The organism is Halorubrum ezzemoulense DSM 17463 (genome assembly GCF_002114285.1).
Taxonomy (GTDB): domain Archaea; phylum Halobacteriota; class Halobacteria; order Halobacteriales; family Haloferacaceae; genus Halorubrum; species Halorubrum ezzemoulense.
Map to the genome: position 1 here is coordinate 1 of NZ_NEDJ01000010.1, position 55363 is coordinate 55363.

The window sequence follows — 55363 nt, forward strand, 5'->3', positions numbered from 1 at the left end:
CGTACACCGAGGCCCCGGTGTCGGTCGAGAAGTAGACAGGGACGCCCGACTCGCGGAGTTCGCGCACCGCGTTGAACACGGCGATCGTCTCGGGCTGCCAGTACACCCATCCCGCGGGGCCGGTCATCGTCGTGGCCGTCAGGGACAGCGAGTCGTGCTCCGCCGTCTCGAAGATCCGGTCGAAGTCGCCCGTGCGGAGCGCGTCGGTCATCTCGACTAGCTGGTCTTGGACGTGCGCGGTCCGCGCCTGCATCATGTGGCTCGCGGCGGCCTCGCGGTGGGCCTCCTCCGTCTCCTTGTACGCGGGGACGTGTGCGGCGACGATTCGGAGGTCCTCCTCGGGGTCGAAGCCGTCCTCGCTCACCCCCACGTCGAGCCGGGAGGAGCGACAGTCCTCGTCGTTGAGCCCGGCGTCGAGCCGCGAGTACGCGCCCGTCACCGAGCGGGCGGCAGAGGAGGAGCCGCGGCGGGCGACCGTCGAGACCTCCGGGAGAGACATGTCGAGGCCCGCGGCCTCCACGAGGGCGAGTGCGGCGGCCGCGAAGCCCGACGAGGAGGAGCCGAACCCGATGTTCGACGGGAAAGAGTTCTCGCTCTCCAGTCGGACGGCGGCGTCGACGCCGGCCAGGTCGCGGACGTGGTCGACGACCATGTCGATGCGCTCGGCCGCGCGGCCGTCGACCGCCTCGCCGCCGATGACGTACGCGTCCTCGCTCGCGTCCGGCTGCCACTCGACGGTGGTCGTCGTGGCGGTCGGCGCGGTACAGAGGCTGATGCTGTCGTGGTACGGGAGCCGCAGTTCCTCGTCGCGCATCCCGTGATACTTGACGAGCCCCTGAATCGGGTGGGCTCGCGCGGTGGCCTTGCCGGTCATGTCTCGGGAAGCGTCCGGCGGGGGATTAGTCGTTGCGATAGGTGGGAGGCGGTGCACGACCGTTGTCGGAACAAGATATTACTGAGATGCGACGCAGGGCCCGACATGGTCCGCCGCGACGCGCTCCTCCGCCGGCCGCGAGCGAAGCCGTACGCCCTCGCCGCCGTCACGGCGGGAGTGGTGTTCCTCGAAGCCGTGACTCGGTCCCGCCAGTACGCGATACGGGAGGGACAGCCGGTGACCGCCCGAACGCCGCTCGACCTCGTGGTCGACGTCGCCGGAACCTACCTCGTGGTGCCGGGGCTTCTGTTCGTCGCGTTCTACGCGCTTATCGCTCCCGGCTCGCGGATTCCACTGACCGGCCGGTCGCTACTCGCGTTCTTCGCGGGCGCGCTCATCGGCGGGCTCGCGGGACAGTACGTCGGAGTCGCTCCCCACTCGCTCAGGACCCTGCTGTGGTCGGAGACCTTCGCGGCCGACCCGCAGATCCTGCGCCTGTGGGTCGACGTGTTCGGATCGATCGGTCGCGACTTCCTCGTCGCCGTCGGCGTGTTAGTCGTGGCGCGGACCGTTCGGGACAGGCGGAGCGAGCGCTCGGACGCCGCCGCGTAGCGACCGAGCGCTCGCTTCCGTCCCCGCGCCGGCGACGGGATAGAGGGAACCCTTTTTGACCGGTCGGCGGGTACTCCGCGCCATGACAGAGTACACCGTCGAGTTCGTCGGCACCGACGAGACGATCGAGGTGGCCGACACGGAGACGATCCTCAGCGCCTGCTTCGAGGAGGGGATCGCTCAGGAGTACTCCTGCCGCGTCGGGATGTGTCTCGCCTGCTCCGCCGAGATCGTCGAGGGCGAGGTGACACAGCCCGCGGCTCGTGGCCTCTCCGACGAGGAAGCCGAGCGGTACGCGCTCACCTGTATGGCCCGCCCGCAGTCCGATCTGAAGCTCGACCGCGGGAAGTACCCGCCGAGCATCGAGGACGACGCGGCGACCGCGGCGGGCGACGGCGCGGCCGCGGACGACGACTGAACTACCTCATCATCTCCGGTCCTACTCGGCGCGCTCGAACCGGTGTCTGACCACGTCGGCGTCGTCGTCCCACTCGAAGTTGCCGCCGTGGGCGCGGACCATTCGCTCCTTGTACGCCGACAGCGACGGCGACCCCTCGCGCTTCGCGTCCTCGTCGGTCATGTCGCCGAGCGTGCGCTCGGTCACCTCGACCAGTTCGAAGGCGACGCCGTCGATCTCGAAGGTGTCGCCCTCTTCGCCGTATCGGTTCCCGCGGTGGAGCTGCGTCACCTCGCCGTCGAGGGCCGCCTGCTTCACGCGGTCGTTCGGGAGCAGGTCGGCCGGGTCGTTGTCTGCCATGCGATCCGCTTCGGTCCGCGGCGGCTTATGTACGGCGGCGAGGGGCCGGCACGGCGGCGAGTCTTCGACTCTGTCGCGCCGATCCCGGACCGGTTCGGGGCGCGTTGCGGATATCGAAACGGCGACCCGAGCGGGTACGCACGTCCGTGAACACCCGCGCTGCGCCCCGAGCCGAGGGATTCAAGATACTGCCGACACCCATCTCTGACGATGCGACAGGACCACCTCATCACCGCGACCCAGCTCTCGCGGGATGACATCGAGGCCGTACTCGACCGGGCCCGGGCGGTCGCCGACGACCCCGCCGCCTACGCGGACCGGCACGCCGGCCGCGTGCTCGCGCTCTGCTTCTTCGAGCCGAGCACGCGGACCCGGATGAGCTTCGACAGCGCGGCCAAGCGCCTCGGGATGAACACCATCGACATGGGCGACGTCGACTCCTCGTCCGTCTCGAAGGGGGAGTCGCTGTCCGACACCGTCCGCGTCATCGAGGGGTACGCGGACGCCCTCGTCCTCCGCCACCCCAGCGAGGGTGCCGCGACGCTCGCCGGGGAGCGCGTCGACGTGCCGGTCGTCAACGCGGGCGACGGCGCCGGACAACACCCCTCCCAGACGCTCCTCGACCTCCACACGATCCGCGAGGACCACGGGCTCGACGACCTCACGATCGGGGTCATGGGCGACCTGAAGTACGGCCGGACGGTCCACTCGCTGGCGGCCGCGCTGACGGAGTTCGACGCCAACCAGCACTTCATCAGCCCCGAGTCGCTGCGGCTCCCGCGCTCCGTGCGCTTCGACCTCCACGAGACGGGCGCGCAGATCCGCGAACACGACGATCTCGAACCCATCCTCGACGAGCTCGACGTGCTGTACGTCACCCGGATCCAGAAGGAACGGTTCCCGGACGAGAACGAGTACCACCGCGTCGCGGGCGAGTACCAGATCGATGCCGAGACGCTGGCGGACGCCCCCGACGACCTCACCGTGATGCATCCGCTCCCGCGCGTCGACGAGATCGCGCCCGACGTCGACGAGACCGACCACGCCCGCTACTTCGAGCAGGCGCACAACGGGATCCCGGTGCGGATGGCGCTGCTCGACACCCTGTTGGAGAACGCGAACCCCGACGGCGACGAGGGGACGGAGGTGGGTCGATGAGCGATCACGAGCTGCGCGTCTCGAAGATCCGCGACGGCACCGTTATCGACCACGTCGAGGGGGGCCAGGCGCTGAACGTCCTCGCAATCTTAGGCATCGACGGCTCCGAGGGGTTGGGCGTCTCCGTCGGGATGAACGTCCCCTCCGACCGGCTCGGCCGCAAGGACATCGTGAAGGTCGAGGACCGGGAGCTGTCGCAGTCGGAGGTCGACGTGCTCTCGCTCATCGCGCCCGAGGCGACGATCAACATCGTCCGCGACTTCGAGGTCGTCGAGAAGAACCGGGTCACCCGTCCCGACGGCGTCACCGGCGTGCTCTCCTGTCCGAACCGCAACTGTATCACCAACGCCGGCGAGCCGGTCGAGACGCGGTTCGACGTGGTCGCCGACGGCGTGCGCTGCGACTACTGCGCGACGATCCTGCGGTCCGACATCGCCGATCACATCGACGTCTGAGACGGCCGGCGCCGCGGGTCGCTCCGCTCGGGGCAGCCTGTTTTCGGTCCGTCCTACTCGGGGCGACCTGTCTTGTTCCGACCTATTCGGGGCGACCTGTTCTCGGTCCGGTAGGTTTTAGCGCCCACCGTTCCAACCGGCAGGTATGAGCAAGAAAGCCAAGCTCGTCCTCGTCCTGTCGCTCGTCGCGCTCGCGTACTTCCTGTTCGCCGGCGACAAACAGCCGGTCGAAGTGGAGTAACCGCGAGACGCCGCGCTCGCGCTCTCCGCTCGACGCCGCGCTCGTCACACCACTCGCCGCACGGCACGTCGAATTAGACTCCGCGTCGACTCGCCTCCCCGATCGACCACCCCGATACCGTCCGCTTTTACCGACCAGTCACGTATGTGACTCCATGTACGGGGTCGTCACGCGCAACGCCGACGAGGTCGCGATGGAGCCGTTCGACCTCGGCTTCTACGAGGTGAAAGACGTCACGGGGCGGGCGGCCGAGCCCCTGCCGGACGCCGTGAACATGGTGTCGTGCTTCGGCGACAACGCGGCCGCGAGCGAGGACGACGACCTCGTCCCGGCCGACGAGCGCGGCGAGCCGGCGACCCGCGACCGCGACTACTTCGACTGGGCGTACATCTGCCCGACACACCCGGAGTACCGCGAGGGACTCTTGGAGATCATCGCGGACTGCGCCGCCGAGAACGAGGACGTGCGCCTCGACGACGTGGGGTTCCCCCGCGAGGGGTTCTGTCACTGCGACCGCTGTGAGCGTCTGTTCGCCGAGAGCGATCGCGAGGAGTTCGCCGACTGGCGCGCGGACGTGATAACCGACTTCGTCGCCGAAGCGGCCGATCTGGTCCCCGGCCGGCTCCTGCTGACGCTGTACCCCGACCCGTACCCCGACCACCTCTACGAGCGGGCCGGCCTCGACATCGACCGCCTCGCCGCCCACGTCGACGAGTTCGTCGTCCCGCTGTACGACACCGAGTACGCGACGACCTACTGGCTGGAGACCATCGCGCGGGGGTTCCGCTCGATGCTCGGCGGCGACTACTCCCTCCACGGCGCGCCGCCGGAGACGCCGTTCTCGCTGGAACTGTACGCGGTCGAGGTCGACGTCGACGACCTGATCCACGCGACCGAGGTCGCCGAGACGTACGCGAAGGACGTGTTCTTCGGCTACGACGCGAACAACGCGGCCGCCGCGGTCCGCCGGAAGGACGCCGACTCGCGCGACGGCGAGGTCCACCGGCCGGACTGACCGGGCGCGTCGGCCGTCCGCCCGCGACTCCGTGGACGAGGGTTTAAATACGCCCGCGGTCGACTGCTACTCGACCGGCCGCCGGCGCGCGACACAACCGGTCGTCTCGCGTTCGCGCGAGGCGGTCGCCTTTCAACGTCCGCGCCGTAGCGGCGGTCGTCCTACACCGATGAGCCGCCGGCTCGCCGCGCCGCCTCAGCGGTCGACCTCTCCCATGATCGTGTCGAGACTGCCGAGCGCGGCGATCAGGTCCGGTATCGACTCCCCCTCGGCCATCTCCGGCAGCGTCTGGAGGTTCGAGAACGAGGGCCCGCGGATCTTGAACCGCGCCGGCTTGTCGGTGCCGTCGGCGCGGATGTAGATGCCGAGTTCGCCCTTGGCGCCCTCGACGGCCCGGTAGATCTCCGTGTCGTCGGCCGGCCGGATCGTCCGCGGGACGTTCGCCTGAACGGTCCGCTCGTCCTCGGGCCAGTCTTCGAGCAGGTCGACGCACTGCTCGATGATCTTCGCGGACTCCTCGACTTCGCCCATCCGGACGAGCAGGCGACTGTAGTTGTCGCAGCCGTCTTCGGTCACCACATCCCAGTCGAGCTCGTCGTAGTAGCCGTACGGGTCGTCGCGGCGGAGGTCGTAGTCGACCCCCGAGCCGCGGACGACGGGGCCGGTCGCGCCGTAGCTCTTCGCGACCTCCGGCGGGAGGGTTCCCGTGTCCACTGTGCGGAGCTGGAGGATCTCGTTCCGGGTCAGGAGGTCGTGGTACTCCTCGATGCGGCGCGGGAGGCCGTCGAGGTACTCGCGGACGCTCCGCAGGAACTCCTCACGGGGTTCGGGGAGGTCCCACGCGACGCCGCCGAGCCGGAAGTAGTTGAACATCAGCCGCTGGCCCGTCAGGTCCTCGACGATGTCCTGAACGCGCTCGCGCTCCTGTATGGCGTACATGAACGTCGCCGTGAAGTCGCCGATCACGTCGAGCGCGTACGCGCCCATCGCCAGCATGTGCGAGAGGATCCGGCTGAACTCCGCGGCCATGGTGCGGACGACGTGCGCGTACTCTGGCACCTCGATGTCGGCGAGGTCCTCGGCGACCCGGGCGTACGCCCACTCGTTGAGCAGCCCCGCGCCGCCCCAGTCCCAGCGGTCGGGGTACGGCATGATCTGGTGACGGTACGTCCCGGACTGCGCCATCTGCTCCTCGCAGCGGTGGATGTAGCCGATGTCGGGCTCCACGCCGACGACCGTTTCGCCGTCGAGGGTGACCTGGAGGTGTAAGACGCCGTGGGTCGCGGGGTGGTGCGGCCCGATGTTGAGCAGCATGGTGTCGCTGCCGGTCGCGGTCGACGACCCGGGTTCGATCGGCTCGTTCTCGGAGAGGGCGGCGATCTGCGGCTGATCCTTATCGTAGTCCATCGACAGGGGGTGCCCCTGCCACGTCTCGGGGAGCAGGATCCGGCGGAGGTCCGGGTGGTCGTCGTACTCGATCCCGACGAGGTCGTACGCCTCGCGCTCGTGCCAGTCCGCGGTGCGGAACACGGACGCGGCGGACTCCGAGACCGGGTCCTCCTTGTCGGTGGGAACCACGACGCTGAGCTCTCGGGTCGGGTCGTCGTAGGAGCGCAGGTGGTAGATCGACTCGTACCGGTTCTCGTACTCCTGTGCCGTGACGCAGGCGAGGTGGTCGTACCCCGCCTCGTCTCGCAGCGTGGAGAGCGCCTCCTGAACCGCGTCGGGTCGGACCCTCGCCGCGGGGGCGTTCAGGTGGCTCTCACGCCCCGTGATCAGCCCGCGGACGGACGAAAACGCGTCCGCCGTCTCCTCGTCGTCGCGCTCGCGCAGCAGCTCTGTCGACATACCGGAAGAGACGCGAGCGCACGACCCGAGGCTTCTGCCGGCTCAGTACGGATATTTATAAAACCGCCGTCGTCATTGTCCGCCGTGAAGTATCTGCGCCTCGAACTCCGGTACCCGCCGGAACTCATGCATCCGATGCACCGACTGGTCGACGAGTCGGACGCCATCGGTCGGGACGTGCTCCTTCACGGCAGCCTCTTCGACGAGACCGCCGACACCTTCCTGTTCTACGTGGAAGGGGACATCGACGTGTACGTCGACGCGCTGCGGTCAGTCGACCGCATCCGGGAGTTCGAGGTCACCCGGATCGACGGGACGGGCTACTACGTCTTCCTCACGCAACGGCGCGACGCCGTCGACGACGCGATGTTCGGGTCGCTCCGGCGGACCGGCATCGTCGTGGTCCCGCCGATCGACTTCCGTCCGAGCGGCGTCGCGAGGCTGACGATCCTCGGGGATCACGAGCCGCTCCGGGAGGGCCTCGCCGCGCTCCCGGAGCGGATCGAAAGCGAGGTCCTCCGCATCGGCGAGTACGACTGGCGCAAGCACCTCTTCGACCCGGGACTGACCGACCGGCAGTTCGACGCGGTCGCGGCCGCCGTCGAGTGCGGCTACTACGAGTCCCCGCGCGCGGCGTCCGTCTCGGATGTCGCCGAGCGGATCGGCGCCTCGCCGAGCACCGCGTCCGAACACCTCAGGAAAGCCGAATCGGCCATGATGAACGCGTTCATGCGACTGCGCGACGTGGCCTGACAGCGGGTGGCTGACGGCGTTCTCGCCCGACGATGCGCCAGGCCGACGACGCGTCCGTCCGACGACGCGTCCGTTCGACGACGCGCCCGTTCGACGATTCTCCTCAGTGAACGGTCCGGTCGTCGCTCGTGTCGATCTCTTCTCTCGGGTCCGCGTTGCCGAACTCGGGCGTCGGCCCGTCGCCAGGCTCCGCCCAGCCGACCGCGTTCCGGAGCACCCGTCGGACGTCCTCGTCGTAGTAGATCGGGTACGTCTCGTGACCGGGCCGGAAGTAGAACACCCGCCCGTTCCCGCGGCGGTAACAGCAGCCGGAGCGGAACGTCTCGCCGCCCTCGAACCAGGAGGTGAAGACGAGCGTGTCCGGCGCCGGCACGTCGAACCGCTCGCCGTACATCTCCGTCTCGTCGAGTTCGATCGCCTCGCCGATCCCGTCCGCGATCGGGTGGCTCGGCTCGATCGCCCAGAGCCGTTCGCGCTCGGCGGCCTCACGCCACTTCAGCGAGCAGCTGGTCCCCATCAGCCGCCTGAATATCTTCGAGTAGTGGGCGGAGTGGAGGACGAGGAGGCCCATCCCGTCGAGGACGCGCTCGTGGACGCGGTCGACGACCGCGTCGCGCACCTCGTCGTGAGCGGCGTGGCCCCACCAGACGAGCACGTCGGTGTCGTCCAAGACCGCTTCAGTGAGCCCGTGCTCCGGTCCCTCATCGAGGGTCGCGGTGCGGACCTCGTGGCCCCCCTCGCGGAGCGCGTCGGCGACGACGGCGTGGATGCCGTCGGGGTACACCTCGGCGACGGCGTCGCTCTCGCGCTCGTGGCGGTACTCGTTCCAGACCGTGACGCGTGCCATGCTCGGGGTCGACGCCGCACCGACTTGAGCGGTCGGCCTCGCCCTGGCGCGCGGACTCGGCGATAGGCGCCCACCCGAAAGTACTTGCTCCGCGCGCGAGACCACGGAATATGGCTGGTCCCCGACAGTTGTACCGCCGGGCCGACGACTGGGCGCGCGGCCTCTCGCGGCTGCGCTACGCCCTCTTCACCGGCGCCGTGGTGACGGCGTCGGTGCTCGCGGTCGGCGTCGCTCTCGGCGCGTCGACGACGGTTCAGGCGGTCACGATGGGCGTCGTGATGGCCGCGCTCTACTACGCCGGCGACGTGAACGCGGAAGACGGTTGAGTCCGTGTCGCGGCCCCGAACGTCGACTCAGGCCGTCGCTTCGACGTCCGCGAGCCGGTCCGCGAGGTACTCAGCGATGGAGACGGCCTCCTCCTCGACGAACCGCGCGACCTCCTCGCCCTCTGGCGACTCGACGACGACGGTGGGGATAAGCCCGATCTCGTACGCTTCGACGAGTTCGCCCTCCTTCCCGTCCGGGCCCTTCGTCACCGGGAACGACTCGATGCGGTCGTCCGGGACGCCGGCGGCGGCGAGCGCGGCACCGAACTCGGGGAGCTGTCGCTGGCAGTCGATACACCAGTCGCCGCCCCACACTTTGAACACGTAGTCGTCCGCCGCGAGCGCGTCGAGAACCGAGTCGTCGAACGCGTCCGCGTCGAGGTCGTCCGCGGGCGCGAGCGTTTCGAGAGTCATGGGGATCGATAGATCACGGAGGCACGTAAACGGCGCGTCGGTGGCAAGAGCACATTCGCTTCGGGTCCGTCGACGACACCTCGTCGAGTTCGCAGACACACCTGATTTCTGTCCTCGGCTACAGACCGACTGCTGACACCCCCGAAGCCCCAGCCGCGGGCGACATCGATTGCCGGAGTCCGCGGGGCCTTTGGGTCACGACCGCCTCGGTTCGGGTAATGGACGACGACATCCTGTCGACGCTCGGCTCGCCGCTGGTGCGGGTCGACGCGCCCGCGGGGACGACGGTCGCGGCGAAGGTCGAGTCCCGCAACCCGGGCGGCTCGGCGAAGGACCGCCCCGCGCTGTACATGGTTGAGGCCGCCGAGGAGGCGGGCGAGATCGAGCGGGGCGACCGCATCGTCGAGCCCACGTCGGGCAACACCGGCATCGGCCTCGCGATGGTCGGCGCGGCGCGCGACTACGACGTCACCCTCGTGATGCCCGAAGGGAAATCGATCGAGCGCCGCCGACTCATGCGGGCGTACGGCGCCACCGTCGAGCTCGTCGACGGCGACATCTCCGACGCGAAGGACCGCGCCGACGAGCTGGAGGCGGAGCCGAACACCGTCCAGCTCCGCCAGTTCGAGAACTCCGCCAACCCCCGCGCGCACTACGAGACGACCGGCCCGGAGATACTCGATCAGGTGGGCGACCGCACCGTCGACGCTCTGGTCGCCGGGGTCGGCACCGGCGGGACGATCACCGGGATCGGCCGCCGTCTCCGAGAGGCGTTCCCGGACGTCCGGATCGACGCCGTCGAGCCCGCGGACAACGCCGTCCTCTCGGGCGAGGAGCCGAGCGCCGACGACTTCCAGGGGATGGGGCCGGGCTTCGTCTCGCCGAACCTCGAGGTGGACCTGATCGACGAGGTCCACACGGTCGAACTCGGCGACGCCGAGACCGAGTGCCGCAGGCTCGCTCGCGAGGAGGGGATCCTCGTCGGCCAGTCGTCGGGCGCGTCGAACCTCGCGGCGAAGGTCGTCGCGGCCGAACTGCGCGAGAGCGGCGCGTTCGTCGGCGAGGAACCCCTCGTCGTCACCGTCTTCTGGGACAGCGGCGAGCGGTACTTGACGGCGGGGACCTTCGACGAGTGACCGCGCCGCGGCGGTCGACCCCGGTGTTGATTAGCGTTCGGCGCCCAGATCGGGCGTGAACACGCGCGCCGAATCGGAGACGGAGCCGCCCGACCGCGACCCGGCCGACGGCGGTCCGACGGGGGGCTCGGACCGCCGCTTCGACGGACCGTGGCTCGCCGCGATAGCGGTGACCGTCGGAGCGTGGACGGTCCTGTACGCGGTCGACTGGGCGCTGCTGACGCCTGCGACCCCGGTTGGACCGGCCGTCGCCTTCGCGCACAGCTACCTGCTCGCGCCCCTGGCGACCGCAACGATCCTGCTCGACGCGCTCTCGCTCGCCGAGCGACGCGTCGCCGACCTGGGCGTCTTCAAGTGGATCTACGCGCTGGCCGCGCTCCCCGCGCCTCCGGTCGCCGCGCTCTACTACGCGCACCGCGAATGGCTGAAGCCGGACGACACGACGCTTCTCGGGGAGCCCTGATGCCGGCGGACCGGCCACCCGAATCGACCAGCGCGGACGCGGCCCCCGGCGCGGTCGCCGGCCTCGTGACGGCCCCCGAGGGCGGCGCCCCGCCGGCCCGTCGCGAGGCGGTCGAGGTCCGTCCCGACGGCGTGGAGGGGGACCGCTACCGCCGCGGCGACGGCCACTTCCAACTCGACGGCTGCGCGGTCACGCTCGTCGCCGGGGAGGCGCTGACCGCGGTCCGTGAGGCGACCGGCATCGACGTGCGCGACGGCCGTCACCGTCGCAACGTGGTCGTCGAGGGGTTCGGCGCGGAGATGGACTCGCTCCTCGGCGCGACCGTCGCGGTCGGCGACGCGCGCCTCCGGCCGACCCGACGCCGACCCCCGTGCGCACGCGTCGAGGAACTCGCCGGCGAAGACGGGCTGGCGTCGGCGCTCCGGAACCGCGGCGGCCTCTGCTGTGACGTGGTCGAACCGGGGTCCGTCGCCGTCGGCGATCCGGTGACGGTGCGGGAGGCCGACCCGCGGACCGCCGGCGCGGCGATCGCCGACCGGTTGCGGGAGCGATCGTCGAGCGGTCACGAGTAGCGACCCCGCCTCGTCGGGCATCGGACTGCCGCCGGAGATCGGCTGTGCGTGTGAATTACACCCGCGCTGCGGATTTTATACGCTCGAAGCCGGAGACGACGACATGTACCGAACCCGTCGCGCGGCGCTGGCCGGGATCGCGGCGGTCGGCGGGGCGTCCCTCACCGGCTGCCTCGGGGGCCGAGCGACGGACTCCGTCACCGGAGGCGCTGAGGACACGGGTGCCGGAGCTCCCCCGCCGACCGTCGACGCCGGCTATCACCTCGCGTACGAGGCCGACACCCTCGTCTCCGAGTCGCTCGACGGCGGCGTCGGCAAGGATGGGATCCCTTCCGTCGACGACCCCGCGTTTCGGCCGATCGCGGAGGCGGATATGGCTGGCAACGAGCCGGTGTTCGGCGTCGTCCGCGGCGGCGAGGCGAAGGCGTATCCACGTCGCATCCTCTCGCACCACGAGATCGTCAACGACGAGGTCGGCGGCGAGTCGGTCGCGATCACCTACTGCCCGCTCACCGGGACGGCACAGGGGTTCCGTCGCGGCGACACGACGTTCGGCGTGTCGGGCCGGCTCGTGAACTCGAACCTGATCATGTACGACCGCGCCACCGACAGCTGGTGGCCGCAGATGCTCGCCACCGGGGTCGACGGGTCGATGGCCGACGAGACCCTCGACGAGTTCCGCGTCGTGTGGACGACCGCCGGCGAGTGGGCGACGCGACATCCCGACGCTTCCCTCATGACCGAGGAGACCGGCTACGTCCGCCGCTACGACAGCGACCCGTACGGGAGCTACGCGCCGCTGAGCGGGTACTACGTGCGGGACGGGACCAGGTTCCCGCCGCTCGCGTCCCCCGAGGACGGCCACGCGAAGTCCGTCGTCATCGGGGCGCGGACCGCGACGGGCGCGGTCGCCTTCGACAAGACCACGCTGCTCTCGGAGCGAGTGCTGACCGGGACCGTCGGCGAGGGCGGCCCCGCCGTCATCGCCGTCGCCGACCCTGCCCTCTCGACGGGGTACGTCTACCGGAACCCCGACGAGGTCGCGGTCGAACCGGACGGCGACGAGTACCGAGTCGACGGTGAGGGCGGGTTCGAGGCTGCGGACCTGCCGCTCGAACGGCTGCTCGTGTTCGACGCGATTTGGTTCGCCTGGTACGGCTTCTACCCGGACACCGCGTTCGTCGGGGAGCACACGCGGGCGGGCTATGGGGGCTGAGACCGCCGCGCCGGCCGCGTCGCCGCGCGCGTGGCTCGCCGGACTCGTCCGCCGGACGGTGTTCGCCGTCCGCGCCGCCCTCGGTCGGCGCGACGGCCGGGCGACCGCGGGTGCCGTCACCGGCGCCTATCTCGTTGCCTACCACCTCGGACTCGGCCACCTCGGTCTGCGCGCCGGCGCGGTCGAGTCGGCCGGGACGCCGCGGTTCGACCTCGTCGTCGCCGCCGACCCGGTCGCGCTCGCGACCCGGCGCGTCGCGCCGTTCCAGTACGAGCCCGTGGCGCTGCTCTCCGCGGGACCGGTCGAGTACCTCTTCGCTCCCGTCAACGCCGCCCTCGGGCTCGCGCTCGCGGTGCTCGTCGGCGTCACGCTCGCCGTCTCGGTCGTTGCGTGGCGCGGCCCCTCGGCCTGTCGGATCGGCGCCGGCGCGGGGGCCGCCGCGGGCCTTCCGGGGATCCTCTCCGGGGTCGCCTGCTGCGGCCCCGCGTTCCTGGCGGTGATCGGCCTTCAGGCCTCGGCGGGACTGCTCGCCGCGTTCCGGTGGTTCATGCCGGCGTCCGTGGCCGGGCTCCTCCTCACGCTCCTGTGGGTCGGGAGCCGGGTCGACCCGGGGGCCGTGGGCTGACCTCGCCCGACCGGCTCACGGCCTGCTGGAACCGAAAGTGTTGACGGCCGACCGCCCCGATGAGTCGTCCGTGACTGTCGGATGAACTGGCGGTACCGCCACACGGTGTTGACGCTGTGTATGCTGGCGTTCTTCGTGACGTACTTCGCGCGGCTGGCGATCAGTCCAGTCGTCCCCCTCATCATCGACGACTTCGGTGTCTCGAACACGGCGGTCGGGGTGGCGCTCTCGGGGATGTGGTTCGCCTACGGCCTCTCGCAGTTCCCGAGCGGGATCCTCGCAGACCGGTTCGGCGAGCGTCGGGTGATCCTCGTCGCCGTCGGCGGCACGACCGCGATGAGCCTCGCGCTCGCCGTCGTACCGGTCTTCCCCGCGTTCGTGCTGGCGGCGGTGCTCCTCGGGCTCGTGGCGGGGCTCCACTACGCGGTGGCGACCACGTTGCTTTCGCGGACGTTCGACGACCTCGGCACCGCGGTCGGGATCCACTCGCTCGGCGGCCCGCTCGCCGGGCTCGTGGCGCCGGTCGCCGCGACGTGGGTCGGCGTCCGCTACGGCTGGCGGCCCGGGGTCGCGCTGGCCGCGGTCGTCGGGGTTCCCATCTTCCTCCTGTTCGCGCGGCGGGTCCGGCCGACCGAGCCGCGGCGCCCCGACCAGCCGATGGCGGAGCGGCTCCAGGTCGGCCCGCTGCTCGAACTGGTCGGGCGCCGTGAGGTGCTCGTCCCGCTCGTCGTCGCCACGCTCGGCACGTACGTCGCGCAGGGCGTCATCTCTTTCCTGCCGACGTTCCTCGTGGAGCTCCGGGGGTACGACCCCGCGTTCGCCGGCGGCGTCTTCTCGGCGTTCTTCGTCGTCCGCGCCGGCGCGCAGGTCGGGCTCGGCCGGCTCTCCGACCGGCTGGGCCGCGATGCGAGCATCGCCGCGGCGCTCCTTAGCGGCGCGCTCGGCCTCGGAGGGCTGGTGGCGCTCCCCGACCTCGTCCGGCTGCCGGTCCCGGTCGGGCTGCCGGCGCTACCGACGGTCGGCGGGCTCGGGATCGTCGTGCTGCTCGCCGGGCTCGGGTCGAGCTTCTTCTCCGCCATCGACCCGCGATTCATGGACGCCCTCGGCGACGCGGAACGAGGCGCCGGGTTCGGCCTGATACGGACCGTCTACACGGTGATCGGCTCGGCCGGCTCGGTCGGCGTCGGGCTCGTCGCGGACCTGTTCGGCTGGGGCGCGTCGTTCGCCGTCCTCGCCGGCATGTCGGGGGTCGCGTTCCTCGTCATCTCCGCGAACGCGCTCGTCGGCGAGCGGCGGTGAGGGATGGCGCCTCGCCGACGTACTGCCCGTTAGCCGACGTACGGCCGCCTAACCGACGTACCGCCGCCTCGTCGTGCGCTCGCCGTCGGGGGCGTACACGGTGACGACCTCGCCCTCGTCGTCGAGCGCGGGCGCGTCGCGGCCGAGGTAGTGGTCCGTCGCCGTGTCCGCGCCGGCGCCGACGTGAACCGTCAGGGTCTCCTCGGGCCCGAGCGTCGCGTCCGGGAGGTCGTCGCGCTGGCCGTCGAGGTCGATGACGTACCCGGTCAGGTCGATCGGCTCCGCCGCGGCGTTCCGCAGGGTCACCGACTCGTCGAGCGCGTCGCCGGTCGCGTCGCCGGCGTCACCGTTAGCTCCCGCATCGCCGCCGCTCCCCGGGCCCGCGTCGACGGCCTCGATCACCAGTCCGTCGGGGTTCGCCTCGGCCGCGAACGCCGTGATGTCCGCCAGCGTGTACCCGTCGGTCGCCGTCGGCTGCGGGAGGCTCGGCTCCCAGCCGTCGGGCGCGGCGTTGGGGTAGGCGGTCTCGTCAGCCTCGATCAGCCCGATCAGTGTCTCGGCGACGATCCGACTGCCGACCGCGCCGAGTCGCTCGCCGTCCTGCTGGTAGTCCGCCTCGGCGAGCACGTAGTACCAGAGCGGCGAGTCGGGGTCTGCGCCGCGACCGTGCGCCCGCAGCGTCTCCATGATCGCCGATTCGTCGCCGAACGCCTCGTTGCGGATCGGATCGTACCCCATCCGCGCGGCGACGTCCTGTCCGGAGGCCAGGCCGAGCGCCTTCCCGCGCCGGAGGTTCCGGACGGCGAGCGAGGAGTCCCCGGCGATCGGGAGGTTGAACAACGTCGGCGCGAGGAGGGGCTCGATCTTCCGCGAGGGCTGGTAGTCGCCGTCGCCGGTGTCGAGCAGCCGCGACCAGTCGACGACGAGGTCGCTCGGGACCGGTCGGCCGCCGCGGAGGTTCCGCCCGTCCCCGGGGCCGGTCGGGAACAGCGGCACCTCGCCGACCTCGTCGTTGACGTCGAACGCGTGTCGGATCATGCTGTGGCCGAAGCGGTACGCGGCGCCTCCGAACTCGACCGGGATCGCCGGCGTGCGCCCCGGCGGCACGAAGTGTTGTCGGCCCCGCTCCTCGATGTCGGCCAGGACGTAGCGGTCGCAGATCCGGGGGAGGAAGTCGCGTCGCACGACCCACTGGTAGTGCCACCTGACGAGTCGCTGCGCGGCTTCAAGGACGGACTCGCCGTCCTCGACGAGCGACGATCCGGGACCGTGGAGGTGGTCGACGACGCGGTTGTGGAAGTTCACGAAGGCGAGCTCGAGCTGCGAGACGACGACGTTCTCGTCGTTCCGCGGGTCGCCGATCAGCGCGAGCCCCTGCTCGTTCCGCTGGAGGTCCGTCCCCGGGAGCCCCGAGAGCCCGCCGCCGTCCGCGGCGTCCGGCGCGACCGCGTCGCCGGTGAGAAGCTTTCGCTCGTCCGTCTCGTGGTCGTAGAGGAACGGCGCCGCCTCCGCGTTCGTCCGGTACAGCGAGTCGAGGTCGAGCGCCGGCGTCCGGAAGTTCCGCAGCGCGGCCGGGTCGTTGCGCCGGTCGATGTCGGAGGTCGGGTCGAACGTGAGGTCGTGGTCGACGAACTGACCGAAGATGCCGTAGCCGGCCGGCGTCTCGGCGTCCCCGACCGGGTCGTCGGGCGACTCCATCATCGGCGCCCCCGCCTCGCCGTCGGCGCCGCCGAGCGTCCGGAGTAACTCCGCGTCGCGGTCGTACGGGTCCAGCTCGGGGAACTGCGTGTGGAACCGGTGGCTCCGGACCGGGCCCGCGGCCGTACACGCGGCCTCGTTCATCCCGCGGTGGTCGCTCCCGCCGTGGAGGGCGACGCTGCGCGCGTTCACCGAGAGGTGGAGCGCCGCCTCGCTCCCGTCCGGTCGCCGCCGCCGTCGGACCGGCTCCTCGGTCCCGCCCCGCGCGGGGTTCCGCACGGTGAACGAGACCTTGTCGAGGTCGGCGCCGCCGTCCGCTTCGAGGACGAAGTTCCCGTCGTCCTCGGTCATCCAGTGGCCGATGCGGTCGCCGTCCTCCCGTTCGCCGATGACTATCCGCCCCGCCAGCGGCCGGGAATCGCTGTCGACGACGCGACATGTTATCTTGTCGGTAGCACCCATGGGTTGATGTGACACACATAAGTATCAAAAAATTATCTAAATGAACTTTCAACTTGTTTCCCGGATTATATTGCTGGCTTCGCTCCCGTCGGTCGGGCGACGCGCGCTTGACGGGCCTCCGCACGCCAGCCGTTCGCACGCGACCCGAACATTCGAGTCCACCCGAGACGAACTGCCGTCGTGTACGACTACCACGCCCACACGAACTACTCGGACGGGGCGTTCCTCCGGTGGATGGTCGAGGCCGCCGCGGACGCCGGGCTCGACGGGATCGGGCTCGCAGACCACTGTAACGTCTCGCCGGCGCCGAACGCGCGGGAGCACAAGCGCGCGTTCGGGTTCAACCTCGACCTGACCTACGAGCGGCGCCGCGACGCGATCGAGTCGGTCCGCGACGACGTCGACGTCGACGTGTTCGACGCGGCGGAGATGGACTACGACCCCGAACACGCGGACGCGATCGCCGAGTTCCTCGACGAGGCGGACTTCGATTACGCCGTCGGCAGCGTCCACGACCTCGACGGCGTCAACGTCCACACGCGCTCGCACTTCGCCGACAAGCCCGAGGCGGAGCGCCGCGAACTCGTCGACCGGTACTTCGAGAAGCTGGTCGCCCTGGTCGAGTCGGAGCTGTTCGCGATCGCCGCGCACCCGGACTTGGTCGAGCGCAACCCCCACCTCCGCGGGTTCGCGACCGAGGACCACTACGCCGCGGTCGCCGAGGCGTTCCGCGACTCGCGGACCGTCCCGGAGATCAACGCCGGGCGGCTGCTCGACGGCTACGGCGAGTTCCACCCGGCCCCCGCCTTCCTCGACCGCCTCGTCGACGCCGGCGTCGACGTGAGCGTCGGGACCGACAGCCACGAGCCCGACGTGATCGATCCCCGGGTACAAGAGATCGAGACGGAACTCGACCGTCGCGGGCTGGAGCCGGTCCCCCTCGACCGGATCGTCGCGGACGCCTGACGCGGTCGCTCACGCCCTCGAGAGAGCGACCTTCGAAAACGCAGCTATTTCCTCGTTTGATTTCGGCTTACGCCTCGTCAAACAGCGCAGCGCTTCGCGCTGCTGGCTCGCCCCGGCTTACGCCGGATCGGACGACGGGAATCGGAGATTCGCTCGCCCGACGAAGCTACGCTTCGTCGAACACCGATAGGCTCGCTCCGCTCTCCTATCGAGTTCGACTTCGGCTTACGCTTCGTCGAACACCGATAGGCTCGCTCCGCTCTCCTATCGAGTTCGACTTCGGCTTACGCTTCGTCGAACAACGTCTCGCCCTCGACCATGTGGTCCTCGACGGCGTCCATGTCGAGCGTGACGCCGAGGCCCGGCTCTTCCGGCACCTCGATGTACCCGTCCTCGATCACACTCTCCTCGACGAGGTCCTCCCACCAGCCGAGCTCGTAGGAGTGGTACTCGATGGCGAGCGAGTTCGGGATGGCGGCGCCGACGTGCGCCGCGGCCATCGTCGCGACCGGCGAGGCGACGTTGTGCATCGCGACCGGCACGTAGTACTGGTTCGCGATGTCGGCGATCTTGCGGGTCTCGCGCATGCCGCCGACCTTCGGCAGGTCGGGCGCGACGATGTCGACCGCCTGGTTCTCGATGAGCCGGCGGAGCTCGGTGACGCGGTAGCGGTTTTCGCCGACCGCGATCGGCGTGACCGTGTTCTTCGTGACTTCCTCCTGGACTTCGAGGTTCTCCGGCGGGACGGGGTCTTCGAGCCACCACACGTCGTACTCCTCGATGGCGTCCGCGAGGCGCTTCGCGGAGCCGCCCGAGAACGTCCAGTGGCAGTCAAAGGAGACGTCCGCCTTGTCCTTCACGCGCTCGGTGACCTTCTCGACGATCTCCGCCTTGTGGCGGATTTCGCCGGGGCGGAGGTGGCGGTTCGCGCGGTCCTTCTCGTGGCCCGAGGGGACGTCGAGGTCGAACTTCAGCGCGTCGTAGCCGAGTTCGTCGACGACGCGCTCGGCCTCGTCGGCGCAGGCCTCGGGGTCCGCCTCGTCCTCGGTGTGACAGTCGCAGTAGACGCGCATCTCGTCGCGGTACTTCCCCCCGAGCAGCTGGTAGGCGGGCACGTCGAGAATCTTGCCGGCGAGGTCGTGGAGCGCGACTTCGATGCCGGAGATGGCCGTGACCGTGACGCCCTCGACGGAGCCCTCGCCGGACATCTTCTGGATCAGGTGCTCGTAGAGGCGGTCGATGTCGAGCGGGTTCTCGCCGATCACGAACGGCTTCATGCGCTCGATCAGCTCCGGGACGCCGGCGCCCCAGTACGCTTCGCCGGTGCCGACCACGCCTGCGTCGGTGTAGACGCGGACGAGCGTCCACGGGAAGTTCCCGTCGACCATCGTCGTCTGGACGTCCGTGATCTCGACGTTGCGATCGCCGCCGCGCGTCCCCGTGGTCCCCATCGTCTCGGCGGAGAGCTCCCGCATCGTGTACTCCGCGTTCGGGTCGTGGAGCGACTCGTAGTTCCGGCTCATACCCCCCGATTTATTCGGAACAGGGTAAACGTTTACCATCGGGCGTGGGACGCCTGAACAGGTGGCTTTTCATCCCCGTGCGCGCAACGGGTGGGCATGGTCGAAATCACGGATTCTCTCGCGTGTCTGTACACGGGTCGGGTCGAGTCCCGCGGCGACGACTACGTCGTCACCGTCCCCGCGTCGGAGATCGAACACGGAAGCGTCAGCGTCGGCGAGACGTACCGGATCGCCGTCCTCGACCGCTCCGACGGCGAGCCGTCGGCGGCGGCCGACGACGGCGCCGCGTCGTCCGTTCCCGACGCCGACGCCGACGCCAGCGGCCCCCCGTCCGACGGGGGCGATCGACCCACCTCTCGCGGGGCCGCCGGGGCCGTCCAACCCGACCCGCCCGTCTCGGAGGGAGAGGTCCGCGAGGTGACGATCGAGACGCTGGGCGACAAGGGCGACGGGATCGCGAAGATCGAACGCGGTTACGTCGTCATCGTCCCCGACGCCGAGCCCGGCGAGGAGCCGACCGTCGAGATCACGAGCGTCCGGGAGAACGTCTCGTTCGCGAACGTCGTCGAGGAGTAGCGCCGCGCTGCGAGGTCGCGAGACCCTTCGAGGCCGCCGTCACGCGTCTCTCTCTACGCGGCCTTCCTCGGGCGGCTCGGCCCGCGAGAACAGCGCCCGGAGGTTCGACGGCGAGAAGAACGAGGACGGCTCGTCCATGTGGACGCCGATCTCGCCCGAGAGCGCCCGCAGCCCGACCCGCTGGACCGGCTCCGGCAGCGAGTAGCACCGCCGTATCGCCTTCCCGAGCCGGATCTCCGTCGACAGCTCCTCGCGCCACTGCGACTCGTAGTCGGCGAGCGTCGCCGGGTCGCGCGGGTCGATCGCCGCCGCGGCGACGTCGGCCGCGCGCATCCCGTATAAGATTCCGCCTCCGGTGAACGGCTTCGTCTGCGCGGCGGCGTCGCCGATCAGGAAGCCGCGGTCGCTCGTCGTCCGCGCCGGCGGTCCCACGGGGATCGCGCCCGAGCAGCGACGGTCCGTCGTCGCGCCGTACGCGTCCGTGAGCCGGTCGAAGCCCGCCGACACGTCCTCGCTCGGCGGCGCCGCGAGCCCGTACTCGACGCCGGCGTCGCCGCGGGGGATCCGCCACGCGAAGAACGTCGGCGCGGTGAGGTGGACGTCGACGTAGTCGCCCGCGTCCGCCGCGTCGTCGAACGCGAGGACGCCGTGGAGCAGTTCGTCCGGCTCCGGGAGGTCGAGCGCGCGGCGCACCCGCGAGGTCGGACCGTCGCACCCGGCGACCATGCGCGCCTCGAAGCGCTCGGTGGCGCCGTCCGCGAGGCTAGCCTCGACGACGACGCGGTCGCCGCGCTCGTCGACCGAGACGACGGTGTGGCCCTCCCGGAGGTCCGCGCCCGCGTCCTCGGCGAGGTCCGCCAAGGTCCGATCGAGGCCGACCCGGTCGATCACGTTCGACACGGGCTCCCGCTTGTAGAACGGATAGGGGGCCGACTCCGGCCCGCCGACGTGGAACCGCGCGCCGAACACTCGGTTCTGCCGGAGCCGGTCTACCGCCCCGTCGTCGACGTACTCCCAGAGGTCCGTCGAGACGTGGCCGGAGCAGGCCAGCGGTTCGCCGACGGTCCCCGACTCCAGCAGGAGGACCTCGCGTCCCGCCTCGGCGGCCCGGCGCGCGAACCGCGACCCGGCCGGCCCCGCTCCGACGACGACGAAGTCGTACACGCCCGTAATCACCGTCCCGAGACGGCTAAACGGTTCCGGCTCCCGACCGGTTCGCGGATCACTCGTCGCTGCCGAGCCACGCGAGCGCCGCGTCGAGGTCGGTCCGGGGCGGCGAGCAGGCGAACCCCTCGCAGACGTAGGCGGTCGGCTCGCCGTCGGTCGCGTCCCGGCCCGCCCAGATCGGCGGGGCCTCGACCATGTCAAGGCGGTCGAGCCACTCGTCAAGCCCCGCGTCCGTGGCCGGGCGCGGCGCGACGAGCGCGCCCGGCAGGTACCGCTCGCCGACCGTCTCGCGCCACTCGTCCGGCACCTCGTCGGCGGCGACCGTCACCTCGATCCCCCCGGTCTCGACGAGGTCCGCGGCCCGGACGAGCGAGGCGTGTTCGAGCGGACCGCCGCGGATCCGGTCGGCGTGGGTCGTCACGACGCGCTCGGCGATCTCCCGGAACTCCCCGCCGGTCCGGAACCCGTCGAGGAGCGCGAGCGTCTCGGCCGCGACGCCGAGGCTCGACGGCGTCGACCGGTCGGTGAACTCCTGCGGCCGGGCGATGAGCGGGCCCGCGTCGGCGCGCTCTCCCGCCCCGCCGGTCCCGTCCCCGTCGAGGTCGCGCGTGAAGTATATCGTATCGTCGTCCGCGTCGTAGAACTCCGCGACGAGCGCGTCGGCCAGATCTAAGGCGAATCCGAGCGCCTCCGGGTCGCCGGTCGCGGCGTAGGTGTCGAGCGCGCCGCGGGCGAGGAACGCGTAGTCGTCAAGGTACCCCGGCCCGCGCACGTCGCCGTCGAGCCAGCGCCGGGCGAGCGCGCCGGTCTCGGCGTCGGGGTCGTAGAGCCGGTCGCGGCAGAAGTCGAGTGCCTCGCGGGCGCTCTCGGCGTACGGCTCGCCGAGAGTGTCCCCGGCCCGCGCGAACGCCGAGATCGCACGCCCGTTCCACGCCGCTAGCACCTTCTCGTCGCGGGCGGGCCGCGGTCGCGACTCGCGGGCGTCGAACAGCGCCGTGCGCGCCTCGGTCAGCGTCTCGCGGACCGCCTCGGGCGACTGATCGCGGTCCGCGGCCAGCTCCGCGACCGACGCCGCGACCGTCGGGACCGTCGTGCCGCGCTCGAAGTTCCCGCCGGGCCGGATCCCGTACCGCTCCTTCGCCAGCGACGCCGCCGGCTCGTTGAGGACGGCGTCCACCTCCTCGGGCGTCCAGACGTAGAAGGCGCCCTCCACGTCCTCGCCGTCGCTCGCGCCCTCGCCGTCTCCGCGGCTCGCATCCCCGTCGTCCCGGCGGCTCGCGGGCTGTCGGCTCCGCGCGTCGAGCGTGCTGAAGAAGGCGCCGCCCTCGTGTCGCAGCTCGCGGTCGAGGAACGCTAGCGACTCGCTCGCGACGCGAGCGTACCTCGGGTCGCCGGTGAGCCGGTAGCCGTCGAGGTAGACCATCGGTAGTTCGGCGTTGTCGTACAGCATCTTCTCGAAGTGGGGGACGGTCCACTCGCGGTCGACCGCGTAGCGGTGGAACCCGCCGCCGATCTGATCGTACATCCCCCCGTCAGCCATCCCGTCGAGGGTTCCGGTCGCGGCCGACAGGAGCGCGTCGCGGCCGCGGCCGGCGTACGCCCGCATCAGGAGGTCGATCCGGCCCGGCATCGGGAACTTCGCGCCGCCGCTCCCGAAGCCGCCGTGTTCCTCGTCGTAGCCGCGCAGCGCGGCCGCCGCGGCCGTGTCGAGCAGGTCGTCGCCGGGCGGCGAGGCGCCCCCCTCCTCCGAAGCCGGCGGTTCCGGCGTCGGCACCGACTCCAGCTCGTCGCGCGCGCCCTCGGCCCACTGGTCGGCGCGCCGCTCCATCTCCTCGCGCTGCTCGGGGTCGCTCCACGAGTCGGCGATGCGCTCGCAGAGCTCGCGGAACCCGGGCTGGTTCCGCCGTGGCTCGGGCGGGAAGTACGTCCCGACGTAGAACGGCTTCCCCTCGGGCGTACACCACGCCGAGAGCGGCCACCCGCCCCCGCCGGTGACGAGCTGGGAGACGGTCATGAACGTGCTGTCGACGTCCGGGCGCTCCTCGCGGTCGACCTTGATCGGGACGAACGAGTCGTTCACGACCGCCGCGACCGACTCGTCCTCGAAGCTCTCCTCGGCCATGACGTGACACCAGTGACACGAGGAGTAGCCGATGGAAACGAACACCGGCGCGTCGTGCTCGCGGGCGCGCTCGAACGCCGCGTCGCCCCACGGCTGCCAGTTGACGGGGTTGTCGGCGTGCTGTCGGAGGTAGGGACTCGCCTCCCCGTCGAGGCGGTTCCGCTCGGTCGGCTGTGACATGGGCCCGGTTCGGCCCGGCGCGACAAAAGGCGTCCGGGGCGCGCCGAGCGCCGCCGCCCGCGACGCGGGCATCCACGAACAAGCACATATCGGGCCGCGGAGAGAGTAAGGTTTACACTACCGTGCGGTCACCCGTCGGGCATGACGGAGACCGTGCTGCTTGTGGGGGGCGGCGGCCGCGAACACGCGCTCGCCCGAGCGGTGGCTGACGACTGCGCGCTGTACGCCTGCGCGAGCGTCCGGAACCCGGGGATCCGGCGCCTCGCGGACGGGTTCGAGTCGATCGACGAGACCGACGCCGAGGCCGTCGCCGAGTACGCGACCGCGGTCGGCGCGGACCTTGCGGTCATCGGCCCGGAGTCGGCGCTGGAGGCCGGCGTCGCGGACGCCCTCGACGACGCCGGCGTCTACGCGTTCGGTCCGCGGGCCGCGGAGGCCCGCCTGGAGACGGACAAGGCGTACCAGCGGGAGTTCATGGAGCGGAACGCGATCCCCGGCTGCCCGGACTACGCCGTGTTCGACGACACCGAGGCGGCCTGCCAGCACATCGACGAGTACGACGGCGACCTCGCGGTCAAGCCCGCCGGGCTTACCGGTGGCAAGGGCGTGAAAGTGATCGGCGACCAAGTGACGGCGGCGGAGGCCAAGGCGTACCTCCGCGACTCCGACTACGACCGCGTCGTCCTCGAGGAGCGGCTCGTCGGCGAGGAGTTCACGGTTCAGGCGTTCGTCGCGAACAGAGACGTGCGGACGACCCCCGCGGTCCAGGATCACAAGCGCGCCTACGAGGGCGATGAGGGGCCGAACACCGGCGGGATGGGGTCGTACACCGACACCGGCCGCTCGCTCCCGTTCATGGCCGAGGGCGACTACGAGGCCGCGGTCGACGTGCTGGAGGCCGTCGTCGACGCGCTCCCCGACTACAAGGGCGTCCTCTACGGACAGTTCATGCTCACCGACGAGGGGCCGAAGGTCGTCGAATTCAACGCGCGGTTCGGCGACCCCGAGGCGATGAACACGCTGCCCATCCTCGACACGCCGTTCGTCGACGTGCTCGCCGCCGCTCGCGACGGCGACGCGCTCCCGGAGCTCGACTTCTCCGGCGAGGCGACCGTCTGTAAGTACGCGGTCCCCGACGGCTACCCGACCGACCCTGACGCGGGCGCGGCGATCGCGGTCGACGAGGAGAGCGCGGGGGACGCGCTCCTCTACTACGCCAGCGTCGACGAGCGCGACGGCGGGCTGTACACCACCACCTCGCGGGCGTTCGCCGTCGTCGGCCGCGGTGACTCGATCGCGGCCGCCGAGGCGCAAGCGGAGGACGCCCTGGCCGCCGCGGGCGACCGCGTCCGCATCCGCCACGACATCGGGACCGCCGACCTCGTCCAGCGCCGGATCGACCACATGGACGAACTGCGACCCTGAACCGGCCCGGCCGCTCGGTCGGCGGGTCGGCGGCCCGGAGCGACCCTTTTATCCTCCCCGTCCGAACGGCGTGACGTGACAGACGACGACCCAGACGCGACGCGCGAGGATTTGTCCCGAAGCGACCGCCTCGACAGGTTCCCGACGCCTGGCGTCCGGAACTCCCTGTGGTCGTGGCCGGACGCGAAGTCGCCGCTCGCGGTCGTCCGCAACTACGTCGTCATCGTCCTCGCGCGGATCTGCCCGAGCCTCCGGCTGAAGAACTGGCTGCTCCGGCGGATCGGCGTCGCGGTCGGGGAGGGCGTCTCGTGGGGACTGGAGTCGACACCGGACGTGTTCTGGCCGGAGCGGATCCGGGTCGACGACGACGCGATAATCGGGTACGACGCCACGCTGCTGTGTCACGAGTTCCTCCACGAGGAGTACCGGCTCGGCGACGTTGTCGTCGAGGAGCAGGCGATGATCGGCGCCGGGGCGGTCGTACTCCCCGGCGTCACGATCGGTGAGGGCGCGCGCGTCGCCGCGAACTCGCTCGTCGCGGAGGACGTGCCGCCGGGCGCGACCGTCGCGGGGGTCCCGGCCGAGGTCGTCTCGCGGTCGGACCCGGCCGCGAGCGACGACTGACCGGGGGGCTACGCGGCAGCGGTTTACACGGCGTCGTCGTCCGCGTCGCCGCCGTCGCTCGCGGTCCCTTCCTCCTCCGCGTCGGTGATGTGTGCCTCGGTGCTCACCCGTTCGAGGTCGACGCCGACCTCCTCGGCGACGGCGTCGAGGACGGCCCGCTGCTCGGCCATCTCGTTTTCGAGCGTCTTGACGCGCTCAGAGGTGTCTATCACCGTCTCCTGCGTCTCGTCGACCTCGTCGCGGAGCTCGCTGATCTTCTTGTAGGTGCGCTCCGCGCGGTCGGCGAGCGTCTGGATCTTCTTCGCGGTGTCCCCGAATCCCATACCGACGCGTCGGTCCGGCGATACGTGTGCTTTTCCGTTCGGTGCGGCCCTCCCGAACCGTCGGTTCGCCGACCGCCGCGGCCCCGACCGACGGTGGACTTTTGCCCGACTCGCCCCTGATACTGGTATGAGCGTGGACCGGATCCTCCTGACCAACGACGACGGCGTCGACGCCGCGGGACTGCGCGCGCTGTACGACGCGCTTGCCGAGGAGTACGCGGTGACCGTCGTCGCGCCCGCGGCCGACCAGTCGTCCGTCGGCCGTCTGCTCTCCGAGGACGTGGCCGTCGAGGACCACGAACTCGGATACGTCGTCGACGGCACCCCCGTCGACTGCGTCGTCGCGGGGCTCGACGAGCTTGTCCCGGAGGTCGACGCGGTCGTCGCGGGCTGTAACGAGGGCGCGAACCTCGGGGCGTACACGCTCGGGCGGTCGGGGACCGTCTCGGCGGCGGTCGAGGCGGCGTTCTTCGACGTGCCCGCGGTGGCGGCCTCGATGTACGTGCCCGGCGGCGACGATTGGTGGAAACGCGAGTTCGAGGGCGCCGACTTCGCGCACGCGGCCCGGGCGACGCGGTTCCTCGTCGACGAGGCGGTCGAGGCGGGCGTGTTCGACCGCGCGGACTACCTCAACGTCAACGCGCCGATCGCGGACGAGGACCGCGCGCCGCTCCGCGTCACGACCCCCTCGACGTGGTACGGGCTGCGCGCGGAACGGAACGGGGACGGTCGCGTCGGGTTCTCCGATCCGATCTGGGGCCTGATGAACGACGACGACGTCCCGGACCCCGTCGGCACCGACCGGCGCGCCGTCGTGGACGGCGAGGTGTCCGTCTCGCCGCTATCGGTCCCCCACGCCGCCGAGCCGGAGGCGGGCCTCGACGAGCTGGCGGAGGCCTACGGGGCGACGGTGCGGTCGTGAAAAGCGGGCCGCGCTACTCGCCGTCGCCGGTGCTGACGGTCACCTTCGCCTCGCTCAGGACGCGGTCGCCCATCTCGTAGCCGGGCTCGTACACCTCGTGGACGGTCCCCTCCGGGCGCTTGCTATCGACGCGGAGCATCACCTGATGGCGCGCAGGGTCGACCTCCTCGCCCGGCTCGGGGTCGATCGCCTCGACGCCCTCCTCGGCGAGCACGTCGTCGAACTTCTCCAGCGTCGACTCGACGCCGGGGCGGAGGTCGCTCCCCTCGTCTTGGTCGAGCGCGCGCAGCAGGTCGTTCCGGACCGGCGTGAGCCGCTCGACGAGCGCCTCCGAGGCGCGCTCCCGGATGTCCTCCTGCTTCCGCTTCGCGCGCTCCTTGTAGTTACTGAAGTCGGCCTTCACGCGGGCGAGCTTGCTTGTCAGCTCTTCGACCTCCTCGTCGCGCTCGCGGAGCGCCTCGCGGGTCTCGGCGAGGTCCGCCTCCAGCGCCGCCACCTCGCGGGCGAGCGCCTCGTCGTGCTCGGCGACGGCCGCGGCCAGCGCCTCGCTCTCGGCGCGGGCACCGCCGTCGTCGCCGGCGGCCGACTCCCCGCTCGCTCCGTCGGCGGTCGCCTCCGCCGTGCCGTTCGCTCTCGCCGCGTCGCCCTCGTCGTCGGCGGACTCGACATCGACGGCGTCGTCGTCGCTCATACCCGATGGAAGTCGGTCGGGGGGGATAAGCGTTCAGAACCGCGGCGAGGTCGACCCAGCGCTCCGCGATCTCGTCGGCGAGGTCGTCAACGCCGAACACCTCTCCGACGCCGCGGTCGGCGCTGACTAGGCCCCGAGCGTCACGGCGCTGACGGGGATCGCCTCCATCGCCGTCGACGACGGCAACGAGCGGTGGACCGTCGGCGGGTGGGGCGCGGCCTACGAGGACGTGGAGGCCGACCGGATCCACGTGACCGGCGCCGCGGCCCCGACCTGTGCCGAGCTAGCGGACTGACGCGAATCTGGGCGGCGGAGTGACGCGAACCGGGGCGGCGGGGGCGACGCCGATCGAAGTGGCGACGTGACGCCGCCCGAAGCGCTCGACTCTGGCTCGCGCGACGGGCGGATTTATGCTCGTCGCCACCCACGATCGGTTCCGTATGCCACCTCGACCCTCGACGTTCTCGATCGCCGCGCGCGATCCGGAGACGGACGCGGTCGGCGTCGCGGTACAGTCCAAGTTCGTCGGCGTCGGCGCCGTCGTCCCGTTCGTCAGCGCCGACGCGGGCGCGGTCGCCACACAGAGCTTCGCGAACGTCGCCTACGGCCCCGACGGGCTCGACCTGCTCCGCGAGGGGCACGCCCCCGCGGAGGCGATCGACCGGCTCACGGGCGCCGACGACGAGGCGCCCTCGCGGCAGGTGGGGATCGTCGGCGTCGACCCCGAGGAGCCCCCGGCGGCGTTCACGGGCGACGAGTGTCACGACCACGCGGGCGACCGACAGGGTGACCACTACACGGTTCAGGGGAACATCTTGGAGAACGCCGACACCCTCGACGCGATGGCCGCGGCGTTCGAGGAGACCGACGGGGGGCTCCCGGAACGGTTGATCGCCGCGCTCCACGCGGGCAACGAGGCCGGTGGCGACAAGCGCGGCGAGCAGTCCGCGGCGCTGTACGTCGCGAAGCCCGAGGGCGGCTACGACGGCAGGAACGACCGCTGGGTCGACGTGCGCGTCGACGACCACGAGCGGCCGATCGACGAGTTGGAGCGCGTGTTCAAGATATACGACGTGACCCTCCTCGAACGCGAGGCGCCCGACGAGACGCGGGAACTGGCCGGCGAGACGGCGGTCGCTGTCGGGTCGGCGCTCGCCGACCTCGGCTTCTACGACGGCGAGCCGACCGCGGAGTTCGGCGAGGACGCTCGCGACGCGCTGGAGTCCTTCCGCGGCATGAACAACTTCGAGAACCACTCGCTCGCGGTGTTGGAGGACGCCGTCGCACGCGGGTGGGAGGAGACGGCCCCCGGTGACGACGCCGAGTCGCGGCTCGTCGACGCTATCTGGAACGGGCTCTCGCGGCTCGACCGCGTCTGAGCGCGCTCCCCTTGCCAGAGCGCGTTCGCCCCGCCGGACGTGGCCGGTCGACTTTTGCCCCTCCGCAACCGAGCGGGACCATGCCGATCGAACCCGACAGGGTGGCCGACCTCATAGAGGCGGACCTCCCCGACGCGGTCGCCCGGGTCACCGCGCCCCGGATCCACAACGACGAGGACGAGGACGCCCACTTCGCGGCCGTCGTCGTCTCGCCGGCCTTCGAGGGCGAATCGCTCGTCGACCAGCACCAGCGCGTGTACGACGCGGTCGGCGATCACATGACGCAGTCGGTCCACGCGTTGGAAATCAAGACGTACACGCCCGAAGCGTACGTGGAGCACGGCGACGGTGCGCTCGCCGGTGACCTCCGCGATGCCGGGCTGCTCCCCGTCGACGAGGCCTGAAACCGCGCCGCGTTCCCGCCGACTTCCCGCTTCCACCCTCCACGCTGATGCGATCCGAACTCGTCCGCGCCGTCCGCGGGGTCCTCGCCGCGGTCTCGCTGCTGGCGTTCGTCGCGCTCTTTCTGGCCGTCGAGGCGCGCGTCACCTCTGCGACCGTCCTCGGCGGACTCGCCGCGGTCGCGGTCGCGGCGCTGTTCGCGGCCGCCGGCCGCTCCGGGATCCGGCGGCTGCTCGGCCGGGGGGATTCGGGTTCACGTGGAACAGCGGAACGGACCGCCGAAGGCGACGCGTGGCTCGACGAGCCGGTCGACGATACGGCGTGGACTGACCGATCCGACCGTGCTGGCGACGACCCCGAGACCGACCGGCCGCTCGCGAGGCTCGAACCCGCGCTCGACGACGCCTGGAACCGGTGGTCGGACGCCGCGCTGACGCTCGGGCTGGCCGCGCTGGGAGTCGGCGCGCTCGTGCTGCTCGCGACCTATCCGGGCGACGATCCGCCGCTCGGGCTGCTGTTGCTGGTCGCGTTCGGGATCAACGGGGCGCTCGTCACGCTCCCGTTCGTTTTTAAATAATGGAGTGCGGCGTCGGCGTTTCGGTCAGCCGTCCTCGCCGGTCTCGCTCGCAGTCGGCTCGTCGAATTCAGCCGCGGAGTCGTCGACCTCGTCGTCGTCGCCGGCACCGTCGTCATTTGCGGCGCCGGCGCCGCCCGCGACGCGGTCGGCGACCAGTTCAGCGAGCGGGTCGACCGTGACGGTCAGGCGGGCGACGAGGAACACCACTGGGACGAGCGCGACGAACAGGAAGGCGGCGTCGTACGCCCACGCGGCGCCGTTCAACACGGGGACCGCGACGCCCGCGAGCCCGCGGTACGCGACGAGCACCGCCCCGAAGACGACGAGCCAGTGGACCACGCCGCCCGCGTTCTCGGCGATCCGGTCCGGGCGAGCGTCCCCCTCCGCGTCGGCCTCGCCGAGCACCAGGCGCGTCAGCAGCGCGAACTTCGGCGCGGCGTACAGGAGGATTCCGGCCACCGCGAGCGCGACGACGCCCGTCGCGACCGCGGCGAACGTCACCGGCGCGAACGGGACGAGCCGGTCCACCCCCGGTAGCAGCGTCACGAGCGAGAGCACGCCGACGACCGCCAGCGCGCCGATCAGCAGTCTGCTCGTCGACCGGACCGTGTCGCGGTCGAGCGCCGTTCCGATCGCTGAGTCGTTCGAGCTCATTGGCGCTCGGCCGTTGCCGCCGGACCGGCATATAACGGGAACGCCGTCGCCCCGAGTTGAACCGGTTTTAGTCGAGTTAAATTCCCGGCCGAGAGCGGCCGATACATCTCAAGTGTGGCGCCACAGACGGTTTCGTGGCGGCGCTCGCCCCATCGGGCCAGTCGACGGAACCCTCGTAAAAGTCGTGTTTCTCGGTGGCAATTGTGTTGCTACCGTACCGCACGATTTCACGTGGGTGACGCCTTCCAGTACCTTTTACAGCGTCTCGCGGGAAGGCCGAGGCATGGGAGACGACTACCGCACGGAGGAGGACAGCCTCGGCGAGATGCAGGTGCCGGCGGACGCCTACTGGGGCGCGCAGACCCAGCGCGCCGTCGAGAACTTCCCCGTCTCGGGGATCGGGATGAGCCGGCGCTTCATCCGCGCGCTCGGCGTCGTCAAGAAGGCGGCCGCGCAGGCCAACCGCGACCTCGGGCTCGTCGAGGACGACACTGCGGAGGCGATCGTCGCCGCCGCCGACGAGGTGATCGCGGGCGAGCACGACGACCAGTTCCCGGTCGACGTGTTCCAGACCGGCTCCGGCACCTCCTCGAACATGAACGCTAACGAGGTGATCGCCAACCGCGCCGCCGAGATCGTGGGCGCGGAGATCGGCGACCGGGCCGTCCACCCCAACGACCACGTCAACTACGGCCAGTCCTCGAACGACGTGATCCCCACGGCGATGCACGTCGCCGCGCTGGAGGCCGTCGAGAAGGACCTCGTGCCCGCGCTGGAGACGCTCCACGCCGAGCTGGAGGCCAAGGAGACCGAATTCGACGGTGTCGTCAAGACGGGCCGGACGCACCTCCAGGACGCCACCCCCATCCGACTCGGCCAGGAGTTCGGCGGCTACCGGACGCAGGTCTCGAAGGGGATCGAGCGCGCCGAGGCCGTCCAGTCGAACCTCCGCGAACTCGCCCTCGGCGGCACCGCGGTCGGGACCGGGCTCAACACCCACCCCGAGTTCCCGGAGCTGGCCGCGGAGTACATCTCCGACGAGACCGGGACGGAGTTCCGCGAGGCGGAGAACCACTTCGAGGCGCAGGCCGCCCACGACGCGATGGCGGAGGGCCACGGCGCCCTCCGAACGATCGCGGGTAGCCTCAACAAGATGGCCAACGACCTGCGGCTCCTCGCCTCCGGCCCGCGCAACGGGCTCGGCGAGGTCGAGCAGCCGGAGAACCAGCCCGGCTCCTCGATCATGCCCGGGAAGATCAACCCCGTCGTCGCCGAGTCGGTCAACCAGGTCCACAAGCAGGTCGTCGGCAACGACGCCGCCGTCTCCGCGGGCGCCGCGCGCGGCGAGATCGACCTGAACCTCTACAAGCCGGTCATCGCCCACAACTTCCTCGAATCCGCGAAGCTGATCGCGAACGTCGCCGAGACGTTCGGCGAGCGCTTCGTCGGGAAGCTAGAGGCGAACGAGGAGTTCGCGCGCGAACGCGTCGAGCAGTCGATGGCGCTGGCGACCGCGCTGAACCCCGCGATCGGCTACGATAAGGCCAGCAAGGTCGCGAAGACGGCCCTGAAGGGGGGGAAGAGCGTCCGCGAGGCCGCGGTCGAGGCCGGCTACCTAACCGAGGAGGAGGCCGACGAGGTGCTCGCCCCCGAGGCGATGACCCACCGCGTCATCCTCGGCGACGAGGACTGAGCCGCCCGCTCGGCGACCTCAGTCGGCGACTTCGCAGCCCAGTGCTTCCAGCCGCCGGACGGGCGCGGCGCGGTCGTCCCGCTTGACGAACACGTGGTCGGTCGCGTACGACGAGACGACGAACACCGAGGCGTCGACCTCGGCGAGCGCCGTCGCGACCGCCGCGAGGAACCAGACCAGCTCGAAGGGGAGCTCGGGCTCGAAGGTGAGGCGCTTCCACCCGGGCTCGACCGCGTCGGTCGCGACGGCGTCCGCCTCGTCCTGGTCGACCACCACCGTCGTCTCACCGACCTCCCGGACAGTCGCGAACGCGCCGGGGTGTTCGCCGTCGGTCCGGCAGACCGCGTACGTCTCCGCCGGGACGCTGACCGTCCCGTTCCGGAGGAATTCGGCGGGATCCATGGGGGTAGCAGACGCCCGATGCCAAAGGAGGCGCGCCGAATCGGAACCATTTAAGCCGGTGTCGGTACCGATCCCACACGGATGAAACTTCACGAATATCAAGCGAAGTCTCTCTTCGCCGACGCCGGGATCCCGGTTCCGGACTCCCGGCTCGCGACGAGCGTCGACGAGGCGCTCGACGCTGTCGACGAGATCGGGTACCCGGCCGCGATCAAGGCGCAGGTCCACGTGGGAGGCCGCGGCAAGGCCGGCGGGATCAAGATCGCGACGGACCGCGAGGAGGCCGAGCAGTACGCCGACGAGATCCTCGGGATGGACCTGAAGGGATACACCGTCGATCAGGTCCTCGTCGAGGCCGGCGTCGACTTCGTCGACGAGCTGTACGTCGGCGTCACGATGGACCGCGGCGAGGGGAAGCCGGTCCTGATGGTGTCGACCAAGGGCGGCGTCAACATCGAGGAGGTCGCCGAGGAGAACCCCGACGCGATCGCGCGCGAACACGTCGACCCCGCGTTCGGCCTCCACCCGTACCAAGCCCGGAAGGTCGTCTACGAGGCCGGCGTCGACGCCGACGTGGCGCTCGACGTGGCCTCGATCCTCTCGACACTGTACGACCTCTACGAGGAGAACGACGCCTCCGAGATCGAGGTCAACCCCGTGATGATCACGGGCGACCGCGACGTGATCGCCGCGGACGCCGTGATGAACATCGACGAAGACGCGCTGTTCCGCCAGTCCGACCTGGCCGACATGGCCGAGGCGTCCTACGAGGACGACCTCGAACGCAAGGCCGGCGAGTACGGCTTCGACTACGTCCGCCTCTCCGGGAACGTCGGCATCATCGGCAACGGCGCCGGGCTCGTGATGACGACCCTCGACCTCGTCGACTACTACGGCGGCGCGCCCGCGAACTTCCTCGACATCGGCGGCGGGGCGAAGGCCGAGCGCGTCACGCAGGCGCTCGACATGGTGTTCTCCGACGACAACGTCGACGCCGTCGTCTTCAACATCTTCGGCGGGATCACCCGCGGCGACGAGGTCGCCAAGGGGATCAACGAGGCCCTAGAGCAGTTCGACGAGATCCCCAAGAAGGTGGTCGTCCGGCTCGCCGGCACGAACGCCGAGGAGGGGATGGATATTCTGAACACCGACCTCGTCGAGGTCGAGAAGACGCTGGAGGACGCGGTCCAGCGAGCGGTCGCGAACGCGGAGGAGGTGACCCAATGAGCATTTTCGTCGACGACGACACCAGAGTGGTGGTCCAGGGGATCACCGGCGGGGAGGGGAAGTTCCACGCCGGCCAGATGATCGAGTACGGCACCAACGTCGTCGCCGGCGCGGTGCCCGGCAAGGGCGGACAGGAGGTCGACGGCGTCCCCGTCTACGACACCGTCGACGAGGCCGTCGAGGCCGAGGACGCGGACGCCTCCGTCATCTTCGTGCCGCCGGCGTTCGCCGCCGACGCGATCTTCGAGTCGCTGGACACTGACCTCGACCTCGCGGTCGCGATCACCGAGGGGATCCCGACGCAGGACATGGCGAAGGTGAACAAGCGCCTGAGCGAGACCGACACCCGTCTCATCGGTCCGAACTGCCCCGGGATCATCACGCCCGGCGAGGCGAAACTGGGCATCCTCCCCGGTAACATCTTCTCCGAGGGGAACGTCGGGCTGGTCTCTCGATCCGGCACCCTCACCTACCAGGTCGTCGACAACCTCACCGAGCGCGGGCTCGGCCAGTCGACGGCGATCGGCATCGGGGGCGACCCGATCATCGGCACGTCCTTCGTCGACGCCCTCGAAGCGTTCGAGGCCGACACCGACACCGACGCGGTCGTGATGTGCGGCGAGATCGGCGGCGAGGACGAGGAGCAGGCCGCGAAGTTCATCGGCGAGCACATGGACACGCCGGTCGCCGGCTTCATCGCCGGGCGCACCGCGCCGCCGGGCAAGCGCATGGGCCACGCGGGCGCCATCGTCTCCGGCTCCGGCACCGGCACCGCGCAGTCGAAGATCGACGCGCTCAACGACGCCGGCGTCCCCGTCGGTGACACCCCCGAGGAGGTCGCCGACCACGTCGAGGACTTCCTGTAAGGGCCCCGCGGTCGGCGGGCTTTTCAATTTCGGTATCCGGAGCGAAAGCTAAAACTACCGGTAGGGAAACACACGCACATGAATTCTGAACCCGGCGACGCCTCTGCGGGGACCGGAGCGGCCGCGTCCGACGCGCCGGGATCGAACGCCGACTCGTCCCGATGTGTCCTGTTCGTCGACGACGAGCCGGGGGCGGCTGACCTCGCGGCCACGCACGTCGATCGGCTCGTGGACGGGATCGAGACGCTGACGCGGCTGTCGCCGGACGAGGGGCTGGAGGTGGTCCGCGACGGCCGCGTCGACTGCGTCGTCAGCGACTTCGACATGCCGGGATCAAATGGGCTCGAGTTCCTCGAATCGGTCCGCGATGTCGACCCCGGGCTCCCCTTCGTGCTGTTCACCGGGAAGGGGAGCGAGGAGATCGCGAGCGACGCCATCTCCGCTGGGGTGACGGACTACCTCCAGAAGGGGGCCGGTCGCGACCGCTACGAGATGCTCGCGAACAGCGTCGCGAACGCGCTCGGCCGCCGCCGGGCAGAGCGGGACCTCCGTGAGGTGAACGCGAAGGTCACGGCGATCCACGAGTTCGCGGCGGAGCTGGCATCGGTGACCGACGTTGCGACGGTGTTCGACCGGACGGTCGACGCGGCCGAGGACATCTTGGAGTTCGACCGCCGCGTCACCGCCCGCCGCCGCGGCGATAAGGTCGTCCCGGCTGTCCTCTCCGAGAGCGTCAGCGAGGAGGAGGTCCGGGCGTTCGACATCGGCGAGGGGGTCGTCGGGACCACGGTCGCGGAGCAGGAGACGATGGTGGTCGACAACCTCAGCGTCGACCCAGCGGACCCGGACGAACTGGAGGACCCCTCGTCTCCGGGTCGGTCGTCGGTCGGAGCCGACCGCCGGACCGGGTCGGAGGTGGCGGACCCGGTCGCCGACGACATCCGGTCGGCGATCAGCGTCCCTATCGGTTCCCACGGGGTGTTACAGGCCGTCTCGAACGGGTACGCCGCGTTCGACGAGCGCGACGTCGAGTTCGCGGAGCTGCTGGCGGCCCACGCGGCCAACGCCATCGAGCAGATCGAGACGGAGAACGCGCTCCGCCGGGAGCGAGATCGGCTGACGGCGCTGTTCCACGACCTCCCCCTCCCGGCGGTGCGCACCGTCGCCCTCGACGGGGGCGGCCGTCGCCTCGACGCCGCCAACGAGGCGTTCCGGGAGACGTTCGGCTACGGCGCCGACAGCGGGTACGAGGAGGTCTGCGACGAGGTCATCCCGGACAGCGCCGAGCGGTTCGAGCCGGAGGCGGTCCTCGAACGCGGCGAGCCCTCGCGGCTCGAAGTGCGCCGGCGGACCGTCGACGGGATTCGCGATTTCATCCTCCACGTCATCCCCGTCAAGCAGTCGGACGAGACGGTCCTCTACAGCGTCTACGCCGACATCGACGACCAGAAACGCATCGAGCGGACGCTTCGGCGGCTCCACGCGACGACCCGCGAGATGTTCGGCGGCGACTCGCGGGCGGAGATCGCCGAGGTGGCCACCCGCGCGGCGATCGACACCCTCGGGTTTCCGAGCAGCGGGGTCCGGCTGTACGAGCCGGAGACGAACGTCCTCCGCCCGACGGCGATAAGCGAGGAGGCCACCGCGGCGTTCGGCGACCGCCCCGCGTTCGGTCCGGGCGACGGCCGCGTCTGGGAGGCGTTCGAGTCCGGCCAGCCGATCGTGGTCGACGACCTCGACACGGTCGACACCGCGGTCGGGTACGGCGAACACCGGAGCCTCCTCGTCGTCCCGCTCGGCGAACACGGGGTGATGCCGTTGGGGTCGCGGGAGCCGGAGTTCTTCGACGCGACGGACGTCCAGTTGGCCCGCGTCCTCGCCGCGAACGTCACGGTCGCGCTCAACCACGCCGAGCGGACAGAACAGCTGCGCGAGCGGGACGCGGCGCTCCAGCGGGAGATAGACCGGCTGGAGAAGTTCGCCGGGCTGGTCTCTCACGACCTCCGGAACCCGCTCAACGTCGCGGCCGGCCGGACGGACCTGGCTCGGGCGCTGACCGACGACGCGGCGGTCCTCGATGAGCTCGATCGGGTGGAAGACGCCCACGACCGGATGACGCAGCTGATAGACGACCTCCTCGCGCTGGCGCGGCACGGTCGGACGGTCGACGACATCGAGCCCGTCCCGCTGGACGAGGCGGCCGAACGCGCGTGGCGCACCGTCGACACGGCGGGCGCCACGCTCGACGCGTCGGCTGCGACGGACGCGGTCGACGCCGACCCGGAGCGGCTCCGGACGCTCCTCGAGAACCTGTTTACGAACAGCGTGGAACACGGTTCCACGAGCAGTCGGGCAACGCCCGACGACGGCGTCGAGCACGGCTCGGACGACGCCGACGACCTCACGGTCTCCGTCGGATCGCTCCCGGACGGCTTCTACGTCGCGGACGACGGACGCGGTTTCGACATCGACCCAGAGGCGGCGACGGAGTACGGGCGATCGAGTACCCCGGACGGGACGGGGTTCGGCCTCGCGATCGTGCGAGAGATCGCGGCCGCTCACGGCTGGGAACTGTCGGTCGACGACAGGGACGGCGCGCGGTTCGAGTTCCGCCCTGAATCATAGTATATAAAAAGACGGTTGGCGTGCGCAGGGTGCGCACAGGCGGGCCACGGTTATGCGCGATTCGCCCCTGTAAGTAACGTATGGACGACGGAACCCGCGAGCTGCTCGAACCGCTCCCGCCGAGCGCCAAACTGGTCTACTACGTGCTCGACGCGGAGGGCCGGTTCGACCAGACCGGCCTCGCCGAGGAGACCCGCCTCTCGACCCGCACCGTCCGGTTCGCGGTCGAGAAGCTCACCGAGGTCGGCCTCGTCGAGGAGGGGCTGTGCCCCCGCGACGCCCGCCGGTCCGTCTACCAAGCGGTTCCGCCGGCCGAGCGCGACCCCGTCGACGAGCCGGAGGCGACCGCCGACTCGGCCTCCGAGGCCGACGCGCCGACTGCCGCGGTCGCGGAAGACTGACGCGGAACGGGGCCGACTCGCCGGGCCGCCGACGCCCCGATCCGTCGCGCTTTTGCCCTCGGGACCGATAGTAAGGACACTCCGATGGCGACGTACCACATCGAAACGTACGGCTGTAGCTCGAACCGGGGAGAGAGCCGGGAGATCGAGCGCGCCCTCCGCGACGGGGGGCACCGCCCGGCCGACGGCCCGGACGACGCGGACGTCGCCATCCTCAACACCTGTACCGTCGTCGAGAAGACGGAGCGGAACATGCTCCGCCGCGCCGAGGAGCTGTCGGAGACGACGGCCGAACTCGTCGTTACTGGCTGTATGGCGCTGGCACAGGGAGAGATGTTCGCCGAAGCCGACGTCGACGCCGAGATCCTCCACTGGGACGAGGTCCCCTCGTACGTGCTCAACGGCGAGTGCCCGACAGTCACGCCCGACGCCGAACCGGTCCTCGACGGCGTCGTCGGTCTCCTCCCGATCGCGCGCGGCTGTATGAGCAACTGCTCGTACTGTATCACCAAGTTCGCCACCGGCCGGGTCGACTCCCCGTCGGTCGAGGAGAACGTCGAGAAGGCCCGGGCCTTGATCCACGCCGGCGCGAAGGAGATCCGCGTCACCGGGCAGGACACGGGCGTCTACGGCTGGGACGACGGCGACCGGAAGCTTCCCGAGCTGCTCGACCGCATCTGCGACATCGACGGTGACTTCCGGGTGCGGCTGGGGATGGCGAACCCCGGCGGCATCCACGGCATCCACGAGGAGCTGGTCGACGTGTTCGCCGAGAACGAGGAGCTGTACGACTTCATCCACGCGCCGGTCCAGTCCGGTTCCGACGACGTGCTCGGAGACATGCGCCGCCAGCACCACGTCGAGAAGTTCCGCGAGGTCGTCGACACCTTCGACGACCGGCTCGACCACTGGACGCTGTCGACCGACTTCATCGTCGGCTTCCCCACAGAGAGCGAGGCCGACCACGAGCGCTCGATGGACCTGCTCGCCGAGGTCCGGCCCGAAAAGATCAACGTCACCCGCTTCTCGAAGCGTCCCGGCACCGACGCGGCCGACATGAAGGGGCTCGGCGGGACCGTCAAGAAGGAGCGGTCGAAGGCGATGTCCGAGCTGAAGATGGAGGTTGTCGGCGAGGCGTACGAGTCGATGGTCGGCGGGACGTTCGAGGTGCTCGTCGTCGAGGAGGGGACGGGCGACTCGGTCAAGTGCCGCGACGGCGCCTACCGACAGATCATCGTCCAGAACGCGACCGATCGCGGCGTCGAGGTCGGCGACTTCCTCACCGTCGAGGTGACCGGCCACAACACGGTGTACGCGTTCGGCGACCCCGTGACGGAGTCGACACCGGCCGACGGCGACTCGGTCGAGCGCGACGAACAGCCGGAGTCCACGCCGTCGTCGGCCTAACGCCACGCGAACGGCGCGCTTCTCCCACGCCTAACGAACTGACCGCGACCTCGGTGTCCAACGAACGGCTCGCGCCGCCACGCGGTCGACGCGGCGCCCGAACCGACCGAGATCGCTCCCGCACGGGTCGCACGGCCGCTACTCCGAGGCTTCCGACCTCACTCTCACCGCCGATCCTCTCCGGAGTCGACGCCGGCCGAGCCGTCCGAATCCGGCCGATCGGGGAGGCGGATCCGGACCGCCGTTCCCCCCGGCTCGTTCTCCGCGAACTCGACCGTTCCGCCCGCCCGGTTCACGGCCCAGTAGATCAGCCACAGCCCGACGCCTTCGGTGTGTTCGAGCGGGGTCTCCTCGGAGTTTCGGAGCGTCCGCCGCTCGATCCGCGGGATGCCGCGTCCGTCGTCCGCGACGACGAGGTGTACCGCATCGTCGCGCCACACGCGCACCGTCACGGTCACGTCGTCGTTATGTTCGACGGCGTTCCGCAGCGCCTCTTCGAACGCGACCCGGACGGACGGATGCGTCCGGACGACGCAGCGCTCCGGCAGCTCCGTGCGGATCGTCGCGTCGGGCGCTTCGGCGGTCAACTGTGCCCCCTCCTCCTCGACGACGGTGACCAGGTCCACCGGGCAGCGCGCGTCGGTCTGCCAGATCGACGCGAGCCGTCGCGTCCGCTCGCTCGTGTCGAGGAGCGACTCCAAGTGGTCGCGGATCGTCGCCACCTGCGCTCGGGTCTCCGGGCTGTCGTCCGCCGCCTCGATCTCGGTGAGGTACCCGAGCGCCACCGAGAGCTCGTTCCGGATGTTGTGGCGCAACACCCGGTCGTTGATCGAGAGCAGCGTCGCGAGCTCCTGCGCCTCGGTGAGCTGTTCGTCCGCCTTCACCGCGTAGAGGCTCCCGCGAGACCCGACCGCCGCGCCGAGGCTGGCGGCGAACGAGAGCAGAAAGGGGAGCTTGAACGCGTGGTGTCCGATCAGCCAAATGAGCCAGACGACGGCGGCGAGCCCGGTGAACCCGAGCGCGGTCCCCGCGCCGATCCGGACCGCTCGCCACTGGCCGGAGCGAGAGATCCCCCAGCGCGGGAGGTCGCGAACGGTGTAGAAGGCGACGCCCGAGAGGCCGAGTATCAGCACCGATTCGAGTGCGATCCCCACGGTCGGGCCCGCGTGAGTCAGGTGGAGCACACCGAGGCCGAAACAACACCCCCCCAGAGCGGCGAAGCCGTATCGGGGCGGTACGTGGGGACCCATCGCCGAATTTACTCTCTCGCGACGGATATCGGTTTCTAGTTCTACCCGGTTCCGGCCGCTCTACTCCTCGTAGATGACCTCGACCTCGTCGGCGAATCGGTCTAAGATGTTCCGTCGCTTCTTCTTCGTCGTCGGCGTGAGCAGGTCGTTCTCCTCGGTGAACTCCTCCTCGACGAGCCGGAACTGCTTGATCTTCTCGTACGACTCGAACTCCTCGTTCACGCGGTCGACTTCCTCCTGAATCCGCTCGCGGACGCGGTCGTCGCGGCAGACCGCGGCGCGCTCCGCGGGCAAGTCGATCCCGTTGGCCTCGGCCCACGCCTCGACCCTCTCGAAGTTCGGCACGATGAGCGCCGAGACGAACTTCCGGCCGTCGCCGAGGACGACGCACTGCTCGACGAACTCGTTGGCGGCGAACCGGTCCTCGATCGGTCCGGGGGCGACGTTCTTCCCGGTCGAGAGCACGAGCAGCTGCTTCGCGCGCTCGCGGAACGCGACGTAGCCGTCGGGGCGGAGCTGGACGATGTCACCGGTGCGAAACCACGGCTCCGCGGCGGCGGCCTCCGCGTCTCCGGGGCCGTCCCCGCCGACGCCGACGCGGTCGTCGGCCGGGGTCCCGGCGGTGACGGCGTCGGTCGGGAGGTCGTCCGCGTCGACGAACGCGTCTGCGGTCGCGTCCGGCCGGTTCCAGTAGCCGTCCGTCACCTGTGGTCCCCGGACGAGCAGTTCGCCGACGTCGCCGGCCAGGTCCGCGACCTCTTGTCCCACCACGGAGCCGTCGATCGCGATCTCGGTGTCGACCACCGGCGGCCCGATGGTGCCGACCTTCGGCTTCTCGGGCGGGTTGACGCAGATGACGGGCGACGTCTCCGTCAGGCCGTATCCCTCCAGTATCGGCAGGTCCATCGCGTGGTACAGCGCGCACAGCTCCGCCGACAGCGACCCGCCGCCCGAGATGAAGAAGTCGATGTTCCCGCCGATCGCCTCCCGGACCGACGAGAAGACGAGCCGATCGGCCACCGCCCGCTTGGCGTCGAGTAGCGGACCGGGGGCGTCGGCCTCGTGGTGGTCGCGGCCCACGTCGACCGCCCACTCGAAGATGTGCTCCTTCACCGGCGACTCGCTCGCCTGCTCCCGGATCGCGTCGTACAGCTTCTCGTAGACGCGCGGGACGCTGGTGGTCGTCGTCGGGCGGACGAGCCCGAAGTCCTCGCGGAGCGTGTCGGGGCTCTCCGCGTACGCGACCGTCGCGCCCGCCGCGAACATCATGTAGTGGCCGGCCATCCGCTCGAAGACGTGCGCGAGCGGGAGGAACGACAGCGTCGTCGACTCGGCGGAGATGCCGGGCACCTCCGGGTCGCGGTCGGGTCGGTCCGCGAACCGCCGGTAACACTGGGAGACGTTGTCCCGGAAGTTGCCGTGGGTGAGCCTGACCCCCTTCGGCTTCCCGGTGGTCCCGGAGGTGTAGATCAGGCTGGCGAGGTCGTCGACGCCGACCGCGTCGAGCCATCCCTCGTAGGCCGCCTCGTCGAACGCCGCGGCGCCGCGCTCGTGGACCTCGCCGAGGGTGTACACGTCGTCCACGTCAGCGTCGGCATCGTCCCCGAGGTCGTCGGTGTCGACCTCGTCGAGGGTCACGATCGCGTCGAGGTCGTGTTCGAGGTCGCCGCGCACCGCGAGGACTTCGCGGAGCATCTCGCGGTTCTCGGCCACGACAACGGTCGCCTCGGGGTCCTCCAGCAGGTAGCGCAGCTGGCTCGGGGACGACGAGGCGTACACGGTCGTCACGACGGCGCCAGCGGCCAGCGCCGCGAAGTCGGCCTGAGCCCACTCCATGCGGGTCTGCGAGTACATCGCCAGTCGCGTGTCGTCGTCGACGCCCAGCTCGCGCAGCCCGGTCGCGAGGTTCCGGACGATCCCCCGCATCTCCGCGTACGTCACGTCGGCGTACTCGCCCGCGGGGGCCTCCGGAACCACCCCGGACGCGACGAGCGACCGGTCGTGGACTCCCCCCTTGTACCGCTGTGCGATCCGGTCAGCGTGCCGCTCCGCGGTGCGTTCGAACGTCGCGGGGAGCGTCTCTCGGGCGATGGCGTCGTCCGTGAACGCTCGTTCCGCCTCCTGCCAACTCATACCCCCCCAGACCCGCCCTACCTTCATAAACAATCCGGTAGTTTGGAGTTTCCGCCGGTCTGGGGCGCCCGGGAGAGTCAGCGGCCGCGGGCGATTCGTCCCCCGACGCGGTCCTTATCCGCGCGGATCCGGTCTGCGACCTCCGCGATCTGGGCCAACACCGGGTACCGCGGCCCGTCGGTCGGGCCGTAGAGGTAGGCGTAGAACGGCCGTTCGCGGTCGGCGTCGAGCGGCGTGCGCGGCGTCAACGGGGGATCGTCCAACGAGCGCTGTCGGTCGGCGGCGAGGTCGTCGCACTCCCCTTCGAGTTCCGTCAGCCGGCTCCAGACGTCGACGGCGGCCTCGGCCTCGCAGCCGGGTCGGACCCCGTCTAAGTGACCGAGCAGCCGGCGGCGACGGCGGTCGATCGCCGACAGCGCCGACTCCCTGTCGCCGATCGCGTCGATCTCTTCGTCGATCGCGTCGGCGAGGCGTTCGCGGGCGTCGACGGCGCGGCGGCTCCGGTCGACGAGCGCCGACTGCGCGGCGCCCGAGAGCCCCCCGTCCGACGCCAGCGCGGTCACGGCGTCCGGACCGCGTTCGGCCGCCAGGCCCTCCGCGGGCGTCCCGTCGTACTCGGCCCGGTAGTGAGGGAGCGACAGCACGGTGTCGTCGTACGCGGCCATCACCTGTCTGAGGCTGACGCTGCTCCCGGGCGATCCGCCGCCGGGGCCGCGGACCCCGTCGCCGGGAGCGCCCATTCCGCGGAGCGAGCCGGCCGGCACGCCGGACGGCGTCGAGTCCGTCGCGGCCGAGATGGTGTCGATGTCGGCCACGCGGTCCGCGAACGACTCGAACGCGTCCCGCTCGTCGAGGACGCGGCGTCGCTCGCGGTGACAGGCCGCCTCGGCGTCCCGGACGTACGCGAACGCGACCAGCGCGGCGAGACCGACGATCGCGACCGCCGTCAGCACGCCCGGATCGGTCGCGACCGCCCACAGGTCGCACCAGCCGCTCGAACACCCCGCCGCCGTCACCCCCTGATCGGGGATCTGAAACACCGTCGTCGAACCCGTACGAACGCTCATTACGCCTGTTAACACGGTACACACACAAAGCGCTTTTGTCCGCTCGACGGGGTTCGCCGGCAGCGCTCGTCTTCTCGCCTCGTCGGGCCCTCAGTCCCGGACGCCGTCGTCGGTGATCACGGTGTCGATCATCCCGATCGGGGTGGCGTCGTAGCTCGGGTTCTCGATCTCGACGTCCTCGACGGGTTCGCGCATCACCTCGACGGCGTCGCGGAACTCGTTCTCGAACCGGAACTCCTCGATCGTCTTCGCGCCCGAGCCGACCGCGGTGACTGGGACGCCGAGCTCGCGCGCCGTGACGACGAGGGGGAACGTGCCGATCCGGTTGTAGTAGGTTCCCCCGGTAATACAGGTGATACCGAGCAGGACGCGGTCGCAGTCGCGAAGCGCGTACCCCATCGCGCTGTCGACGACCATGCGGACGTCGACGCGGGACACCCCGGCGAGAATCCGCGCGGTCTTGCGGCCGAGCGTCCGCGGGCGCGCCTCGGTGACGTAGACGGTCAGGTGCGCCCCGTCGCGCGCGGCGTTCTCGATCGCCTCCAGCACCGTCGTGGAGTAGTCGTGGACGAGCAGCGTGTCGCCGTCCTCGATGTGCTCGGCCGCGTTGGCGGCCGCCTCGCCCTTCGCCGTCTCGATGTCGTCGACGACGCGGGCGATCACGTCCTCCAACAGCTGCTTCGCGCCCTCGACGCTCGTCGCCTCGCCGACGATGGATCGCTCGACCTCGCGCATCGCGTTGTGGAGCGCGGCGTGGGAGGGGTTCGACCGGCGCAGCACGCCCGCGTTGTGTTCGAGGTCGCGCTCGAACTCGTCGACGGTCACGTACTCCCGGTCTAACAGGTCCGCGAGCGACCGCGTCGCCTTCACGGCCACCGCGGACGTGCTGTGGGTCCGCATCGCCCGGATCTCGGCGACGGTCTCGTCGATCATGCCCGAAGGGTCGACCGCGCCGGTAAAAGGGGTTCCGGGGGCGAGTCGGCGGCGAGGCGCCCCGGAGTGCGCCGTCGCACTACTCGAACCCGATCCGGCCGATCGCGCGCGGCAGACTGCCCGCGTTCGGTTCGAGGTACGAGTAGTGGTCCGCCACCAGATCGCTGACGTCGATGTCGGCGTAGCCGTCCGGCGCGGTCGCGGCGCCGGACAGCCCGCCGTGGCCGACCGCCCGGGTCCGGTCGGAGGCGCGGTACGCCCACCCGAGGACGCGGTCGTTCCGGCTGTGGAAGTTGTAGAGGGGCGCGTCGAGCGCCCCAATTGCCGCCCCGTACGCCCCGTCGGTCCCGACGCTGTCGTGCGGGATCGCCCCGCCGAACAGCGACACCGACGCGAGGGCGTCCGTCCGCCCCCTGTCCGCGAGCTCGCGCAGCGTCGCTCCGGTCACGCGAGCGCCGAGCGAGTGCGCGAACACGTGGGCCGGACGGCCGTCCTCGTCCGCCCACGCCGTCAGCCAGTCGGCGAGCGGGGCGGCGTTGGCGTCGGCGGTGCGCTTCGCCGGTCCCCAGTCGTCGTTCGACGACCACGAGTAGCCGATCACGGGCGGGACGCTCGCCGCCGCGTCGTCGCCGCCCGCCGAGTCCGACGCCGCCGCCAGCCCCAATCGCGCCGCGTACGCCTGATCGCGGGCCGACTCTGCGTCCGCGCCGAGGCCGTGGACGTACAGGACCACCGCGTCGCTGCCGCCGAACTCCCACGACCCCGAGCGCGTCGTCGGCTCGTCGGCGTCGAGCCGCCCTCGGGTGGAGACCATCGGCTGTGACTCTGGCGCCTCGTACCCGCCGAAGTCGCCGTCGAGCGCGTTGGCGACGTACAGTCCGCCGCCCCCGAGGAGACCGACGCCGCCCGCGACGCCGTAGAGGAGCCGGCGGCGGGTAACGGGGCCGGACGAGTCGTCCGATGCGTCCGAGCTGTCAGGAGTGGTATCGGATGAGATATCGAATCGTCGGCCCGAGCGATCAAATAGCTGACGCGGCGGCGACGGCTGTTTATAAACGGGTCCCCTACGAGACGTATGAGCTACCCGGTCACGTACTACTGTCCCCACTGCGGGACGCTCGTCGCGCTCGAACGCGAGGGGTACCTCGCGGACAAGTCGGTGACGCCGTACCCGCTGGAGGGGTGGACGTACGTCGCGCCGACCGAGCCGTTCGACGCCGACGAGGCGACCGAAGACGGCGACACCGCCGACGCCGACGGCGTCCGGTTCGTCTGCGGCGAGAGCGACGGCGTCGAGTGGGACCCGCACGACGGCGTGCGCGGCACCGATGTCGGCGGCGACGAGCCGTACCGCGAGCCGGACGCCGAGGGCGTCGGCTGCGGCGAGGCGTTCTACCTCTCGTTCGTCCGCTACGACGAGGGGCGCGAGATCGACCCGCGGGCTGAGTCTGCCCCCGTCGAGATCAACCCCGATCCGAGACCGAGCGGGCCCCGCGGTCCGAGCGGCCCCGGCGAGGCCGGCGGCCCGAGCGACTCCGACGGCTTCTGGTGACGACTCGGAACGCTCGCTTATATCCGGCTCACGAAGCATTTCGGTCGAACGCTCCCGAAATCGCGCTCGCTCAATTCTAAATAGTCGCTGGTGGACCGGCGACGGACACCGGCAAACCCCCACCGGAAGACGTTCCTGCTCGCTTTGCTGCGCGGGCTGCGACTTCCGTGCTCCCGCTCGCTTCGCTCGCGGGAACGCGCAGCACCGCAGCCTCACACCTCCCCAGCCGCGTCGCTCGCCGCGGGCGAGCGACTCCCTCGCGCGTGCTCCTCACGCCCTGCGGGCGTTCGGAGGCACGCGCCACCGCCTCGGTTGTTTATAAGTAACGTCCACCGGATCTCTTGCGACGCCCCGAACCGAACAGCCAAACCCCTTAAACGGGGAGCGAGTACGCTCGTTTATGGAAAGCATCAATCGGACCGCGATCGAGCTGGTCGACGAGGCGCTCGACTTCGCCGGCGAGCTGGACGTCGTCGGCTACGAGCTGGACAACGGCGCCACCGTCGTCGACTTCGGCGTCGACGCGGCCGGCGGCGTCGAGGCGGGACTCCTGCTCGCGGAGATCCAGACCGCCGGGCTCGCGAACCTCCAGACGCGAATGGGCCGGCTCGCCGGCGCGCCGCGCCAGTACGTCGAGCTGTCGACGGACCACCCCGCGGTCGCGCTGCTCTGCTCGCAGAAGGCCGGCTGGGAGCTGACGACCGAGGGCGGCTTCGAGGGGCTGGGTTCCGGCCCCGCCCGCGCGCTCGTCGGCCGCGAGACCGAGTTCGAGCGCGTCGGCTACTACGACTCCTCCGAGTTCGCCACGCTGGCGGTCGAGTCGACGGCGCTCCCCGACGAGGAGGTCGCCGAACAGGTCGCCGAGCTGGCCGAGGTCGACACCGACGGCGTGTTCCTCCCGACGTTCGCCACCGGCTCGACCGCGGGCTCCGTCACTACCGCGGCCCGCGCCGCTGAACTCGCCGTCTTCCGCCTGTTGGAGGTCGGATACGAGCCCACGGACGTGCTCCACGCCTCCGGCTCCGCGCCGCTCGCGCCCCCGACCCGCGACGAGACCGAGGCGATGGGCCGGACCAACGACGCCTTGGCGTACGGCGGCGAGGTCCACCTCCAGGTCGCGCGCGACGACGACCGCTTCGGCGAGATTGTCTCGACCGCGGGCGAGGAGTACGGCACCCCCTTCGTTGAGGTGTTCGAGGACGCCGACTGGGACTTCTACGACGTGCCCGAGAGCGTGTTCGCCCCGGCGCGGGTCACCGTCGACGTCGTCGACGGCCCCGTCTACACCGTCGGTGAGACCGACGAGGAGCTGCTCGCCGAGTCGTTCGGCTACCGCTGACGCCGCGAGCGTCCCCGACTGATGCGACTCAAACCCGTCCCCGAACCCCCGGCCGACCTCGACGCCCTCCGCGAGTACCAGCGCGCGGTCCCGCTCGTCCCGGGTACCGCCGACGACTGCTGCGCCCGCCTCCGGCGGCGACGCGACCTCCCCGACCGTCAGACCGCGAACGACTGGCTCGCGTTCCTGCGCGCGCTCGACCTCGCCGAGGACACCTCTCGGGGGTTCGTCCGCGCCGACGCCGAGCCGACGCCGGAGCGCGTCCGCGAGGGGCTCCGAGAGGAGGTCCTGTTCGGCCCCGAGGCGCTCGCGGCGCTGCGGGAGGCCTCGACCGACGACCCGCTGACCGCCCCCGACCTCTTCGCCGCGACCCGCGACCGAGTTCCGCGGCACGACAGGGCCCGCGATCCCGACTGGGAGGCGACGTGGCGGGGCCGCGCGGCCCGGCTGCTGGGATGGCTCGCGCTCGTCGACCTCGCCGCGCCCGTCGGCGACGGCACGGAATCGCCAGAGGATGCGCCGGGCTACGTCGCCGGCGACGCGCTCTGACGCGGCGGTCGTCTCCTCCGCTCCGACCGTTCGAACTCCCGCAACAAGCCTTTTACTCGGTGCCGGAGAGGGAGTCACATGGGACGATTCGACGAGCGCACGGTCCGCTACGAGCCGACGAGCGTCAAGGACCTGCTCGTCGAGATGAAGGACAGCGCGGAGCTGTTGATCGATCTGTCTTATTCGGCGGTTCTCCACGCGAGCCCGACGGTCGCGCACGAGGTCGTCGAGCTGGAACACCGGATGGACGTGCTCCAGATGCGCGCCCGGATGAGCCTGATGCTCGCCGCGCGGAACCCGAACGAGGCGGAGACGCTCGCGCCCGTGCTCGGCGTCATCGCGGCCGCCGACAAGGTCGCCGACGCCGCGGGCGACATCGCCAAGATCGTCACCGAGGAGATCGGGCTCCCCGAGGCGATGCGGGGCGCGCTCTCCGCGGGCGTGGAGACGCTCGTCCGCGGGACCGTGCGGGGCGAGTCCGCGTACGCCGGCCGGACGCTGGACGATATCGACCTCGAATCGGAGACCGGCGTCCGCGTCATCGCGGTCCGGCGCGACGAGGACTGGATCCTCAACCCCGGACCGACCACCCGGTTAGCGCCCGGCGACGTGACTCTGCTTCGGGGGCCCGAAGCGGGCGTCGAGGACGTGTACCCCGAGCTGAGCGGCGACCCGTTCGAGCCCGAGCCCGCGCCCGAGCCGGCGATCGACGACTTGGAGCGCGCGGTCGACTCGATCGTGTTGATGAAGAACCTCTCCGAGCTCGCCGTCGACCTCGCGTACGGGTCGGTCCTCTTCGACAACGAGGAGCTGGCCGAGGAGGTGAGCAACCTCGAGATCGAGGTGGACGCGCTCCAGTCGCGGTTCGAGGCGTGGACGCTCCGCGCCGCGGCCGAGGCCGACGACCCGGTGTCGCTGCGGGGACTCATCCACCTCGGCGTCGCGACCGAGGAGATATCCGACGCCGCGCTGGCGATCACCGAGGGAGTCCTCCGTGACCTCGACGTCCACCCGGTCGTGGAGATGGCGGTCCAGGAGTCCGACGAGATAATCACCCGGACCGTCGTCGTCGAGGGGAGCGAACTCGACGGGACCGCCGTCGCCGACGGCGTGCCCGCGACCGACATCTCGACGAGCGTCCTCGCGATCCGCCGCCCGGACGAGGGGTGGCTGGTCGGCCACGACATCGACACCACGCTGCGGGGCGGCGACGTGATCATCTCGAAGGGAACCCGGACCTCAGCCGAGGAGTTCGATGCCCTCGCGGCGTGAGGCGGACGACGCAGAGCGCGGAGCGAACGCCCCCGACAGCGGAGCGAACGCCGACGCGGACAGCAGAGCGAACGCCGACGCGGATAGCGGAGATCCGGCGGGCGAAAGCGCCGACCCCGCCGCGCTCGCCCGGGCCTACTACGACGCGATCGACGCTGGCGAGTACGAGCGGCTCGCGTCGCTGCTCGACCCCGAATTCGTCCAGCGGCGCGGCGACAGGACGTTCGAGGGACGCGACCGGTTCGTCGCGTTCATGCGAGACGGGCGGCCGAACACCGACACGACCCACGCGGTCGACCGCGTCTATCCGTCGGGTCCCGGCGTCGCGGTCCGCGGCCGCCTCCGTGACGCTGACGGCGACGTGCTGTTCGCGTTCGTCGACGTGTTCGAGACCGAGGCCGGGCGGTTGACCTCGCTTGAGACGTACGGGGCCGAGTCGTCCGACGGATAGGCCGTCTCCCCGGCCTTACCACGCCGCCCGCAACACGCCGAGGATCTCCTCGGGAGTCGCGTCGAGGTCGGCCGGCGCGCGCTCCATCGGCGGGTCCTCGGCGACGAACTCGGCGATCGCCGGGAGGTCGTCCTCGTCGGTCTCGGGGAGATCCCGGAGGCGGCTCGGGACATCGAGCGCGTTCCGGACCTCGGCGACGGCCGCGACGACATCCTCGGCGATCGCTGCGTCGTCGCGGCCGCCGGTCCGGATCCCGAGCCCGGCGGCCAGCGCCCGCCGGCTCGCGTCGACCTCGTCGAAGAGGTACGCCAGCGCGTGCGGCGCGACGACGGCGTGGATCGCGCCCTGCTGAACCTCGTATCGCCGCGCGAACCCGTGGCCGAACGCGTGGATCACGCTGATCTTGGAGTCGAGCTGGACGAGCAGCGACCCCACGACCGCGCGGTCCATCGCGTCCTCGCCGCCCGGTCGGTCGCCGGCCACGCGGGGGAGCGCGTCCGAGAGGAGGCGGAGTCCGTGGACCGCGGCCGCGTCGCTCACCGGGGAGGCGTCGCGGGCGTACGGCGTCTCGATCCCCTTGTCGAACCCGTTCATCGCCGACCCGGCCAGCACCGAGGCCGGCGTCGTCTCGAACAGCGCCGGGTCGGCCACGTCGACGATCGGCCACGCGCCGCTCCCGCTGACGGTCACCGGCTGTCCGGTCGGCGACTCGTCGGCCGAGAGGACCTCCAGCGAGCCGCCTGTCGAGACGTCCGCGCCCGCGAATGTCGTCGGCACGACGACAGCCGGGAGGGCGGGGCCGCTCTCAGGCGCAAGGTCGCCGAGCGCGTCTGCGCCGGCCTCCGCGTCGCCGCGGAGGGCGTCGAGATCCCGGCCGTCGGCCGCGAGCAGCGTCGCCTGTCTCGCGACGTCGAGGCTGGCGCCGCCGCCGACCGCGACGAGGACGTCCGCGTCCGCCTCGGCCCGCGCGTCGAGGAGGTCGTAGGCGGTCTCGACCCGCTTGTCTGGCGTTGTCCCGTCGAAGACGCCGACGAGTCGGTCGCCGAGGCCGTCTCGGACCGGATCCATCAGGGCGTTGTTCGCGCCGGTGTTCGAGCCGCAGACGACGAGCGCGCCGTCGAGGCCGCGATCGCCGAGCCAGGCGCCGAGGTCGGCGACTCGTCCCCGCCCGTACCGGATCTCGCAGCCGCGGTGAACGTGGTCGAAGGAGTCCGCGATCGGTAGCATCGGCGACGGGTACGCGAGGGCGCGGTTTGTAGCTGTGGGAGAGCTAGGCACACGTCGCCGTCGGGGGCTCACACGCGCGCGTGCGCCGGGTTTATAACCCGACAGCGACTAGCGAGTGTAAGTTCCTATGTCAGAGCAGAGCGAATACGGAGCCGGCCAAATTCAGGTCCTCGAAGGCCTACAGGCCGTCCGTAAGCGACCGGCGATGTACATCGGGTCCACGGACGGTCGGGGGCTCCACCATCTCGTCTACGAGGTCGTCGACAACTCCATCGACGAGGCCCTCGCGGGCTACTGCGAGGAGATCGAGGTACGGATCCACGACGACGGCTCCGTCTCCGTCAGCGACGACGGGCGCGGCATCCCCGTCGACACTCACGAGGAGTACGACCGCCCCGCGCTCGAGGTCATCCTGACGGTCCTCCACGCCGGCGGGAAGTTCGACTCCAAGTCGTACCAGGTCTCCGGCGGGCTCCACGGCGTCGGCGTCAGCGTCGTCAACGCCCTCTCCGAGCGGCTCGAGGTCGAGGTCAAACGTGACGGCGGCGTCTTCCGCCACCGGTTCGCGCGCGGCGAACCCGACGAGGACGGCTTCGAGCGCGTCCGCGACATGGACGCCGGCGAGTCGACCGGGACCGAGATCCGGTTCTGGCCCGACGAGGAGATATTCGAGACGACGGAGTTCCAGACCTCCACGCTCGCGAACCGACTCCGCGAGCTCGCCTTCCTCAACTCCGGTGTCGAGATCCGCCTGGCCGACGACCGCGACGACAGCGAGGAGACGTTCCGCTACGACGGCGGCATCCGCGAGTTCGTCGAGTACCTCAACGAGACGCGCTCGCCGATCCACAAGGAGGTCATCTACTTCGAGGGCGAGACCGACGGCGTCCACGTCGAGGTCGCGATGCAGGCGACCGAGGAGCTCCAGGGCTCCGTCCACGCGTTCGCCAACAACATCAACACCCGCGAGGGCGGCACCCACCTCACCGGCTTCAAGACCGCCCTCACGCGGACCGTCAACGACTACGCCAACGAACAAGGACTCGTCAACGACCTCGACGCCAACCTCAAGGGCGAAGACGTCCGCGAGGGGCTCACGGCGGTCGTCTCGGTGAAACACCCGGACCCGCAGTTCGAGGGGCAGACGAAGACGAAACTCGGCAACAGCGAGGTCCGCGGCGTCGTCGAGTCCGCGACCCACGAGAAGCTCGGCACCTTCTTCGAGGAGAACCCCGACACCGCCGAGAAGGTCGTCCACAAGGCCGCGGAGGCGGCGCGCGCGCGGAAGGCCGCGAAGAAGGCCGAGGAGCTCACCCGCCGCAAGTCGGCGCTGGAGTCGACCGCGCTCCCCGGTAAGCTGGCGGACTGCCAGACCCGCGACCCGACCGAGGCGGAGCTGTTCGTCGTCGAGGGCGACTCCGCGGGCGGCTCGGCCAAGCAGGGCCGGAACCGCGAGAACCAGGCGATCCTCCCGCTGAAGGGGAAAATCCTCAACGTCGAGAAACACCGCCTCGACCGCATCCTAGAGAACGACGAGATCCGCGCGCTGATCACCGCGATCGGCGCGGGCATCGGCGAGGAGTTCGACCTCGACGACGTCCGGTACAACAAGATCATCCTGATGACGGACGCCGACGTCGACGGCGCCCACATCCGGACGCTGCTCCTCACGCTCCTCTATCGGCACATGAAGCCACTTCTGGAGGCCGGCTACGTGTACGCGGCCCAGCCCCCGCTGTACCGCGTCCGGTACCGCGGCGAGACGTACGACGCCATGACCGAGGCGGAGCGCGACCGCATCGTCGAGGAGGAGTGCGACGGCAACCCCACGCAGGTCCAGCGGTTCAAGGGGCTCGGCGAGATGAACCCCGACCAGCTGTGGGACACCACGATGGACCCGACGAACCGCCGGCTCAAGCGCATCGCCATCGACGACGCGGCCGCCGCGGACCGCATGTTCAACGTGCTGATGGGTGACGCGGTCGAGCCGCGCAAGCAGTTCATCAAGGAGCACGCGACCGAAGCGGAGTGGGTGGACATATGAGCTCGGAGACTCCCGACGCCGACCCCGGCGACGTCCGCGCAGCGCAGGTGACGAACGCCCGCATCGAAGACGAGATGGAGCAGTCGTACATCGACTACGCGATGTCCGTCATCGCGGGTCGCGCGCTCCCCGACGTGCGCGACGGGCTCAAACCCGTCCACCGCCGGATCCTCTTCGCGATGAACGAGGCGGGCGTAACGAGCAACTCCGCGCACCGCAAGTCTTCCTCCGTCGTCGGCGAGACGATGGGCGATTACCACCCGCACGGCGACAGCGCCATCTACGACACCCTCGCCCGGATGGCGCAGGACTTCTCGATGCGCTACCCCTTGGTCGACGGGCAGGGGAACTTCGGCTCCGTCGACGGCGACCCGCCGGCCGCGATGCGGTACACGGAGGCCCGGATGGCCCCCATCGCCGAGGAGCTCATGGCGGACATCGAGCGCGACACCGTCGACTTCCAGGCGAACTACGACGACCGCCTCGAGGAGCCGGAGGTGCTGCCCGCGGCGTTCCCGAACCTGCTCGTCAACGGCTCGTCGGGTATCGCCGTCGGAATGTCGACGAACATCCCGCCCCACAACCTCGGCGAGGTGATCGACGCCACCGTCGAGCTGATAGAGACCCCCGACGCGACCGTCGAGGATCTGATGGAACACGTCAAGGGGCCGGACTTCCCGACCGGCGCGAACATCGTCGGGCGGAACGCGGTCCACAAGGCGTACAAGACGGGGCGCGGACGGATCCGCGTCCGCGCGGAGTTCGAGGTCCACGAGGAGGAGGGACGGATCGTCATCAGCGAGCTCCCCTTCCAGCAGAACAAGTCGCGGCTCGTCGAGCGCATCGCCGAGGACGTCAACGAGGGCGCGATCGAAGGGATCCGCGACCTGCGCGACGAGTCGGACCGCGACGGGATCCGGATCGTCGTCGAGCTCAAGCGCGACGCGATGGCGGAAGTCGTCAAGAACCAGCTGCTGGAGAGCCACCTCGAACGCACGTTCGGCGTCATCAACCTCGCTCTGGTCGACGGCTCGCCGCAGGTGCTGGACCTCAAGCAGACGCTCGAACACTACGTCGACCACCGCCGCGAGGTGGTGCGCCGGCGCTCCGAACACGAGCTCGCCGAGCGCGAGGACCGCGCACACATCCTCGAAGGGCGGCTGAAGGCCCTCGACAACGTCGACAGCGTCGTCGAGACGATCCAGGACTCCGACGACCGCGACGCCGCGAAGGCCGCGCTGGAGTCGGCGTTCGACTTCACCGAGGCGCAGGCGGCCCACATCGTCCGGATGCAGCTCGGCTCGCTCACGTCGATGGAGACGGCGGAGATCGAGTCGGAGTACGAGGAGGTGAAGGCGCGTATCGAGCGGCTGGAGACGATCCTCGCCGACCCCGCCGAGCTCGATCAGGTGATCGTCGACGAGCTTCAGGAGATCAAAGCCGAGTACGACGACGAGCGCCGGACGAGCTTCATCGAGGACGCGGGCGACGTGACCCACGAGGACCTCATCCCGGAGGAGGAGTGCGTCGTCGTGATGAGCGAGGACGACTACATCAAGCGGATGTCGCTCGACACGTTCCGCGCGCAGAACCGCGGCGGCAAGGGGATCATCGGCACGGGGCTCAAAGAGGGGGACCGCGTCTCCTCGGTGTTCGCGGCCAACTCCCACGACTACCTCCTCGTGTTCACGAACCACGGTCAGATCTACGAGCTGAAGACCTACGAGATCCCGGAGATGTCTCGCACGGCGCGCGGGAAGTCCGCGGTCAACCTCCTCGACCTCGACGACGGCGAGGAGATCGAGTCGGTCGTCAACACCGAGGACTTGGACGACGACGAGTTCCTCACGATGGTCACCCGCGGCGGCTACATCAAGCGGACCGCGGTCGACGAGTTCGGGAACATCCGCTCGACCGGGATCCGGGCGATCCGGCTGGAGGACGGCGACGAACTCGTCGACGTCGAGGTGACCGACGGCGACACGGACATCGTCATCGGCAGCCGGGACGGGATGGCGATCCGGTTCGAGGAGTCCGAGGCGCGCGCCATGGGCCGGACGGCCCGCGGCGTGATCGGCATCGACCTCCGCGAGGGCGACGCCGTCGCGGGCGTCGCCGCCATCGACGACGAGTACCACAACTGGGTGCTCACCGTCACCGAGAACGGCTACGGGAAGCGCTCCGACCTCGACGAGTACCGCCCGCAGTCGCGGAACGGGAAGGGGCTCGTCGACATCAAGACCGGCGACCGGAACGGCGAGGTCGTCGCCATCGAGGCGGTGACCCACGGCGACCACCTGATCGCCATGAGCGCCGACGGTCAGATCATGCGAACCCGCGTCGAGGAGGTATCGACGGTGAGTCGCAACACGAAGGGCGTCATCGTGATGAACCTCGACCCCGACGACGAGGTCGCCTCCGTCGACATCGTCCCCGAGTCGATCCACGCCGCCGCGGACGGCGACGACGAGGCGGAGACGGACGACGAGTAGGCACCGCGCTCGGCGGCGTCCGTTCGCTTTCCAGGCGCCACCGGTCCTCTGTGCGGGCTTGAACTTCCGTCGCGACGAGCGATGCCCACGGAACGACGCAGCGACCTCGCCGCGGGAATCGGTGCGCTCGC

The 55363-nt window shown here is 70.6% G+C and carries 54 protein-coding genes; 35 read left to right on the top strand and 19 right to left on the bottom strand.

The features are described from left to right. A partial coding sequence (mvaD, locus tag B9H04_RS04680) for a phosphomevalonate decarboxylase MvaD (RefSeq protein WP_085682489.1) occupies positions 1–874 on the bottom strand: 874 nt, incomplete at its 3' end. Positions 875–979: 105 nt separating this feature from the next. Here mvaD and B9H04_RS04685 point away from each other — a divergent pair. Both B9H04_RS04685 and B9H04_RS04690 read left to right on the top strand, forming a co-directional pair. After that, positions 980–1486 carry a hypothetical protein gene (locus tag B9H04_RS04685; RefSeq protein WP_049929420.1) on the top strand — a complete coding sequence of 169 codons (507 nt, stop codon included), beginning with the start codon at positions 980–982 and terminating at the stop codon, positions 1484–1486. A gap of 82 nt (positions 1487–1568) precedes the next feature. Next, positions 1569–1904, top strand: coding sequence for a 2Fe-2S iron-sulfur cluster-binding protein (locus B9H04_RS04690; protein ID WP_049929421.1), 336 nt, complete (start codon positions 1569–1571; stop codon positions 1902–1904). Between the two features lie 21 nt (positions 1905–1925). Here the strand turns inward: B9H04_RS04690 and B9H04_RS04695 are convergent, their stop codons facing one another. Continuing rightward, positions 1926–2243, bottom strand: coding sequence for an ASCH domain-containing protein (locus B9H04_RS04695; RefSeq protein WP_049929422.1), 318 nt, complete (start codon positions 2241–2243; stop codon positions 1926–1928). Between the two features lie 210 nt (positions 2244–2453). Here B9H04_RS04695 and pyrB point away from each other — a divergent pair, with 210 nt between their 5' ends. The 3 genes from pyrB to B9H04_RS04710 all read left to right on the top strand — a co-directional run bounded on the left by pyrB (position 2454) and on the right by B9H04_RS04710 (position 5112). Next, on the top strand, positions 2454–3401 hold the full coding sequence (pyrB, locus tag B9H04_RS04700) for an aspartate carbamoyltransferase (protein ID WP_049929423.1): 948 nt from the start codon (positions 2454–2456) through the stop codon (positions 3399–3401). After that, a complete protein-coding gene (gene pyrI / locus B9H04_RS04705; RefSeq protein WP_049929424.1) occupies positions 3398–3856 on the top strand; it encodes an aspartate carbamoyltransferase regulatory subunit in 459 nt (152 codons plus the stop codon). The genes pyrB and pyrI overlap by 4 nt, the downstream gene beginning before the upstream one ends. Before the next feature lie 395 nt (positions 3857–4251). After that, entirely contained in the window at positions 4252–5112 is an 861-nt protein-coding gene (locus tag B9H04_RS04710) for a glycoside hydrolase family 10 protein (protein WP_085682490.1), read from the top strand. Positions 5113–5307: 195 nt separating this feature from the next. On the opposite strand, the gene B9H04_RS04715 is transcribed toward B9H04_RS04710, so the two are convergent. Next, positions 5308–6960, bottom strand: coding sequence for an NADH-quinone oxidoreductase subunit D (locus B9H04_RS04715; protein ID WP_049929426.1), 1653 nt, complete (start codon positions 6958–6960; stop codon positions 5308–5310). A gap of 84 nt (positions 6961–7044) precedes the next feature. Here B9H04_RS04715 and B9H04_RS04720 point away from each other — a divergent pair, with 84 nt between their 5' ends. Beyond that, positions 7045–7713, top strand: a complete 669-nt coding sequence (locus B9H04_RS04720; RefSeq protein ID WP_049929427.1) for a helix-turn-helix domain-containing protein — start codon at positions 7045–7047, stop codon at positions 7711–7713. A 103-nt stretch (positions 7714–7816) separates the two neighbouring features. Here B9H04_RS04720 and B9H04_RS04725 read toward each other — a convergent pair whose 3' ends face one another. After that, a complete protein-coding gene (locus B9H04_RS04725) occupies positions 7817–8560 on the bottom strand; it encodes a ThuA domain-containing protein (RefSeq protein WP_049929428.1) in 744 nt (247 codons plus the stop codon). A gap of 110 nt (positions 8561–8670) precedes the next feature. Here B9H04_RS04725 and B9H04_RS04730 point away from each other — a divergent pair, with 110 nt between their 5' ends. Beyond that, positions 8671–8886: a hypothetical protein gene (locus tag B9H04_RS04730; RefSeq protein ID WP_049929429.1), complete on the top strand. Its 216-nt coding sequence runs from the start codon at positions 8671–8673 to the stop codon at positions 8884–8886. 27 nt (positions 8887–8913) lie between these two features. Here B9H04_RS04730 and B9H04_RS04735 read toward each other — a convergent pair whose 3' ends face one another. After that, the gene (locus B9H04_RS04735) at positions 8914–9300 is read right to left on the bottom strand and encodes a TlpA family protein disulfide reductase (RefSeq protein ID WP_049929430.1); all 387 of its coding nucleotides are present in this window, start codon (positions 9298–9300) and stop codon (positions 8914–8916) included. 218 nt (positions 9301–9518) lie between these two features. Here B9H04_RS04735 and B9H04_RS04740 point away from each other — a divergent pair, with 218 nt between their 5' ends. The 6 genes from B9H04_RS04740 (at position 9519) to B9H04_RS04765 (ending at position 14611) form a co-directional block, all read left to right on the top strand. Further along, positions 9519–10436: a PLP-dependent cysteine synthase family protein gene (locus B9H04_RS04740; protein ID WP_049929431.1), complete on the top strand. Its 918-nt coding sequence runs from the start codon at positions 9519–9521 to the stop codon at positions 10434–10436. Between the two features lie 55 nt (positions 10437–10491). After that, positions 10492–10899, top strand: a complete 408-nt coding sequence (locus B9H04_RS04745; protein ID WP_049929432.1) for a hypothetical protein — start codon at positions 10492–10494, stop codon at positions 10897–10899. Then, a complete protein-coding gene (locus B9H04_RS04750) occupies positions 10899–11471 on the top strand; it encodes an MOSC domain-containing protein (RefSeq protein WP_049929433.1) in 573 nt (190 codons plus the stop codon). The genes B9H04_RS04745 and B9H04_RS04750 overlap by 1 nt, the downstream gene beginning before the upstream one ends. A 103-nt stretch (positions 11472–11574) precedes the next feature. Then, complete coding sequence (locus B9H04_RS04755) at positions 11575–12687, top strand: DUF3179 domain-containing protein (RefSeq protein ID WP_049929434.1); 1113 nt, start codon at positions 11575–11577, stop codon at positions 12685–12687. Next, positions 12677–13312: a hypothetical protein gene (locus tag B9H04_RS04760; RefSeq protein ID WP_049929435.1), complete on the top strand. Its 636-nt coding sequence runs from the start codon at positions 12677–12679 to the stop codon at positions 13310–13312. The genes B9H04_RS04755 and B9H04_RS04760 overlap by 11 nt, the downstream gene beginning before the upstream one ends. Positions 13313–13393: 81 nt before the next feature. Then, positions 13394–14611, top strand: coding sequence for an MFS transporter (locus B9H04_RS04765; protein ID WP_085682491.1), 1218 nt, complete (start codon positions 13394–13396; stop codon positions 14609–14611). Positions 14612–14659: 48 nt separating this feature from the next. On the opposite strand, the gene B9H04_RS04770 is transcribed toward B9H04_RS04765, so the two are convergent. Then, entirely contained in the window at positions 14660–16771 is a 2112-nt protein-coding gene (locus tag B9H04_RS04770; protein WP_085682492.1) for a peroxidase family protein, read from the bottom strand. Positions 16772–16951: 180 nt separating this feature from the next. Here B9H04_RS04770 and B9H04_RS04775 point away from each other — a divergent pair, with 180 nt between their 5' ends. Beyond that, positions 16952–17737 carry a PHP domain-containing protein gene (locus B9H04_RS04775; protein WP_049929439.1) on the top strand — a complete coding sequence of 262 codons (786 nt, stop codon included), beginning with the start codon at positions 16952–16954 and terminating at the stop codon, positions 17735–17737. 284 nt (positions 17738–18021) lie between these two features. Here the strand turns inward: B9H04_RS04775 and B9H04_RS04780 are convergent, their stop codons facing one another. Then, complete coding sequence (locus tag B9H04_RS04780) at positions 18022–19260, bottom strand: mandelate racemase/muconate lactonizing enzyme family protein (RefSeq protein WP_049929440.1); 1239 nt, start codon at positions 19258–19260, stop codon at positions 18022–18024. 96 nt (positions 19261–19356) lie between these two features. Between B9H04_RS04780 and B9H04_RS04785 the strand changes: the two genes are divergently transcribed. Beyond that, positions 19357–19836: a TRAM domain-containing protein gene (locus B9H04_RS04785; RefSeq protein ID WP_049929441.1), complete on the top strand. Its 480-nt coding sequence runs from the start codon at positions 19357–19359 to the stop codon at positions 19834–19836. Positions 19837–19875: 39 nt separating this feature from the next. Here the strand turns inward: B9H04_RS04785 and B9H04_RS04790 are convergent, their stop codons facing one another. Together B9H04_RS04790 and B9H04_RS04795 are read right to left on the bottom strand one after the other, a co-directional pair. Further along, on the bottom strand, positions 19876–21000 hold the full coding sequence (locus B9H04_RS04790; protein WP_049929442.1) for a geranylgeranyl reductase family protein: 1125 nt from the start codon (positions 20998–21000) through the stop codon (positions 19876–19878). Positions 21001–21058: 58 nt separating this feature from the next. Then, positions 21059–23305, bottom strand: a complete 2247-nt coding sequence (locus tag B9H04_RS04795) for a thioredoxin domain-containing protein (protein ID WP_085682493.1) — start codon at positions 23303–23305, stop codon at positions 21059–21061. 141 nt (positions 23306–23446) lie between these two features. Here B9H04_RS04795 and purD point away from each other — a divergent pair, with 141 nt between their 5' ends. Both purD and B9H04_RS04805 read left to right on the top strand, forming a co-directional pair. Continuing rightward, positions 23447–24730 carry a phosphoribosylamine--glycine ligase gene (purD, locus tag B9H04_RS04800; protein ID WP_049929444.1) on the top strand — a complete coding sequence of 428 codons (1284 nt, stop codon included), beginning with the start codon at positions 23447–23449 and terminating at the stop codon, positions 24728–24730. Between the two features lie 75 nt (positions 24731–24805). Next, entirely contained in the window at positions 24806–25354 is a 549-nt protein-coding gene (locus tag B9H04_RS04805; protein WP_049929445.1) for an acyltransferase, read from the top strand. Between the two features lie 23 nt (positions 25355–25377). Here B9H04_RS04805 and B9H04_RS04810 read toward each other — a convergent pair whose 3' ends face one another. Beyond that, complete coding sequence (locus B9H04_RS04810) at positions 25378–25677, bottom strand: DUF5798 family protein (RefSeq protein WP_049929446.1); 300 nt, start codon at positions 25675–25677, stop codon at positions 25378–25380. A gap of 127 nt (positions 25678–25804) precedes the next feature. Here B9H04_RS04810 and surE point away from each other — a divergent pair, with 127 nt between their 5' ends. Next, positions 25805–26599: a 5'/3'-nucleotidase SurE gene (surE, locus tag B9H04_RS04815; RefSeq protein WP_085682494.1), complete on the top strand. Its 795-nt coding sequence runs from the start codon at positions 25805–25807 to the stop codon at positions 26597–26599. Between the two features lie 13 nt (positions 26600–26612). Here the strand turns inward: surE and B9H04_RS04820 are convergent, their stop codons facing one another. Further along, positions 26613–27290, bottom strand: a complete 678-nt coding sequence (locus tag B9H04_RS04820; protein WP_049929448.1) for a nucleotide exchange factor GrpE — start codon at positions 27288–27290, stop codon at positions 26613–26615. 157 nt (positions 27291–27447) lie between these two features. Here B9H04_RS04820 and B9H04_RS19085 point away from each other — a divergent pair, with 157 nt between their 5' ends. From B9H04_RS19085 to B9H04_RS04840, 4 genes are all read left to right on the top strand, one after another. Beyond that, complete coding sequence (locus B9H04_RS19085; protein WP_276325166.1) at positions 27448–27585, top strand: TrmB family transcriptional regulator sugar-binding domain-containing protein; 138 nt, start codon at positions 27448–27450, stop codon at positions 27583–27585. A gap of 145 nt (positions 27586–27730) precedes the next feature. Then, positions 27731–28669, top strand: coding sequence for a DUF1028 domain-containing protein (locus B9H04_RS04830; protein WP_049929449.1), 939 nt, complete (start codon positions 27731–27733; stop codon positions 28667–28669). Between the two features lie 80 nt (positions 28670–28749). After that, on the top strand, positions 28750–29073 hold the full coding sequence (locus B9H04_RS04835; protein ID WP_049929450.1) for a BolA family protein: 324 nt from the start codon (positions 28750–28752) through the stop codon (positions 29071–29073). A gap of 47 nt (positions 29074–29120) precedes the next feature. Further along, complete coding sequence (locus B9H04_RS04840) at positions 29121–29648, top strand: hypothetical protein (RefSeq protein WP_049929451.1); 528 nt, start codon at positions 29121–29123, stop codon at positions 29646–29648. 24 nt (positions 29649–29672) lie between these two features. Here the strand turns inward: B9H04_RS04840 and B9H04_RS04845 are convergent, their stop codons facing one another. After that, positions 29673–30302, bottom strand: coding sequence for a hypothetical protein (locus tag B9H04_RS04845; protein ID WP_049929452.1), 630 nt, complete (start codon positions 30300–30302; stop codon positions 29673–29675). 283 nt (positions 30303–30585) lie between these two features. Between B9H04_RS04845 and B9H04_RS04850 the strand changes: the two genes are divergently transcribed. Continuing rightward, entirely contained in the window at positions 30586–31995 is a 1410-nt protein-coding gene (locus tag B9H04_RS04850) for a class II fumarate hydratase (protein WP_049929453.1), read from the top strand. Positions 31996–32013: 18 nt separating this feature from the next. On the opposite strand, the gene B9H04_RS04855 is transcribed toward B9H04_RS04850, so the two are convergent. Then, positions 32014–32397: an ACT domain-containing protein gene (locus B9H04_RS04855; protein WP_049929454.1), complete on the bottom strand. Its 384-nt coding sequence runs from the start codon at positions 32395–32397 to the stop codon at positions 32014–32016. 81 nt (positions 32398–32478) lie between these two features. On the opposite strand from B9H04_RS04855, the gene sucC reads away from it, so the two are divergent. The 5 genes from sucC to B9H04_RS04880 all read left to right on the top strand — a co-directional run bounded on the left by sucC (position 32479) and on the right by B9H04_RS04880 (position 38923). After that, on the top strand, positions 32479–33624 hold the full coding sequence (gene sucC / locus B9H04_RS04860) for an ADP-forming succinate--CoA ligase subunit beta (RefSeq protein WP_049929455.1): 1146 nt from the start codon (positions 32479–32481) through the stop codon (positions 33622–33624). After that, positions 33621–34490 (top strand): succinate--CoA ligase subunit alpha, encoded by an 870-nt coding sequence (sucD, locus tag B9H04_RS04865; protein ID WP_049929456.1) that lies wholly within the window; start codon positions 33621–33623, stop codon positions 34488–34490. Before sucC ends, sucD begins: the two co-directional genes overlap by 4 nt. A 78-nt stretch (positions 34491–34568) precedes the next feature. Beyond that, positions 34569–37115, top strand: a complete 2547-nt coding sequence (locus B9H04_RS04870; protein ID WP_049929457.1) for a hybrid sensor histidine kinase/response regulator — start codon at positions 34569–34571, stop codon at positions 37113–37115. 80 nt (positions 37116–37195) lie between these two features. After that, positions 37196–37516 carry a helix-turn-helix domain-containing protein gene (locus B9H04_RS04875; RefSeq protein ID WP_049929458.1) on the top strand — a complete coding sequence of 107 codons (321 nt, stop codon included), beginning with the start codon at positions 37196–37198 and terminating at the stop codon, positions 37514–37516. 84 nt (positions 37517–37600) lie between these two features. Beyond that, positions 37601–38923, top strand: coding sequence for a tRNA (N(6)-L-threonylcarbamoyladenosine(37)-C(2))-methylthiotransferase (locus B9H04_RS04880; RefSeq protein ID WP_049929459.1), 1323 nt, complete (start codon positions 37601–37603; stop codon positions 38921–38923). A 164-nt stretch (positions 38924–39087) separates the two neighbouring features. Here the strand turns inward: B9H04_RS04880 and B9H04_RS04885 are convergent, their stop codons facing one another. The 5 genes from B9H04_RS04885 to B9H04_RS04905 form a co-directional block, all read right to left on the bottom strand. Beyond that, positions 39088–40173, bottom strand: coding sequence for a sensor histidine kinase (locus B9H04_RS04885; protein ID WP_085682495.1), 1086 nt, complete (start codon positions 40171–40173; stop codon positions 39088–39090). Positions 40174–40233: 60 nt separating this feature from the next. Continuing rightward, entirely contained in the window at positions 40234–42306 is a 2073-nt protein-coding gene (locus B9H04_RS04890) for an AMP-dependent synthetase/ligase (protein ID WP_085682496.1), read from the bottom strand. Between the two features lie 77 nt (positions 42307–42383). Then, positions 42384–43373: a DUF7260 family protein gene (locus B9H04_RS04895; protein ID WP_085682497.1), complete on the bottom strand. Its 990-nt coding sequence runs from the start codon at positions 43371–43373 to the stop codon at positions 42384–42386. A gap of 90 nt (positions 43374–43463) precedes the next feature. Further along, positions 43464–44306, bottom strand: coding sequence for a translation initiation factor eIF-2B (locus B9H04_RS04900; protein ID WP_049929463.1), 843 nt, complete (start codon positions 44304–44306; stop codon positions 43464–43466). A 79-nt stretch (positions 44307–44385) separates the two neighbouring features. Further along, the gene (locus B9H04_RS04905; protein WP_049929464.1) at positions 44386–45120 is read right to left on the bottom strand and encodes a DUF726 domain-containing protein; all 735 of its coding nucleotides are present in this window, start codon (positions 45118–45120) and stop codon (positions 44386–44388) included. 261 nt (positions 45121–45381) lie between these two features. Here B9H04_RS04905 and B9H04_RS04910 point away from each other — a divergent pair, with 261 nt between their 5' ends. From B9H04_RS04910 to B9H04_RS19415, 5 genes are all read left to right on the top strand, one after another. Beyond that, positions 45382–45858 (top strand): hypothetical protein, encoded by a 477-nt coding sequence (locus tag B9H04_RS04910; protein ID WP_049929465.1) that lies wholly within the window; start codon positions 45382–45384, stop codon positions 45856–45858. Between the two features lie 400 nt (positions 45859–46258). Next, positions 46259–47197 (top strand): methenyltetrahydromethanopterin cyclohydrolase, encoded by a 939-nt coding sequence (gene mch / locus B9H04_RS04915; protein ID WP_049929466.1) that lies wholly within the window; start codon positions 46259–46261, stop codon positions 47195–47197. A 21-nt stretch (positions 47198–47218) separates the two neighbouring features. After that, entirely contained in the window at positions 47219–47746 is a 528-nt protein-coding gene (locus B9H04_RS04920; protein ID WP_049929467.1) for a hypothetical protein, read from the top strand. A 78-nt stretch (positions 47747–47824) separates the two neighbouring features. Further along, complete coding sequence (locus tag B9H04_RS04925) at positions 47825–49018, top strand: potassium channel family protein (protein ID WP_085682498.1); 1194 nt, start codon at positions 47825–47827, stop codon at positions 49016–49018. Next, a complete protein-coding gene (locus B9H04_RS19415) occupies positions 49002–49469 on the top strand; it encodes a nuclear transport factor 2 family protein (RefSeq protein WP_049929469.1) in 468 nt (155 codons plus the stop codon). The genes B9H04_RS04925 and B9H04_RS19415 overlap by 17 nt, the downstream gene beginning before the upstream one ends. Before the next feature lie 15 nt (positions 49470–49484). Here the strand turns inward: B9H04_RS19415 and B9H04_RS04935 are convergent, their stop codons facing one another. Then, positions 49485–50696: an iron-containing alcohol dehydrogenase family protein gene (locus B9H04_RS04935; protein ID WP_049929470.1), complete on the bottom strand. Its 1212-nt coding sequence runs from the start codon at positions 50694–50696 to the stop codon at positions 49485–49487. Positions 50697–50823: 127 nt separating this feature from the next. Here B9H04_RS04935 and gyrB point away from each other — a divergent pair, with 127 nt between their 5' ends. Together gyrB and gyrA are read left to right on the top strand one after the other, a co-directional pair. Next, positions 50824–52740 (top strand): DNA topoisomerase (ATP-hydrolyzing) subunit B, encoded by a 1917-nt coding sequence (gyrB, locus tag B9H04_RS04940; RefSeq protein ID WP_085682499.1) that lies wholly within the window; start codon positions 50824–50826, stop codon positions 52738–52740. After that, a complete protein-coding gene (gene gyrA, locus B9H04_RS04945; RefSeq protein WP_049929472.1) occupies positions 52737–55232 on the top strand; it encodes a DNA gyrase subunit A in 2496 nt (831 codons plus the stop codon). The genes gyrB and gyrA overlap by 4 nt, the downstream gene beginning before the upstream one ends. Positions 55233–55363: the final 131 nt, after the last annotated feature.

What these genes read in the sequence shown, in the direction of transcription:
- B9H04_RS04685 (WP_049929420.1), top strand. Translation starts at nt 980, where the DNA reads ATGGTCCGCCGCGACGCGCTCCTCCGCCGGCCGCGAGCGAAGCCGTAC.
- B9H04_RS04690 (WP_049929421.1), top strand. Translation starts at nt 1,569, where the DNA reads ATGACAGAGTACACCGTCGAGTTCGTCGGCACCGACGAGACGATCGAG.
- B9H04_RS04695 (WP_049929422.1), bottom strand. Translation starts at nt 2,243, where the DNA reads ATGGCAGACAACGACCCGGCCGACCTGCTCCCGAACGACCGCGTGAAG.
- pyrB (WP_049929423.1), top strand. Translation starts at nt 2,454, where the DNA reads ATGCGACAGGACCACCTCATCACCGCGACCCAGCTCTCGCGGGATGAC.
- pyrI (WP_049929424.1), top strand. Translation starts at nt 3,398, where the DNA reads ATGAGCGATCACGAGCTGCGCGTCTCGAAGATCCGCGACGGCACCGTT.
- B9H04_RS04710 (WP_085682490.1), top strand. Translation starts at nt 4,252, where the DNA reads ATGTACGGGGTCGTCACGCGCAACGCCGACGAGGTCGCGATGGAGCCG.
- B9H04_RS04715 (WP_049929426.1), bottom strand. Translation starts at nt 6,960, where the DNA reads ATGTCGACAGAGCTGCTGCGCGAGCGCGACGACGAGGAGACGGCGGAC.
- B9H04_RS04725 (WP_049929428.1), bottom strand. Translation starts at nt 8,560, where the DNA reads ATGGCACGCGTCACGGTCTGGAACGAGTACCGCCACGAGCGCGAGAGC.
- B9H04_RS04730 (WP_049929429.1), top strand. Translation starts at nt 8,671, where the DNA reads ATGGCTGGTCCCCGACAGTTGTACCGCCGGGCCGACGACTGGGCGCGC.
- B9H04_RS04735 (WP_049929430.1), bottom strand. Translation starts at nt 9,300, where the DNA reads ATGACTCTCGAAACGCTCGCGCCCGCGGACGACCTCGACGCGGACGCG.
- B9H04_RS04740 (WP_049929431.1), top strand. Translation starts at nt 9,519, where the DNA reads ATGGACGACGACATCCTGTCGACGCTCGGCTCGCCGCTGGTGCGGGTC.
- B9H04_RS04750 (WP_049929433.1), top strand. Translation starts at nt 10,899, where the DNA reads ATGCCGGCGGACCGGCCACCCGAATCGACCAGCGCGGACGCGGCCCCC.
- B9H04_RS04755 (WP_049929434.1), top strand. Translation starts at nt 11,575, where the DNA reads ATGTACCGAACCCGTCGCGCGGCGCTGGCCGGGATCGCGGCGGTCGGC.
- B9H04_RS04760 (WP_049929435.1), top strand. Translation starts at nt 12,677, where the DNA reads ATGGGGGCTGAGACCGCCGCGCCGGCCGCGTCGCCGCGCGCGTGGCTC.
- B9H04_RS04765 (WP_085682491.1), top strand. Translation starts at nt 13,394, where the DNA reads ATGAACTGGCGGTACCGCCACACGGTGTTGACGCTGTGTATGCTGGCG.
- B9H04_RS04770 (WP_085682492.1), bottom strand. Translation starts at nt 16,771, where the DNA reads ATGGGTGCTACCGACAAGATAACATGTCGCGTCGTCGACAGCGATTCC.
- B9H04_RS04780 (WP_049929440.1), bottom strand. Translation starts at nt 19,260, where the DNA reads ATGAGCCGGAACTACGAGTCGCTCCACGACCCGAACGCGGAGTACACG.
- B9H04_RS04785 (WP_049929441.1), top strand. Translation starts at nt 19,357, where the DNA reads ATGGTCGAAATCACGGATTCTCTCGCGTGTCTGTACACGGGTCGGGTC.
- B9H04_RS04795 (WP_085682493.1), bottom strand. Translation starts at nt 23,305, where the DNA reads ATGTCACAGCCGACCGAGCGGAACCGCCTCGACGGGGAGGCGAGTCCC.
- purD (WP_049929444.1), top strand. Translation starts at nt 23,447, where the DNA reads ATGACGGAGACCGTGCTGCTTGTGGGGGGCGGCGGCCGCGAACACGCG.
- B9H04_RS04810 (WP_049929446.1), bottom strand. Translation starts at nt 25,677, where the DNA reads ATGGGATTCGGGGACACCGCGAAGAAGATCCAGACGCTCGCCGACCGC.
- surE (WP_085682494.1), top strand. Translation starts at nt 25,805, where the DNA reads ATGAGCGTGGACCGGATCCTCCTGACCAACGACGACGGCGTCGACGCC.
- B9H04_RS04820 (WP_049929448.1), bottom strand. Translation starts at nt 27,290, where the DNA reads ATGAGCGACGACGACGCCGTCGATGTCGAGTCCGCCGACGACGAGGGC.
- B9H04_RS04830 (WP_049929449.1), top strand. Translation starts at nt 27,731, where the DNA reads ATGCCACCTCGACCCTCGACGTTCTCGATCGCCGCGCGCGATCCGGAG.
- B9H04_RS04835 (WP_049929450.1), top strand. Translation starts at nt 28,750, where the DNA reads ATGCCGATCGAACCCGACAGGGTGGCCGACCTCATAGAGGCGGACCTC.
- B9H04_RS04840 (WP_049929451.1), top strand. Translation starts at nt 29,121, where the DNA reads ATGCGATCCGAACTCGTCCGCGCCGTCCGCGGGGTCCTCGCCGCGGTC.
- B9H04_RS04845 (WP_049929452.1), bottom strand. Translation starts at nt 30,302, where the DNA reads ATGAGCTCGAACGACTCAGCGATCGGAACGGCGCTCGACCGCGACACG.
- B9H04_RS04850 (WP_049929453.1), top strand. Translation starts at nt 30,586, where the DNA reads ATGGGAGACGACTACCGCACGGAGGAGGACAGCCTCGGCGAGATGCAG.
- B9H04_RS04855 (WP_049929454.1), bottom strand. Translation starts at nt 32,397, where the DNA reads ATGGATCCCGCCGAATTCCTCCGGAACGGGACGGTCAGCGTCCCGGCG.
- sucC (WP_049929455.1), top strand. Translation starts at nt 32,479, where the DNA reads ATGAAACTTCACGAATATCAAGCGAAGTCTCTCTTCGCCGACGCCGGG.
- sucD (WP_049929456.1), top strand. Translation starts at nt 33,621, where the DNA reads ATGAGCATTTTCGTCGACGACGACACCAGAGTGGTGGTCCAGGGGATC.
- B9H04_RS04870 (WP_049929457.1), top strand. Translation starts at nt 34,569, where the DNA reads ATGAATTCTGAACCCGGCGACGCCTCTGCGGGGACCGGAGCGGCCGCG.
- B9H04_RS04875 (WP_049929458.1), top strand. Translation starts at nt 37,196, where the DNA reads ATGGACGACGGAACCCGCGAGCTGCTCGAACCGCTCCCGCCGAGCGCC.
- B9H04_RS04880 (WP_049929459.1), top strand. Translation starts at nt 37,601, where the DNA reads ATGGCGACGTACCACATCGAAACGTACGGCTGTAGCTCGAACCGGGGA.
- B9H04_RS04885 (WP_085682495.1), bottom strand. Translation starts at nt 40,173, where the DNA reads ATGGGTCCCCACGTACCGCCCCGATACGGCTTCGCCGCTCTGGGGGGG.
- B9H04_RS04890 (WP_085682496.1), bottom strand. Translation starts at nt 42,306, where the DNA reads ATGAGTTGGCAGGAGGCGGAACGAGCGTTCACGGACGACGCCATCGCC.
- B9H04_RS04895 (WP_085682497.1), bottom strand. Translation starts at nt 43,373, where the DNA reads ATGAGCGTTCGTACGGGTTCGACGACGGTGTTTCAGATCCCCGATCAG.
- B9H04_RS04900 (WP_049929463.1), bottom strand. Translation starts at nt 44,306, where the DNA reads ATGATCGACGAGACCGTCGCCGAGATCCGGGCGATGCGGACCCACAGC.
- B9H04_RS04905 (WP_049929464.1), bottom strand. Translation starts at nt 45,120, where the DNA reads ATGGTCTCCACCCGAGGGCGGCTCGACGCCGACGAGCCGACGACGCGC.
- B9H04_RS04910 (WP_049929465.1), top strand. Translation starts at nt 45,382, where the DNA reads ATGAGCTACCCGGTCACGTACTACTGTCCCCACTGCGGGACGCTCGTC.
- mch (WP_049929466.1), top strand. Translation starts at nt 46,259, where the DNA reads ATGGAAAGCATCAATCGGACCGCGATCGAGCTGGTCGACGAGGCGCTC.
- B9H04_RS04920 (WP_049929467.1), top strand. Translation starts at nt 47,219, where the DNA reads ATGCGACTCAAACCCGTCCCCGAACCCCCGGCCGACCTCGACGCCCTC.
- B9H04_RS04925 (WP_085682498.1), top strand. Translation starts at nt 47,825, where the DNA reads ATGGGACGATTCGACGAGCGCACGGTCCGCTACGAGCCGACGAGCGTC.
- B9H04_RS19415 (WP_049929469.1), top strand. Translation starts at nt 49,002, where the DNA reads ATGCCCTCGCGGCGTGAGGCGGACGACGCAGAGCGCGGAGCGAACGCC.
- B9H04_RS04935 (WP_049929470.1), bottom strand. Translation starts at nt 50,696, where the DNA reads ATGCTACCGATCGCGGACTCCTTCGACCACGTTCACCGCGGCTGCGAG.
- gyrB (WP_085682499.1), top strand. Translation starts at nt 50,824, where the DNA reads ATGTCAGAGCAGAGCGAATACGGAGCCGGCCAAATTCAGGTCCTCGAA.
- gyrA (WP_049929472.1), top strand. Translation starts at nt 52,737, where the DNA reads ATGAGCTCGGAGACTCCCGACGCCGACCCCGGCGACGTCCGCGCAGCG.